Genomic DNA, 44,858 nt, shown 5'->3' with positions numbered 1-44,858 from the left:
ACCCCCTCCGGGGGGGGGGCGCCCGCGCCCCCCGGGGGGGCCCCGGCGCCGGGCCGGAAGGCCGTCGCCGGGGCCCAGAAGTCCGGGGCCGGGGAACTCCGCGGCCCGGGACTCCTCAGGACTCCGTCCCTCCCAGTGCTTCGATGATCGCCTGGGAGAAGGGCTCCAGGTCGCCCGGCTTGCGCGAGGTGATCAGCTTGAAGCCCTCGGAAGAGTCGACCACCACCTGCCGGTCCACCCACGTCCCGCCCGCGTTGGTCACATCGGTCCGCAAGGACGGGTACGAGGTCAGCTCCCGGCCCTTGACCAGCCCGCTCTCGACGAGCAGCCAGGGCCCGTGGCAGATCGCCGCCACCGTCTTGCCGGCCTCGGCGAACGACGTCACCAGCTCGCACGCCGCCTCGTCCATCCGGAGGTGGTCGGCGTTGATGGTCCCGCCGGGTACCACCACGGCGTCGAACCGGTCGGCCGACATCTCGCCGTACGTCGTGTCCGGCCGCACGCTGTCACCGGGCTTCCGGTCGGACACCAGGGTCTGGACGGTCTCCGGCCTCTGGGCCGCGATGGTGACCCGCGCGCCCGCCTCGCGCAGGGCCGCCACAGGCTTCTTCAGCTCGTCCTGCTCCGTGCCGTAGTTCGTCGTCATGACGAGCACGTGCTTGCCTTCGAGGGTCACGGTCGTCTCCTCCCGGTCGTCGGCGTCCGCGTCACTCCCTGCGTGTCACCGCGCGCCACGATCCCAAACCGGGACACTCCGGCCGCGCGGCGTCAGCCGGCCCGGAAGCCGACCGTGCCGTCCGGCAGGACCGCTTCCACCGAGGCGCCGTGCTCCACGGTCCTGCTCACCGTGCAGTGCTTCTCGTGCGTCAGCCGAACACCCCGCGCGAAGACCTCGGCGGCTCGCGGATTGCTCTCCGGAAGCTCGAACTCGTAACTCACCCTGATCCGGCCCACCCGCCCGTCGTCCTCCGGCCCCGACACCGACTCCACCACGATCCGCAGGTCGTCGTGGTCCACCGCGCGCGCCGTGCGGTCGATCACCAGGCCGCCGCACCCGCCCATCGCCGCGAGGAGCAGCTCGACCGGTGTGAACGACGGCTGGGTGGAGTCGTCGTCCGCCGCACCGATCCGGACCTCGGCGCCGCGGTCGTTGCGGGCGGTCCAGTCGCGGTAGCCGTTGCGGACGGTCTCGATGCGGTAGTCGGCCATGATTTCGGTGCTCCTTCGTCCGGGTACGGTGCGGTCGACCGTCCACGCAACCGCACCGTACCCGGCCCCGCCGGGGGACGCGCCGCTCCGGCCGCGTACTCGACGCGTCGGAAGCGGCCCTCGCACGTACGGAGTTCCGCCTCCTGCTGCCGTAGGCACTGAGTAGCCGCGGACGCGTGAACTGAGTACGGCGTCCGATGCCCGGCCCCGGCCCGCGCTGGTTCGATACGGACCATGACCTCGGACACCCGGCGCGACCGCCGCATGCAGCACGTCACGACCACCGGCTCGGCGCTGGCCGTGGCGCTCGTCCCCCTGGTCGTCGGCGTCCTGCTCGCGAAGTCGGTGGGAGCCGATCCGATGGCGCCGGTCAACGCCCTGATCACCAGCGGCGGCCAGCGTGCCCGCCTCTCCCGCTCCCAGCTGCGCACCTGCGGCGGACGGGCACTGCGCAGGGCGGGCGCCGGCGTGCGGTCGGTACGGCACGGGCGGGCGGTCGGCGCGTCGCGTGTCGTACGCGCCGGCCGTGCGCAGCAACTGTGACGCCCGCAGACCGCCATGGGCCTGGCGGCCGGCCGGGACGCCCGCGGGTGCCCTCCGGGAGAGGTCAGCCGGTGGGAAGACCCAGCCCGTAGTACCGGACGTGGTAACCGTCGACGTACTCGGCCTCACCGCCGACGATCAGATCGGCCGGCTCGCTCACCCCCGCCGCCCTGGCCGTCGCCACGAGCATCTCCGCGAGTGCGCGTCCCTTCGGTTCGCCGGGGCCGCCCGCGTCCACGCGCCACACCGGATCGTCGTCGCTCCAGACCGACGCCGTGCCGGGGTGCTGGGCGACCGTGCCCCAGCCGAGCGCGGCGGCGTCGACACCGTCCGGGGCGAAACAGCCGATCGACAGCCGGTCGCCGCACGACACGTCGAAGAGGAGGGGTGAGCCACTGCCCGTGCGCCCGTAGAACGGCATCCCGATCCCGATGCCGAGGGCGGTGGCCTCGGCGGGCAGTGCCCCCAGGAAGTTGTCGAGCGACCGGATGACGGTCTCCCACCTCTGTGCGGTCCAGCCGCCGGGGAAGCCGAGACCCGCGTTGGCCTGGTCGCGGTTGCTGCCGAAGAAGCCGCTGATCGAGTGCTCCTCGCCGATGCCCTGGCGCCAGAACCAGTTCTCCGCCGGGTCGGTGGGCTGCAGGACCAGTTCCGGCCCCGACGCCCCGGCACGCAGTTCCAGGGTGTCAGGCCGGCCGCGCCAGCGCGTGAAGGGGGCGCCCCAGAGCGGCCCGCTGTCGTAGAAGGGGCCCATGTCGCCGTGCGAGCCCATGACGGACGGCTTGCCCAGCGCGGCCGTCAACTCCTCCCTGACGGCGCGGAAGGCCGCGGCCTGCGCCGCGGCGTCCGGTGCGGCGCTCGCCACCGGGACCGCGAGCTCCACGTACGACTCGCCGTCGGCGTAACGCTCCTCGTACGTGCCCACCGGGCGCAGACGGGCGTCGCCCGACTGCCGGCCCGTGATCAGGACGGGCTTGTCCGGCGTACCGCTCCAGGCCCAGCCGAGCTCGGCCGCCAAGGCCCTCACCCCGTCCGGCGTCCAGCCGCCGGCGTCCGCCGCGACGAGCCGCCGGGCGAGATCCGCGATGGACTGGCCTTCTGTGCTTCCCCGTTGTCCGTTCATGCGCTCATCCTGCCGCATCCCAGGTCGGACGGGTTCTGCCGGGTGTACGGGCCGGCTCCGACCGTGACCGCGAGGTGAATCTTCGCGATCAGCCCGGCCGCGGGGCGTCCTGGAGCCGGCCGGTCACCACCAGGTCCCCGTCCGAGGTGCGCCGCGCGAGGACGCCGGTGCGGAAGTAGCCGTCGCTGGTGAAGGAGTGGGCGTTGTGGTCGGGCGTGCGGTAGTAGCCCCGCAGGGTGGACGGACCGCGGGCCAAGACCTCGCCGGGCTCCCCGTCGGGCACCTCCTCGCCGTCGCCGTCGACGATGCGGATCTCGTCGTCGGGCGAGAGCGGGCGGCCCTGCGTGGTGAGCACGGTCTCGTCCGGGTCGGCGGGCCGGGTGAGAGTGAGCACACCCTCGGGCATGCCGAAGACCTGTTGGAGGCGGCAGCCCAGTTCGGGGCCGATCCGTTCGGCGGTCGCCCGGTCCAAGGGCCCGCCGCCGATCTGTACGAGACGCAGAGCGCTCATGTCGGCCTGGACGGCGGGGAGTGCGTCGAGCCAGAGCTGGGCGGCGGAGGGCGTCAGCGACGTGAGGGTGACCCGCTCTCGTCCGATGACCGCGAGGCATTCGGCCGGGCCCGGGTCATCGACCAGGACGACGGTGCCGCCGACGGAGAGGGTGCCCACGATGCCGGGGCAGCCGAAGGTGAAGTCGGACGCGGCGGGCAGCGCGGCGAGATACACGTCGTTCTCGGTGAGCGCCACCGACTCGGCGACGGCCCCCGCCTGATAGGCGTAGTCGTTGTGGGTACGCGGGACGAGTCGGGGCGCCGCGGTGGTGTCACCGGAGGGCAGGAAGAACGCCACCTGGTCGGCGCTCCGCGCGAGCGCCGGCTCGGGCGGGGCGTCGAGGGAGCCCAGCGGGGAGTAGTGGCAGCCCGACGGGTCGGTCGTCAGACCGCCGGACGGGGACGAGGATCCGGGCGCCTCAAGAGTGAACACCCGGCGCAGGAAGGGCCATCGGGCCGCGATGTCCGCGGCCATCGCCGTGTGGTCGAAGCCCTGGTACGTCGAGGGACCGATATAGCCGGCCGCCTGGGTGAGACGCACGAGGTGGGACACCTCGGCCGTGCGGAGCGAGAGGGGGCAGAACACGGGGACCGCGCCGGCGCGCATCAGCGCGAACACGCAGACGACGAACTCGGGGACGTTCGGCAGCTGGACGACGACCCGTTGTCCGGGCCGGAACCCGCGCAGCCGGAGTCCGGCGGCCATGCGGTCCACGCGACGGTTCAGGTTCGCGTACGTGATGCGGGTGCCGCCGTGCACGAGCGCGGTTCGGGGGCCGTACTGCAGGGCCCAGCCGCGCAGCAGGTTGTCCAGCGTATTGCCACGCCAGTGCCCGGCCGCCCAGTAGCGGTCGACGAACTCCTCGGGCCAGGGCGTGCAGCCGTCGAGCATGGGTGGCATTCGCTTCCTTCTGTACCAGGTCCTGAGCCGGAAGCCGTGCGGGGCGTTGATGATCCAATCCGTCAACGCCCGTCGTCCGCAAGGCGCGTTCCCGACCAGGGACGCGGGACGACGTCAGCGGAACGTCCAAAGGAGCGTCGCTGACCAGGAGGAACGGCACGGGCTCCATCCCCCGAGGAGTGCAGCCGCGCGCCGGGCCTCCCCCACCGCGTCCGAAGGAACGGTCAGCCGCGGAACGCCTCGGGCCGTTCGGGCGAGGCCTCGGCCAGGGCCCGTGTCACAGCCTCGACCCCGCCGCGCAGGCCGTAGACCGGGGTGTCCGGCTGCTGGCGCCAGGAGTCGTCGATGCCACCCGCGTCGACGGTGTCGAAGCCGAGCTCGTCGATCAGCCGGCATACGGTCTTCTTGGCCACCTCGTCGTCGCCCGCCACCGGAAGCGCGATCCGCTCGGGGTCACCGGCCGGACGCGGCTTGTCCAGGAGGTCGTCGGCGTAGGTGCCGTTGAAGGCCTTGATGACGGGGTGCCCGAGGTGCTGTTCGGTCCAGCGGCTCTCGGTCAGTCCATCGTCCTCGATGGCGGCGATGCGACCGTCGCGCTGCTGCGGGTAGTAGTTGCCGGTGTCGATGACGGCGAAGCCGTCCACCGCGCCGTCGAAGAGGCCGGCGGGGAGGTCGGGGACGGCCTTGAGCGGAACGGTGACGACGACGATCTCGGCGCCGCGCGCCGCCTCGGAGACGGGAACGGGCGTCGCTCCGGTCTCCTCGGCGAGGGCGGTGAGGGTGTGCGGGCCGCGGGAGTTGGCGACGGAGACGTCGTGACCGAGGGCGGTGAGCCGGCGGGTGAGGTTGCCGCCGATGTTCCCCGCGCCGATGATGCCGATCTTCATGGAGCTTCCTTCCGAACCGTGCGGCGAAGTGCCACGCCAGGCCAGAACCGCCGGCCGCCTGGACCTATTCCTCGGTTGCGCCCCGCGCGGAGTGAGGGCCCGGCGTGGCCGAAATGCAACCCTCCGGAGGCAGGCGACGCCTTCGCCTCCCGACGAGCTTCCCCGTCCGCCCCACCGAACCGCTCGGCTTCGAGCCGCTGCCCACCACCCCGCCGATCCCCGCCTCGCCGGCCGACGGCCTCGGCCGCGCCTCTCCACTACGAGCGCGGCCCGGTGGCGCCCGCCGGGAGCCGGGAGCGGGGGCTCGGGCGGTCGGCGCACGATCCGACTTGTTTTCCGCACCGACTCTTGTGGCGGCGGCGGCAACTGCTTACTTTCGAGTAACTCGCTTTCGCCGCAAGGTCGTCGGCGGCCGGCCGTCCCCTGGAAGGAACCCGGATGTCTGCTCCCCGCACAGGTCGCGGCGCGCGCCGCCTCCTGCTCGGCTCCCTCGCCGCCGTCCTCGCGATCACCGCCGGCAACGGCGGAACCGTGGCCGCGGCGCCGAGCGACCAGGGCACCACCGGCCTGCGGGAGGTGATGTTCGTGGGCAACAACTGGGACGGCACCGCCGACGTCATCCGCTCCACCGGCGACTTCCGGCGGATCGGTCGCGTCAACGTGATCCCCGACCGCGAGCAGCGGATGTGGGAGATCGGCCTCAACCCCGTCAAACTGGCCTACTTCCTCGGCATCCGCCAGGGCCCCGGCGAGGGGCACGACCAGTTCGTGGACGACATGTACGCCACACCGGACGGCTCGGCCATGGTCGTCTCCCGCCCCAGCTTCGCCGACGTCGTCTCCCTCGACCTGCGTACGGGAGCGATCAACTGGCGCTTCCCCGTCTCGGGCTTCCGCTCCGACCACATGGCGGTCTCGCCCGACGGCACCCGCGTCGCCGTCTCCGCCTCCACCTCCAACACCGTGCACGTTCTCGACATCGTCACCGGCGAGGAGGTGGGCTCGTTCGCCACCGGCGACAAGCCGCACGAGAACGTCTTCAGCGCCGACGGCCGCTACCTCTGGAACATGTCGATCGGCGAAGTCACCACGGCCCTGGACGAGCCGTGGCTCGACTGGACCAAGGGCGACCGCCGCATCACCGTCGTCGACGCCCGCACCTTCGAGCCCGTACGGGTCGTCGACATGCGTGCCCGCCTCGACGCCTTCGGCCGCGAGGACCTCTCCGACGCCGTACGGCCGGTGGCCTTCACCCCCGACGAGTCCACGCTCTACTTCCAGGTCTCCTTCTTCAACGGATTCGTCGAGTACGACGTCGCCGCCGACCGGATCACCCGCGTCAAGGAACTCCCCAAGAACGCGGCGACCGACCCGAACCGCACCACCTGGGTCAACGACTCGCGCCACCACGGCATGTCGATGAGCCCGGACGGCAAGCGGCTCTGCGTCGCCGGCACCATGGACGACTACGCCACGGTCGTCGACCGGGCGACGCTGAAGGAAGGGCCGCTGGTCGAGGCGGCCAAGCCCTACTGGGCGACCGTCAGCGGGGACGGCCGTTCCTGCGTCATCTCCGAGAGCGGCGCCGACCGGGTGACGGCCCTCGACTTCGCCACCGGCCGCAAGATCGCCAGCGTCGCCGTCGGCGATCACCCGCAGCGCATCCGGCTCGCCCGGATCCCCGCCGACTGGAGCGGCCCCACCACCGGTCCGTCAGTGGAGTGAGCGGCCCGCGCCCGGCGCACGGAGGCGTACGGGTGCGCCAGGGCGCGACGGAGGTGTACGCCTCGGGGCGGGGGGAAGCCTCCCCGCCGTGAACCAGGACGAGCCGACACGGCCGACACACGAGCCCCAGCTGCGCAAGACGTCGTTCACACCCGAGGACGAGGCGAGACACCGCCAGGACTTCCTGGCCGGCACGGTGTTCGTCGCCGCGGCCGGGATCATGTCGGCGGGGGACGGATCGGGCCTCGAACCGCTGGAACCGCTCTTCGTCGTCTACGTCCACGAGGACGAGCGGACCTTCGGCGTCATACCGCAGCTTCGCGAGGCGTTCGCGATCCTCGACGAGGGGGGAGGCGCGGACACCTACGGCCGGATGGAGGTCGCCACCGGCTGGTCCGGCATGGGCGGCCGGGACCCGCTGCTCAAGCTGCACCTGCGGTTCCTCGGCCCCCGCCCCCGGGCCGGCTCGGCCCAACTGGTCCTCCCCGGCAGGCGGTACGCGACGGTGTGGCGGCACATCGTCGACGGCGGACTGATCGGCATCAGCTCCCAGGAGCGGATGGAGCGAGCCGTCGGCGGCCCCGGCGCGTCCTTCGCCGACGGGATCGACGCCTGCGTCCTGCTCGCCACCGGGACCTCGCCCGTCCTGGAGCAGTTCATCGACGGCTACGGCTGGCCCCGCCGCGCACGGTCGGCGCCCCACTGACCGGAGAGGCCGGCCGGGGCCTGTCCCGCCCTGACTGCCGCCGGACACCGGCTGGAGCGCGACCGCACTCGGCCCGACGCCTCGTCGGGCGCGTCGACCAGGCCGACGGCGAGCTCGATCGGGCGAGAGGCGCACGCATGCTCGGCTCCGCTGTGGGTAGGCGGGCTCCCCACGGGGGTCGAGATGAGTGCCGGCTGATGAGGGAGGGCCCGAGAGTGCTGACGACGGCTAAGAGGACGCAGGTGGAGAACGATGTGGCGTGCCTGCCGTCGGTCGACAATCCGCTCCAGGTCGCTCCCAAGGACGCCCGCATCCTGTCGAAGCTGTTCTTCGAGCAGTTGGCGGTGCTGGAAGAGGGCACCCACGAGCACCAGTACGCGCGCAACACTCTCATCGAGATGAACATGTCGCTCGTCCGCTATGCGGCAGGCCGCTTCCGCAGCCGTGGCGCCGACGAGATGGAGGACATCATCCAGGTCGGCATGATCGGCCTGATCAAGGCGATCGACCGCTTCGAGCTGACGCGCGAGGTCGAGTTCGCCACGTTCGCCGTCCCCTACGTCGTCGGCGAGATCAAGCGGTTCTTCCGCGACACCTCCTGGGCCGTTCACGTCCCGCGCCGTCTCCAGGAGGCGCGTGTGGAGCTCGCCCGCGCCACCGAGGAGCTGGGCACCCGGCTCGGTCGCACCCCCACGGTCAAGGAGCTGGCCGAGCTGATGAGCCTGTCGGAGGAAGAGGTCATCGAAGCCCGTCTGGCCTCCAACGGATACAACTCCTCCTCCCTCGACGCCACGATCAATGGCGACAACGAGGACGGCGAGGCCGCCCTCGCCGACTTCATCGGCGCCGAGGACCCCGCCATGGAACTCGTCGAGGACTTCAACGCCCTCGCGCCCCTCATCGCCGAACTCGACGACCGCGACCGGCAGATCATCCACATGCGCTTCGTCGAAGAACTCACCCAGTCCCAGATCGGCGAACGTCTCGGCTGCTCCCAGATGCACGTCTCCCGCCTGCTGTCCCGCACGTTGAAGCAGCTCCGCGAAGGCATGCTCACCACTCGGTGAGCAGGGCTCAGGGCGCGCCACGCGAGGTGTTCCCCTGGCGCGCTCCCGCCGGGTCGGGGGGAGGGTCGGTACGGGCGTGTCGAGGCTTGTCACGCGATCGGCCGGTGATGCCGCCCGGCTCCTCCGGCGCCGGTGTCTCCCGTCGGCGCCCATCCCTTCTCTGTCGGTCAGGTGAGTCATGACACGTACGCACGAGATGCGGGAGTCGAGACAGGAGGCCCCCGGCGATCCGGCCCCTCCGCTTCCGTCCGGTGAACGCAAGCACCGCCTCCGGCGGCGCCTGGAGCGTCTGATCGGTATCGCCGCCACGGAGGGGAACTCCGTGACGGCCCTGCGCAACGGGGACGAGATCTTCGAGGCCATGCTGGCATCGATCCGTTCCGCCGAGCACACCGTCGACATGATGACCTTTGTCTACTGGCGCGGGGACATAGCGCACGATTTCGCCCGGGCTCTGGCGGAGCGGGCCCGCGCAGGGGTACGGGTGCGTCTGCTCCTGGACGGGTTCGGCAGCCGGCTGATCGAGAAGGAGCAGCTGGTGGCGATGGAGCAGGCCGGAGTCCAGGTGTCCTGGTTCCGCAAACCGCTCCACCTCTCGCCGTTCAAGCAGAACCACCGCTGCCACCGCAAGGTCCTCGTCGTGGACGAGCACGTGGCCTTCACCGGCGGCGTCGGGATCGCCGAGGAGTGGTGCGGCGATGCCCGCAACGAGAGCGAATGGCGCGACACCCACGTCGAAGTACGGGGTCCCGCGGTGGACGGCATCGCCGCCGCGTTCGCCCAGAACTGGGCCGAGTGCCATGACGCACTCTTCGACGAGCGCGACCGCTTCGTCGAGCACGAGCCGCAGGGCGATGCGGTGGTGCAGGTGGTGCGCGGTTCGGCCAGCATCGGCTGGCAGGACATGCAGACGCTGATCCGCGTGATGCTCGAATCCGCCGAGGAGCGGGTTCGCCTGGCGACCGCCTACTTCGCCCCCGACGCCTACTTCGCCGAGCTGCTGTGTGCCACGGCACGGCGCGGGGTCGAGGTGGAGATCCTGCTCCCGGGCCCTCACACCGACAAGCGGGTCTGCCAGCTGGCCGGGCAACGCTTCTACGAGGTCCTGACCGCTTGTGGCGTGAAGATATACCACTACCAGCCGACGATGATGCACGCCAAGATCATCACCTTGGATCGGACCGCTGCCCTGATCGGCTCGACCAACTTCAACCGACGGTCGCTCGACCACGACGAAGAGGTCATGCTCGCCATCCTGGACGAGACCTTCACCGCCACGCTCGACGAGCACTTCGACCGCGACCTGGAAGTGAGTGAGAAGATCAGCGACGGCCGCTGGAAGAAGCGCTCGGTCGTCCAGCGTGCCAGGGAGGCGGCCGTCCTCCTCGTACGCCGCTTCCTGTAGTCCTCCGCCCAGGAATGCTTTTCGGGCGGAGAGAGGCCGGTCGTTCAGTGCTGATTCTCCGGCCGCGACCGGCGAGGCTGATGGTGGGGGCGGACCGGAGCGCGCCGGATCGGCCGTCGCCCAGGCGGAGCAGCCGGTGGGATCACGGCCTGCCGTCCGTGCGCGGACGGCAGGCAGGTGGAGCGGCGCGGCTTGGGCGATCAGCGGTTGAGGTAGAAGCGGACGGTCGTGCCGTCCTCGGCCGTGTGGACCCGGACGAGGTCGGCGAGATAGTTGACCAGAAGAAGACCACGCCCACCCAGTTGGCCACGTGCCGGCGGTCGGCGGCCGGCGAGCGGGTCGGCCAGGCGGCCCCCGTCCCGGACCTCGCACACGACCCGTTCGCCTTCCGCCCACATCCGCAGGGTGCCCGAACCACCGCCGTGGACCACGCTGTTGGTCGTCAGCTCCGCCACCAGAAGCGCGAGGTCCTGCTCCCGGTCCCCGGTCAGGCCCAGCACCTCGGCCTGCTTGACCGCGAAGTAGCGGGCCGCTGGAAGCTCCTCGGCGCCGAACGCGATGGCGGCGGCGTCCACCGGATACGCCAGGGGCTCGTTGTAGCGGGCGACAACCGTGTGCCAGTCGTAGGCCTCGCTGCTCAGTTCACGGCCCTGGTCGATGACCGTGGGATGCGTGGCCCAGGCGTCAGCGATCACCTCGGCATCCAGGCGTACCGTGTCGTAGGGGCACAGGATGGTCGCGTCACGGCCTTGGAAGGCCGCGTTGATCAACGCCTCGTGCTGCACGCACGCCGGATATTCCGTGGCGGTGCGGCCGGCCCAGATCGGCTCGCCGATGATGCGGACGCGGCCTTCCCCGTGGGCGTCGGCGAACGCTCTCAGCACTCCCGGGATGATCCGGCCGGGATTGCGGCCGGCTTCCGTCATGTCGAGGAACTGGACATCGTCCGCGCTCGACCCGAGGGCGGACTTGATCAGTTCGAGGTTCGGGCCGGGCACCGCTACCGCCACGGCTTCTCCGGCGGCCAGGCCCTCCTGTACGAAAGGCACCGTCCCGGCTGTGTACTCCCGCTCGTCCCGGTAGAACAGCGCCGGGTGCACGAACGACTCCTCAGTGGCAACCGTATTCATCGCGGCACCACCTCAATGGTCGGCAGATCGGGCCAGAAAATATCCAATATGCGCCGTAGCTCGGACGGCGGTTCTTCCAGAATGATGCGGCCACCGGACAGCTTCAGTGAGGTGACCGCCAGAGCCGCCACACCGGCGACGTCGACGAACTGCAGTTCTGACATCTCCACGTAGGAGACGTCCTCGTGGCACCGTGCCATGGCCGACAAGGCGTCTTCCCAGGAAGTGCGGGTGAGTACGTTGATCTCGCCGGTGGCGCGTACTCCTGGACGACCGGACAGGGGACCCACCTCCAGTAGAGCCCTGCCTGGCGACGGCGTGGGGCAGGGCCCGTCCGCGTCGTGTGGGGCATCCACGCTCTGGTCTCCTACGTCGGCGCCGGTGGCCGCTCACCGTTGCCCGGTCCACTTCCGTTGGCACCGCGCGGCCTCTCTCCCGAGCCCGCAGCTTATCCGATGGACGACGCGCCGGGCACCCAGGGCCCCGCCCGCCGCCGCCCGGCCGCCCGCGGGCGATGCCGTGTGCGGAGTCAGAACGGCAGGCGGGACCGTCCCTTGCGCCCGGCGCGAGCGCTTCGCCCGGCAGCGCGGTTACTGCTGTGGAACGGCTTGCTCAGCCAGCGGCCGAGGAAACCCGGAGCCTTGTCGGCACCTCGTGCCCCTACCCCCAGGGACTTCTGCGCCCCTTTCTGCGGGCCGTGGGACAGCTTCGGCACCAGAAGCCCCAGAATGAACAGAAGGACACACACCCCGACGACCACCGCTACGACCATGATGTTCCCCTTCGTCCGACTGCTCGTTATGGAGGCCGCCTACCCCGCTTGGGGAAGAACACCGCCGCCATGGGGGAAATCGCGGGGCGTCACGGGTTACGGAGAGCCGCCGAGCGTCCTTGGGCCATGCTCTGTGCCCTGGTCGCCGATGTGGCATGCCGTCGGACTCCCCGGACTGCCTCACTGCGCCGACCCTGTGGCAAGGTCGGGGCGGAGCGTCGCCGGCCCCGTCCCGAGGTGAAGGGAAGCCTGACATGAGCCTCACGGTGAACCTGTGGCGCCGACGACTCGGTCATGTGCCGGAGTCGGTCTGGCACCACACCGACCTGCGCGTCCTCATCCTCGCGGACAACGGGCTGACAGCGCTCCCGCCCGAGATCGGGCGGCTGACGCGGCTGCGCACACTCGATCTCGGCCACAACGCCCTCGCCGAACTGCCCGAGGAACTGGGCGACCTGTCGGGGTTGAGCGACTGCCTCTATCTGCACGACAACAGGCTGACCCGGCTCCCCGCCGGCCTGGGCCGGCTGACGAACCTGCGCTATCTCAACGTCGGGGAGAACCCGCTGTCCGCCCTTCCCGACACCCTGGGCGACATGACCGGACTGGTCGAACTGCGCGCGCAGCACAGCCGGCTGACCTCGTTGCCCGACTCCGTCGGCCACCTCGCCGGCCTTCGCGAGCTGTGGCTGCGCGGCAACGACCTTTGCCGCCTGCCGGACTCGGTCGGCCGCCTGCGCGAGCTACGCCACCTGGACCTGCGGGAGAACACACTGGCCGAGGTGCCCGACTCCCTGGCCCGTCTGCCTCTGCTGCGCCAGATCGACCTGCGGAGCAATCGCATCGACCGGCTGCCGGAGTGGCTCGCGCGGATGCCGTCGCTGGAGAAGCTGGACCTGCGGTGGAACGAGATCGACCCCGAACTGCCGCTCGTGGCGGAGCTCCGGCGCCGAGGGTGTGTGGTCCTGACCTGACTCCCGGTCGCGTCTCCTCGGCGATCCACCGCTCAGAACCGCACCCGCGCCGCGACGGGCAGATGGTCGCTGCCGGTGTCCGGCAGCGTCCACGTCTCGACGACCTTCGCGCCGCGCGCCAGCACATGGTCGATACGGGCCAGCGGCAACCCGGCCGGCCAGCTGAACGCGAACTCCGCCCGGCTGCCCCGTACATGCGTGGTCACCGGGCGCAACCCCCGGTCGTCCAGGGTGCCGTTCAGGTCGCCGAGAACCAGCACCGTGTCCTCCCGCTCGCCCGCGAGCGCGCGGCCCAGCAGAGCCGCGCTCTCGTCGCGCCACCCCGTCGCGTACCCCTCGGTGAGGCGCATACGGACCGACGGCAGATGCGCCACATAGGCCGCGATGTCCCCGCCCGGTGCTCGCACCACGGCGCGCAGCCCCCGATCCCAGCCGGGGCCCACCGCCCGGGGCTTGATGTCGACACGGGTGACGTCCTTCACGGGGTGCTTCGACCAGAGCCCCACCGTGCCGACGGTCGCGTGATGGGGATGCGTCCGGGCGAGCGCCGCGCGGTACACCGGCAGAGAGGCAGGGGTCAGCTCCTGGAGAGCGACGAGGTCGGGGTCGGCGCCGAGGACGGTCCGCGCCACGCGCGAGGGGTCGGCGTTCTCGTCGCTGACGTTGTGCTGCACGAGCGTCATGTCGTACGTGGCCGGCTCCCGAGGCAGCAGGGCCTCGCGGAACACGCCCGCCCAGACGGCCGCGAGCACCAGGCAGGCCACCACCGCGACGCCCGAGCGGCGCACGGCCCCCAGGACGAGCCCGGCCGGCACCGCCGACCCCAGCCACGGCAGGAAGGTCTCCAGCAGCCCGACGGGATGCCCCGGCAGCCGGGGGAGCGAGGAGTGGAGCAGCAGGGCGCAACCCAGCACGGCCGTCACCGCCGCCGTGACCAGCCCACGGCGCCGCCGCACCCCCGGAGTCCCCGTCCGCTCTGCCACGACCGTGCCGTCCTCTCCGGTGCCCCTGTCATCAGCCGTCATCGGCACTCATCGGCGCGGGGCGGTGCGCCGATGACAGGGACGCCGGAGGCGCCGATCCAGTTGCGGCGGGTCACGAACCGGCGCCCTGCCGCGCGCACGCCTAAATCACTGTCGCCCACGGGTTCCCGTACATGACAATGAGTCACCACGAACCAGGAGGAACCCATGAGCCAGGGCACCCTGACTCTGCACCGTCTGCTGCCGCCCGAGGAACTGGCCGCCGCCCTCGACGCCGGGCACGTCACTCGCAAGGCGCACCCCGAACTGCCGCTGTCGATCTACACGTACACACGGTCGTGCCAGTACGAGCGGATCTGGAACAGGGTGACCACGCGCTGCCGTGGGCTCGTCGCCGACGACGTCACCGGGGAGATCGTCGCCCTGCCCCTGCCGAAGTTCTTCAACATCGGCGAGCACGAGGCCGGGCAGCCCTACGCGCCCGCGCTGCCCGACGAGCCGTTCGAGGTCTACGACAAGGTCGACGGCAGCCTGGCGGTGGTCTTCCACTACGCGGGCCGGTGGCGGGTCGCCTCCAAGGGGTCGTTCATCAGCGCGCAGGCGACGTGGGCGCAGCGCCGGCTCGACCGCACCGACACCGCGGCGCTGGTCCCCGGGGTGACCTACCTGGCGGAGATCCTCTACCCGAAGAATCGTATCGTCGTCGACTACGGCGACCGCCGTGACCTCGTGCTCCTCGCCGCCTTCGCCGCCGACGGCACGGAGATACCGCTCGCCGACGCCGCCGCCCACTGGCAGGACATCGGCTCCGTCGTCACGGTGTGGCCCGCCATGGAGATCGACGAGCTGATCGCGATGACGGAGTCGAACACCCTGCCCGGTGGGCGCGCGGCCACCGGCATGGACGCCGAGGGATTCGTGCTGCGCTTCGCCTCGGGCGTACGGGCGAAGGCGAAACTGTCCGAGTACGTACGGCTCCACAAGGTCCTGACCGGTGTCACCGAACGGGACATCTGGCGCAGCCACGGCATCCAGCGCTTCGCCGGGATGTCCGTCAAGCGGCTCGCCCAGGGCCTGGGCTGCTCGGTCGCCGAGCTGGTCGGCATCAGGGCCTCGGGCGGCCGGCCGCTGGACGCCCTGCTCGAACAGGTCCCGGACGAGTTCGACGCCTGGGTGCGCGGCGTGATCGCACGCCTGGAGGACGAGGCGGAGGCGCGGAGGCGCGCCATCGACGACGCCTACCGGAGCATCGCCCATCTGGCCGACGACCGGGCCGCGTTCGCCCGCGCCGTACGCGACCTGCGCGACGAGGGCCTCCGGGCGGCGATGTTCCTGCGCCTCGACGGGCGGCCGACCGACCTCGTCGTCTGGCGCGCCGTGCGCCCGGAGGCGGCCGACCCCTTCACGACCGACCAGGAGAACTGAGACCGTGCCAGTCGTACATGTCATGACCGGGCTGCCGGCCTCGGGGAAGACGACGGCCGCGAGGGAGCTCCAGACGCGGTCCGAGGGCCGGATGCGGCGCGTCAACCTCGACGACCTGCGGACCATGCTCGACCTGCCCGCCCCCGAACGGGGCCGCTCGCACGCGCACGAGCAGACCGTCCTGGGCATCCAGGACGCCGCCGTGCGCGCGGCCGTCGACGGCGGATTCGACGTCGTGGTCGACAACACGCATCTCACGCCCCACGTCCCCAAGCGTCTCAAAGCGGCGGTGGCCGGCCGGGCCACCTTCGTGGTCCACGACTTCACCGGTGTGCCGGTCGAGGAATGCGTCCGCCGCGACGCCGCACGGGCGCGTCCGGTCGGCGAGGAGATCATCCGCATCCTCGCCGACAAGCACGCCAAGGCCACCAGGGGCGGCTGGCGGCTGACCGACGCCTGGCTGAACGACCGGCCCTCCGTCACGCCGTACGTTCCCGATCCCGCGCTGCCGTCCGCGGTGATGTGCGACATCGACGGCACCCTCGCCCTGCGCCGGGACCGCAGCCCGTACGACTTCACCCGCTGCCATCTCGACGCGCTCAACGGCGCCGTACGGGACGCCCTGCGGGCCTTCCAGGGCGCCCACCGCGACACGATCGTCCTTCTCTCGGGACGCGGCGAGGACCACCGCGCGATGACGGAGGCATGGCTCCGGCAGCACGAGGTGCCCTACGACGAGCTGTGGATGCGGGCGTCGGGTGACGGCCGCGCCGACGACATCGTCAAGGCCGAACTCTTCGACGCGCATGTCCGCCACCGCTACGCCGTACGCGTCAGTCTGGACGACCGCGACCGTGTCGTCGCGGTGTGGCGCCGCATGGGCCTGCCGACCTGGCAGGTCGACTACGGCGACTTCTAGCGACGAGCGGCCCGCCTCTCCCGGGCGCGGGCCGTTCGTCCGCCCCCCTGCCGCGCCTACCCTGGACGTATGGGCACTGACCTGGTCAGGCTGTTCCTCAGCGGAGACGTGATGCTCGGCCGGGGAGTCGACCAGATCCTTCCCCACCCCGCCGATCCGGTCCTCCACGAGCAGTACGTGCGTGATGCACGGAGCTATGTGGAGCTGGCCGAGGCCGCGAACGGGCCGATCCCCCGGCCCGTGGACTTCGCCTACCCCTGGGGAGACGCCCTCGGCGCCCTCGCCGCCGATCCGCCCGACGTCCGCGTCGTGAACCTGGAGACGGCCGTGACGGCGGACGGCGACGCGGCCCCCGGCAAGCCCATCCACTACCGGCTGCACCCCGCCAACCTGCCCGCCCTCGCCGCCGTACGCCCCGACGTGTGCGCCCTGGCCAACAACCACGTACTCGACTACGGCCCCCGCGGCCTCGAGGACACCCTCGACGCTCTCGCCGACGCCGGGCTGCGCACGGCCGGAGCCGGCCGGGACGCCGACGAGGCGCGGCGGCCCGCGGTCGTCCGCCTCCCCGGCGGCGGCCGGGTGCTCGTCTTCGCCGTCGGCATGGCCTCCAGTGGCATCCCGCCCGGCTGGGCCGCCGGCCCGCAGCGGAGCGGCGTCCACTACACCGCCGCGCCCAGCGGCGCCGCCGCGGCCCGCCTCAGCGCGCGCGTACGGGACGAGAAGGGCCCCGGCGACATCGTCGTCGTCTCCCTCCACTGGGGCTCGAACTGGGGTTACGCCCTCACGTCCGCCGACGTCGCCTTCGCGCACGCCCTCATCGACGGCGGTACGGACATCGTGCACGGGCACTCCTCGCACCATCCACGGCCGCTGGAGGTGTACCGGGGCAAGCTCGTCCTGCACGGCTGCGGCGATCTGATCAACGACTACGAGGGCATCGCGGGATACGAGCGGTACCGCGACGACCTGCGGATTCTCCCCATCGTCTCCGTGACCGCCGAGAACGGCGGCCTCCAGGAGGTGCGCATGATCCCCCTGCGGGCCCGGCGCATGCGGCTGGAACACGCCTCCGGCCGGGACACGCGGTGGCTCCACGGCGTCCTCGGCCGGATCAGCCGCCCGCGCGGTGCGCGGGTGGACCTGGCCCCGGACGGCACGCTGACCGCCGCGGTCGCGTAGCGGCGCGCGCCGAGCGAGAGGCACGCGCCCGCGCACCGCTCTCCAGACCAGGGAGTCGAACACGCCATGTTCTTCACCGACCGCACCGACGCGGGCCGGCAACTCGCCGCCCGCCTGGACCACCTCAAGGGCCGTGACGTCGTGGTCCTCGGGCTGCCGCGCGGCGGCGTGCCCGTCGCCGCCCAGGTGGCCGACGCCCTCCGCGCTCCCCTGGACGTCTGCCTGGTACGCAAGCTGGGGGTGCCGTACCAGCCGGAGCTGGCCATGGGCGCCATCGGCGAGGGAGGCGTACGGGTCGTCAACGAGCGGGTACTGCGCGAGACCGGCGTCTCCGACCGTGCCATCGCGGACGTGGAGGAGCGCGAGCGCGCGGTCCTCGCACAGCGGGCCCAGCGCTATCGCGGGTCGCGGCAGCCGGTCCACCTGGAGGGCCGGACGGTCATCGTGGTGGACGACGGCCTGGCGACCGGAGCCACGGCGGTCGCCGCCTGCCGGGTGGCCCGGGCCAGGGGCGCCGCCCGGATCGTGCTCGCCGTCCCGGTCGCGCCCCACGGTTGGTCCGCCCGGGTCCGGGGGGAGGCGGACGAGACGGTGGCCGTGCACGAGCCCGACTTCTTCTACGCGATCGGCCAGTTCTACAGCGACTTCTCCCAGACCGCCGAGGAGGAGGTCCTCGCCCACCTGGAGCGCAACCGTGCCTCGCACGGCACGGCCGCCGCACCCGCCGGCGGCATCACCCCGCAGGACACGGACGTGGACATCCCGCTGGACACCGTGCGGGTCTCGGGACGTCTGAAGGTCCCCGAAGGGGCCACCGGGATCGTGCTCTTCGCGCACGGCAGCGGCAGCAGCCGGCACAGCCCCCGCAACCGCGCCGTGGCCGGCGCCCTGAACCGCGCCGGCCTGGGAACGCTCCTGTTCGACCTGCTCGACGAGGAGGAGGCGGCCGACCGGGCCAACGTCTTCGACACGGCGCTGCTGGCCGACCGCCTCGCCCAGGCCACGGCCTGGCTCGCGGACCGGCCGGGAACGGGAGGGCTCCCACGCGGCTACTTCGGCGCCAGCACCGGCGCGGCCGCCGCCCTGTGGGCCGCCGCGGACCCGTCCGCCTCCGTCGCCGCGGTGGTGTCGCGAGGCGGCCGCCCCGACCTCGCGGGCCCCCGCCTCGCCGAGGTCCGGGCCCCCACCCTCCTGATCGTGGGCGGTGCCGACCCGCTGGTCCTCGACCTGAACGAGGAGGCGCGCAGGCGACTGCGCTGCGAGAACCGGCTCGTGGTCGTCCCCGGCGCCGGCCACCTCTTCGAGGAGCCCGGAGCCCTGGAACGGGTCGGCGACCTCGCCGCCGACTGGTTCGCCGGCCACTTCTCGGACACGCCCTGAAGACCGTTGCCGTACTAGCCGGCCGCCGACCGGCGCGCGGGGCTGTCGAAGGACTCGACGGGGTTCAGGCAGGGGAGCGTCTCGCACGGCTGGCCGGTGAAGAAGCGGACCATGAGGTCGGCCAGTTCGGCGTCGCGTTCGATCTGGACGAGGTGATCCGACTCCTTGATTCCCCGTGTCCACCGAAGGTCAGCCCTGCGCAGGGCAGTGCCACGCCGGACGGCCACGGCCCGGCGCGAGACATCGACCGACGGCGGGGACGGCGCGCGGCCGCCGACGGTCCTCGGGCGGGCGGTGGCCGGGCCCCGTGCGGGCGGCGCCGTCCGCACGGCGGGACGCCGTCGCCCCGCGGACCGCCCCCTCGGCATACTGACCCCTCCTTGATCAGCCCGACACCGCAGGAGGAGCATTGACCGCCGACTTCAAGACCGTCATCGAGGTGGGCCCGGGCCATCTCGACCAGGCCCACGCCATCGACCGGTTGTTCCAGCAGGCGATCGCCCCGGCGACCGTCAACTTCGACTTCGACAACATCAGGGCGGCGGCCGCCGCCATACCCGACAGCGACATCGTGAAGATGGTCCGCGGCTGGGGACTCCAGGAGAACGCCCCCGTGATGGTCATGGTGCTCTCCCTGAAGGAGGCCGTACGCCAGGCGCTCCCCGGAGAGTTCGCGGACGCCGCCTTCTGGGGCACCATCGAGAAGGAGCTCGTCCACGCGTTCACCGGCCTCGCCGCGCAGGAGGGCGAGCCGGGGCTCTCGTACTACGAAGAGGCGGAGGACCGGACCAGCTACTACCGGGACCTGTTCTTCGCGCTGCAGGACGAGGAGACCGGCGCGTACATGTACGCGATCGCCTTCTGCATCGACGTGACCGTCGGCCTCGACAAGGCCCGGGTCGGCGCCCTGGAGATCGCCGACGTCGCCCCGTACGCGATCCGCCTCAACGCGATCGTGGTGCGCCAGCGGCTGGGGCTCGCCGCCTGATCCTCCTCCGGAGGGCGACCACCCGCCCCGGCCCGCCGTCCCGGGCCGGACGAGGACGCCGCCGCCATAGGGGCATCGGCCGGTCGCGTGCCCTGGACGGGTGAGTGTGCGGGCCGGGGGACAGAGTCGGACGCGGATCGGGTACGGATCGCTGCGTTGCTTCCCCCAACCTCGGAGGATGCTGTCCCATGCCCGTCCGCAAGGCCGCCGCCCGAGCGCTGATGAGCACCCTGTGCGCAGCGCTGCTCCTCGCCGCCTGCACGAAGACACCGCCCCTGCCACCCATCACGGGAGCGGCGGGACCGCCCGGCCAACGAGACGCCGCACCCCACGACCGCCCCACCCCTCCGCCGACGCCGTCCTCGGCCGACCGCATCCCGGGAGTGGGACCGCTCACCCGCGGGCGGGTGCCCGACGGCACCGGGCAGGCCCTCGTCGTACTCGGAGAGACGGCGGACACCAACCGGGCCACCGCCGTGCTCTACGAACGCGACGAACGCAAGCAGTGGCGTCGCGTGGCGGGACCGTGGTCCGCGCACAACGCGCTGCGCGGCTGGACCCCCCGCCATGTGGCGGACGATCTGCGCACCCCGATCGGCGTGTTCCGCATCGGGGACGCCGGCGGACGACTGCCCGACCCGGGCACGCTGCTGCCGTACGACCAGGACGAGGAGTTCGCGCTCGACGGCACCGGCTTCGCCGGGGAGCCGCTGGAAGGCTCCTTCGACTACGTGATCGCCATCGACTACAACCGCGTTCCCGGTACGACCCCGCTCAACAAGGAACGGCCCCTCGGACTCGGGCGGGGCGGAGGCGTATGGATCCACGTCGACCACGGCGGACCCACCCAGGCGTGCGTCTCGCTTCCCCGCGACGTCATGCCGCGACTCCTGCGCGCGCTGGACCCGCGGAAGGAACCGGTCGTCGTCATGGGGCCGAAGGCGGACATCGCACGCTGAGTGCCGACGTTCCCCGGCCGTCGGCCCCGCTCCACCGCAGGACGAACGTACGAGAGGGGCTCCTGGCCGACGGCCCGGAGCCCCTCCTGCGCGGCGCCGGATCAGTAGGGGCCGTTGACGTTGTCGATGGAGCCGTAGCGGTCGGCGGCGTAGTTGCACGCCGCGGTGATGTTGGCGACCGGGTCGAAGAGGTCCATCGACGTACCGGGCACGTGGTAGGCGAGGAAGGTCGGCTCGATCACCTGGAGCAGGCCCTTCGAGGGGGTGCCCTTCGCGGCGTTGGAGTCCCAGAGGTTGATCGCCTGCGGGTTGCCCGAGGACTCGCGCATGATGTTGCGGTGGATGCCGTCGTACGTGCCGGGGATGCCGTACCGGGCCATGACGTCCAGCGACTCCCGGATCCAGCCGTCGAGGTCGTTGGTGTACTGCTTGGCGGCCGATGGGGCGGCCGGGGCAGCCGCCGTGGCCGCCGTCGGCGCCTGGCCGGCGGCGCCGCGCTCCTGGGAACGGCTGGCGCGGTCGGTGGTGGACGTCGCGGCCTTCTTCGGCTTCGCCTCGGCCTTCGGCGCTGCCTTCGCCTTGGCCTTCGCCTTAGTCTTCGGCTGCGCCTCGGGGGCGCCCGCCGACTGCTTGCGAATCGTCAGTTCGAGACCAGGGTGAATGAGTGACGGGTTGTCACCCACGGCGCTGCGGTTGATGCGGTACAGGACTTTCCAGCCACCCGGAACCCTCTGCTCCGCCGCGATCACCGAAAGGGAGTCACCGCGCTCCACCGTGTACTTCTCGGCGGCGGTTCCGGGTGTCGCGGGAAGCGTTTCTCTGATCTTTTCGACGGTCCTCGCGGCGGTCTTCTCCGCGGCGATTCCGGTGGGAGCGCCGGCCGCCGTGGCGGGAGCGGCGTGGGCGGCGGCGGTCGCGACCAGGGGCAGGGCCAGTGCGGCGCCGCCCGTACTCGCGAGGGCGATGCCCCGGGAGAGAGGGCGTGGCTTGGGGCGCCGGTGCTTACCGTGTGCGGGCATGACGAGTTCCTCTCCGGCGCCTGCGGGGTGAGCTGTCGGGTTCGGGCTGGAGATGCCCGGCCGCACGCGTGCGACTTCACCCCGATCCGATCCGGATTTCCGAACCGGAGAGAAAAGTGGGTCCCCCGCTCCTGCCGACGGGTGAATAGGCGGTCTTTCGGACGGTGGCAGGATTCGGCGATCCGTCCGAATGCAGGTGACCGTAGGCGAGGAATGTCGCCGAAAACAAGTCTCCCGGCCCCCGGGAATTCCGGAATGCGGACGACGTGTGTGACGCCGCCCTCGGTGCGGGGTCCGAACGCGCCGAACTCCCTTTGCGGGTATGCCGAGGGGCGGGGGAGAAGGCGGTTCCGTCGACCGGCCGTGATTCACGTCACCCAGTGACCGATATCGCCCTTAACTGGAAATTCACCTCCCTGAGGAGAATCGAAAAGAAAACGAATAACGCCCCTTCCTGTCCCTTTTGGTGCTTTATCTCCCCGCGTGGCCACTGCCTTGCGGCGCAAGGTAGTGCTGTCTATCATGCACCGCATGACAAAGGAGCTGCCGGGCGCCGGTGACCAGCGGCGCAGCCAGCTTCTGCGCGGAGTGCTCGACCTCTGCCTGCTCGCCCTGATCGCCGAACGCCCCCGATACGGCTTCGAGTTCGTCGAGGCACTCACGGACAGCGGGCTGGAGCTGGTCAGCGAGGGCAGCATCTATCCCCTGCTGTCCCGGATGGAGCGGGCCGGACTCGTCGAGTCGTTCCGCGCGCCGTCGTCCAGCGGAGGCGCACCCCGGAAGTACTACCGGCTGACCGGGGCGGGCCGCGCCGAACTGGACCGGGGGCGGACCGTCTGGCGCACCTTCGCCGCGCAGGCCGGCCGTGTCCTCACCGACACCGACGAACCCACGGGGGAACAGCATGACAACTGAGCAGATACTCGCGGTCTGCCGCAGCAACTGGGAGTACCGCGGCCTCGACGACGCCGCCGTCCGCGACATGCTCGCCGAGCTCTCCGCCCACCTCCAGGACGCGGAGGCCGCCGGACGCGCACCACGCGACGTCGTCGGCGAGGACGTCAAGGCGTTCGCCGCCTCCTGGGCCCGGGCGCGCAGGCCGCTGCACCACAGAGTCCTCCGGATGGGCGCGATGGTCCTCTTCGTCGCGGGCACGCTCCTGCTGGTCACGCACCTCCTCCGCTGGGCGCCGGCCGTGGACATCACCGCGGGCCGCCTGGCCTTCTGGCTCGCCATCGCCGTGGTCACCGTCGTCCTGGAACTGCGCCGCGGCTCCCTCGGCCCGGGCAGGAGCTGGCTCCTGGCACTCCTCGTCGGCATGCCGGTCCTCCTGCTCACCGACGCGCTCACGGGCGACGCCCCGCTCTTCCGCCTGCCGCTGTGGGGCACGGTGCTGCTGACCCTGCCGGGACTCACGTACGCCGTCGCCGAGGCGCGCGCCGAGAAGCGCCGGCCCGCCCCCGCCGCCGACCGCGCTTGACACGGACTCACCGCCGACAGGACCTGACGGCGTCTCACCGCCGACCGCACCTGACGCCGATTCAGAGCCGAACCGGACACGACGCCGTCTCAGAGCCGGACCGGACGTGCCTCGGCCGGTGTGGGCAGCCGGCCGAGGCAGGACGGTGCGGCGCCGCGAGTCCGGCCGTATCGCCGCAGGTGAAAGCCCGATAACCCGATTGCAGGGCTCTGTGTGCCGTGGGAGTCTGTGCTGCCGCGCGGACGGACCGACGGCGAGCGGAGGGGGAAACATCTGTGGGTGCGTCAGCGGCACGCGACATCGTGGCGACGAAGCTCGGCACGGTGCGGGGGGAGACCAGAAACGGGCTGCGCGTCACACGCGGAATCCCCTACGCCGCCCCGCCGTTCGGAGCCGGCCGGTTCCGCGAGCCCCTGCCCGCCGAGCCCTGGGACGGGGTACGAGACTGCACCCGCTTCGGTCCCGTCTCCCCGCAGTCCGCCGAACTGCCCGGAGCCCCGGTCTGGCGCCCCGGCGACGAGGACATCCTCACCCTCAACATCTGGTCGCCGGCCGAGACGTCCGGCCCGCTCCCCGTGCTGTTCTGGATCCACGGCGGCGCCTACACCTTCGGCTCCTCGGCCCAGCCCGACTACGACGGGTCCGCGCTCGCCCGGACCGGACTCACCGTGGTCACCTGCAACTACCGTCTGGGCTTCGAGGGATTCGGACACGTCCCCGGCTTCCCCGACAACCGCGGCCTGCTCGACCAGATCGCCGCACTGGAATGGGTACGGGACAACATCACCGCATTCGGCGGCGACCCGGACCGCGTCACGGTGGCCGGACAGTCCGCGGGCGCCGGCTCGATCGCCTGTCTGATGAGCGGCGCGCGAGCCGGCGGACTCTTCCGCCGCGCCGTCGCGCACAGCGTCCCCGACGCCTACTTCCCGCCGGAGCTCGCCGCCGGGCTCGCCCGCAAGGTGGCGCGGGCCGCCGGTGTGGAACCGACCTCCGAGGGGCTTCTCTCCGCGACGCCGCAGGCCCTCGTCGAGGCCTCGGACCGCGTGGTCGCCCAGTACGCGGCCGACCCGGAGTCAGGACCCCTCCACTACGACACGGTCATCTACGGCCCGGTCCTCGACGGGACGCTGCTCACCGCGGACCCGGTCGACGCCTTCTCCGCCGGCGCCGGCCGTGACGTCGACCTCCTGGTGTGCCACACCACCGAGGAATACTGGCTGATGCGGCAGGTCGGCAGCATGCCCCCGGTCACGACCGAAGACGGCCTGGCACGCTTCGCCGCGGAGTACGGCCTTCCCGGCGACCTCGTCGAGCGGTACCGCGCCCTCCTGCCCGAGGAGCCCGTGCTCGACCTCCACCTCGCGCTCGCCGGTGACGCGCTCTTCGCCACCCACAGCGTCCGCCTCGCGCAGGCCCACGCCCGGGCCGGCGGCCGGACCCACCTCTCCCGGTTCGACCGCCGCCGTACCCGCCCCGACGGCACACGGGTACGGGCCTGGCACGCCGCGGACGTCCCCTTCGCCCTCGGCACCCTGGACGCCGCCGGCGTCGACTTCCTCACCGGCGGCCCCGTCGACGCGGACGACCGCGACCTCTCGCGGCGCATGGTCCGCGCCTGGTCCGGCTTCGCCACCGCCGGCGACCCCGGCTGGGCGCCGCTCGACGGCCCGTCCGGAACTCCGGTCCACGTCTGGGCCGTCCCCGGCGACCGCGAGGAGGGCCCCTCGGCGACCCACGCCCTGTGGCACGACGTACGAGCCGCCGCGCTGCGGCTGTGAGACGCCCCCGCCGACCCGACCGCCGGGACACCCTCGGCAAGCGGGATAATCGGCGTGTCGACCGACACGTCGATCGCCCAGTCAAGCCATGTGACAGGTGAAGCCGCACGCGACGCCCGGCCGTGCCCCGGCCCGGCGTCGCGCCGCAGGAGAGGAAGACCACCGATGGACGTCCAGCACTTCGAGCGCGTCAACGCGTTCATCGAGGCGCGCCTCCGCCCGCTGTTCGACGCCGAGACGGGCAGCGAGCACGGCTTCGGCATGGACGACACCTCCCGCTCCCTGCGCGCGCTCCTCAACACGGTGAAGGCCGCGGCTGCGGTCAAGGGCCTCGCCGCGCAGCGGGCCGGCGCCGACCGGGTGACGCGCGACATCATCGACCAGGCGCTGGAGCACAACTGGGACGTACTGCGCGGTGTCGCACGACACTGGGAGGACCACCCCGACTTCCTCCGCGAGTTCAAGCGCCACGCCTGGGAGCTCGACGAGAGCCCCGCCGCCGCGGCCACCACGGAGAACTGACCCGGGAGAGCGCTCTCGGCGCTCACGGCACGCCGGCGACGGCGGCCCGCCCATGCGCGCCGAGCACCCCGCCTCGGCCCCCGATCCGGCCGACCGGGCGGCCGGACGGCACAATGGCGATCATGCTCCAGTCCTTCCTGCCCGTGCTCGAGCGCATCGCCGAGGAAATGGCGGACCTCGCCGTCCGCGGCCGGCCCGCCGACTACATCCCGGCACTCGCCTCCGCCGACCCCCGGCGCTTCGGGATGGCCGTGGCCGAACTCGACGGGACCGTGTACGGCGTGGGGGACTGGCAGCACCCGTTCTCGACCCAGTCCGTCACCAAGGTCTTCACCCTCGCCCTCTCCCTCGCCCGCGAGGGAGACGCCCTCTGGGAGCACGTGGGACGCGAGCCGTCGGGCAACCCCTTCAACTCGCTCGTACAGCTGGAGTACGAGAACGGCATCCCCCGCAACCCCTTCATCAACGCCGGCGCCCTCGTCGTCACCGACCGGCTGCACCGGCTCACCGGAGACGCGTCGGGCTGCCTGCTCGACTTCCTCCGCGCCGAGAGCGGCAACCAGGACCTCGACTTCGACCGCGACGTGGCGGCCTCGGAGACCGAGCGCGGCGACCGCAACGCCGCCCTCGGCCACTTCATGGCGTCCTACGGCAACATCGTCAACCCGGTGCCGGACCTGCTGCGCGAGTACTTCCGCCAGTGCTCGATCGCGGCCTCCTGCGCCGACCTCGCCCTCGCCACCGGATTCCTCGCCCGGCACGGCATCCGCGCCGACGGCTCGCGGCTGCTGACCCGCAGCCAGGCCAAGCAGGTCAACGCCGTCATGCTCACCTGCGGTACGTACGACGCGGCCGGCGACTTCGCCTACCGCGTCGGACTGCCCGGCAAGAGCGGGGTGGGCGGCGGCATCATCGCCGTCGTCCCCGGCCGGTGCACCCTCTGCGTCTGGAGCCCGGGACTCGACGAGCGCGGGAACTCGGTCGCGGGCGTGGCGGCCCTGGACCGCTTCACCACGATCACCGGCCTCTCCGTCTTCTGAGCCGCCGTCCGAACCGTCTCGTGACGCGTTGCCCCGACCGGGCGCCGGCCCCCTCCTCCGACATGCGCGCCGTCAGGCCGCCGGAGGCGCGAACCGACCGCCGGCCAGGCTCGCGAGAAGCCAGTCATGAGCGGCCCCCGGGGTGGGCTCCGGCGGGCCGGAGGCCGGAGCGGTCAGCTCGGCCACGAGCTCCCAGTAACGGTCGATACGAGGATCCGAGGCGAGCACGGTCCCCAGCCGACGGCGGAAGCCGGGGCTGTCGCGGGTGCCACGTGAGCGGGCGTAGGCGGAGACGAAGCAGTCCAGCGCCTCGCCTTCGCCCGGTGGCCGCCGCGCCCTCATCTGGGCGGCAGCCAGCGCGTACGCCTCGACGAGTCCGTCGTAGAGCACGGCCGGACGGTTGTCCCGGTCGAGCTGGTGCGCCGCCGGCTGGCAGCGGTCACCGCCGGCGCAGTCGCCGGAGACGAAGGCGTGCAGCCGCGCGAAGGCGAGCACCTGGGCCGGTGTCGGGTCCGAGGGCGGCTGGGGAACCGCCCGGTCGATCACCGCGGCGGCCACTCGGGCCGGGAGCCTCGGCGGCAGCCAGCGCCTCCAGAAACGGGCCAGCGCCGCCGTGTCGGGCGGAGCGGACACGGCGCCGACGAGCCGCAGCCGGTCGGCGCGCTCCTGCGGCGCACACTCCTGGATGAGCTGGAGCGCGGCCTCGCGCCAGCGCAGGGCCGCCATCCGCGTGCCGAGTTCCCGGAGCTGCTCCGCGACGACGTCCCGCAGTGTGTCCTCCCGGTCCAGCACCGTGCCCACGTCCGGGACCGGCAGGCCGAGCGAGCGCAGCGCGCGGATCGTACGGAGCCGGTCGAGGGACTCGGGGCCGTAGCGCCGATGACCGCCGGAGCTGCGGGCCGCTTCGGGCAGCAGACCGCGGTCCGAGTAGAAGCGGACGGTCTTCACGGTGACGTCGGCCTTCTCGGCGAGCTCACCGATGCTCAGCAGTCCCTCGGCGGACACGGCTTGAACCTCCCTCAGGGGGAGTTCCTACGGTACCGGTGCGCCCGGACGGCCCCGATGGAGGGGCCGGCCGCAAGGCGCCGCCCGCGGCGGCCCCGCCGCGGGCGGCGCGAAGAAGCACGAGAAGACAAGGAGACGCGCATGACGGCATTCGTCCTGGTGTCGGACATCTGGACCGGCGGCTGGGTCTGGCAGGAGGTGGCCGCCCGGCTGCGGGAATCGGGGGCACAGGCGTATCCGGTGACGCTGACCGGCATGGGCGACGGCGGCCCTCCGGCGGAGCCCGACACGGACCTGGAGACCCATGTCCGGGATGTGCTGCGGCTGATCGACCGGGTCGACGCGGAGGAGCTGGTGCTCGTCGGCCACGGCTACGGCATCCACCCCGTGCTCGGCGCCGCCGACCGGCGCGCCGAGCGGATCGCCCGGATCGTCCACCTGGACGCGGGCTTGCCCCAGGACGGCGACGCGCCCCTCGCCCTGGTCCCCGACCCGGCCGTCCACGAGCACCTGACGCGCCCACCCCGAGACGCCGACGAGAACGGCGGCGGCGAGCATCCGGTCGCGCGGCACTCCGCCGACGAGAACGCCGGGGAGGACCGGCGCGTGCCGCCGCCCCCGGCCGGCGAGTGGCATCGGCTGGGCAGTCTCGCCGGCGTCACGGCGGACGCGGCGGCACGGCTGGCCCGCCTCGCGGCGCCCCAGCCGACGGGCACGCTCACCCGGCCGCTGCGCCTGACGGGAAAGGCCGCCGCGGTCCCGACGACCGGCATCCTGTGCACCGGCAACGGTTCGAGCATCGCCATGGTCGAGGGTCTGGTGAGCCTGGGGGACCCCCGCCTGCGGCGGCTCACCGACCCCACCGTGAGCTTCTTCGAACTCCACACGGGGCACTGGCCGATGCTCTCCCTCCCCGAGGAACTGGCCGACGTCCTGCTCCGGGCCGCCGCCGGCGAAGGCCACCGCCTGGCCGCGGCGGTGAGCGAGGACCCCACCCATCTCCGGCCCTTCCTGCTCGACCTGCCCGAGCGCGGGCGCGAACGCGTCGGGCAGCTCGACCTCTATCCGCCGGACGCCGACGAGCCGCGCCCGGCGGTGGTGTTCGTCCACGGCGGCCCGGTGCCGCTCGGCGTGCTGCCCACCCCACGGGACTGGCCGGGCTTCGTCGGCTACGGAACCTACGCGGCCGGCAGGGGAGTGGTGGGCGTGACCCTCGACCATGGACTGCACGACCTCGGCGGCTACCCACGGGCCGCCGACGACCTCGCCGCGGCGGTCGAGCGCGTACGGGCCGATCCGCGCGTCGACGGTGAGCGCGTCGCCCTGTGGTTCTTCTCCGCCGGCGGGCTGCTGTCGGCCGACTGGCTCGCCGCGCCTCCTTCCTGGCTGCGGTGCGTGGCGGCGACCTACCCCGTGCTGGCGCCGCTGCCGCAGTGGGGGCTCTCCGCGTCACGGTTCCGCCCCGCGTCCGCCGTGCCCGCGGCGGGATCACTGCCCATCGTGGTGACCAGGGTGGAGCGCGAGCGCCCGGAGATCGCCGCGACCGTCCAGGAGTTCCTGACGGCCGCCGCGCAGTGCGACGCCCGGATCGAGGTGATCGACGTGCCGGGCGCGCACCACGGCTTCGAGACGATCGACCACACCGACCCGGCACGTCGCGCCGTGGACCGCGCCATGACCTCCGTGGTGGGGCACCTGCTGGGCTGAGCTGGCCTCAGCCGTGCGCGGCCCGCAGCGACGCGGTGTGTTCCCGCACCTGCTCGGGGGTGAGGTAGGCGTCGGTGTACTCGAAGTCCTGCAAGGTCCCCGACGTGGACGCCAGGAAGCCGGTACGGACGAAGTCGTCGCCGGCGATCGCGTTGAGGAGCCAGTTCGTCATCACCCGGGTCTTGGCGACGTTCGTGCGCAGCGCCGACCAGTGGTAGGCGCGGGCCACCGCCTGGGCGGGCATGCCGTGCAGTTCCACCCCGAGTGGCTTGGAGACGCCGTCCCGGCCGCCCAGGTCCACCACGAGGCCGAGATCCTTGTGGACGTACGGGTACGTCTGCCGGCCCCGCAGGACGGCGACCAGGTTGTCGGCGATCTTCCGCCCCTGCCGCAGCGCGTGCTGGGCGGTGGGCGGACAGACGGCGTCCTTCTCGGACTTGGCCAGGTCGGGCACGGCGGCGGCGTCACCGAGGGCGTACACGCCGTCGAGCCGGGGCACGGTCATGTCCGCGCCGACCACGAGGCGGCCCTTGTGCGTCTCCGCGTCCAGGGTGCCGATCAGCGGACTGGCGGCGACACCGGCCGTCCAGATCAGGGTGCGGCAGGGCAGTACCCGTCCGTCGGTGAGCGTGACCGTCTCGGCGTCCACGGAGGCGACCGACACCCCGAGCGACACCTCGATGCCGCGCCGCCGCAGGATGTCGAGCGCCGCGCCGCCGAGCTTGTCGCCCAGCTCGGGCATCAACTTCGGGGCGATGTCCACCAGATGCCACTTGATCAGCTTCGGGTCCAGGCGCGGGTAGCGCTTGATCGCGTGATGCGTGAGGCGCTGCAGGCAGGCGGCCGTCTCGGTGCCCGCGTACCCGCCACCGACGACCACGAACTGCAGCCGCGCGGCCCGTTCGGCCTCGTCCTGGCCGGCGTCGGCGAGATCCAGCTGGGCGATCACATGGTCACGGATGAAGACCGCCTCGGCCAGGGTCTTCATCCCGCGTGCGTGCTCGGCGAGCCCCGGGATGTCGAACGTCCGGGTGACACTGCCGGGCGCCAGGACGAGGTGGTCGTACGGTTCGGCGACGATCTCGCCGGTGATCTTGCGGACCACGCACACCTTCGCCTTGGCGTCCACGCCGATCGCGCCGCCGGGAATGATCCGCGTCCGGTGCCGCGCGCTGCGACGCAGCGACAGCGCGACGGACTGGGGGGTGAGCACACCCGACGCCACCTGGGGGAGCAGGGGCAGATAGAGCTGGTACGAGAAGGGCGACAGCAGCGAGATCTGGGCCTCGCCGCTGTGCAGCCGCCGCTCGAGCCGTCGTACGCAGGCCACTCCGGCGAAGCCGGCGCCCACGACGAGAATCCTCGGTCGGGTCACGGTGTGTCCGTCCTTCGGGGTCAACGGTCCTTGCAGCTCCAGTAACCGCAGCGGGGAAACGGAAACCCGTGCTGCCCGCCGATGGAGTGACGGTCACGGCGCTCCGGCACCGCCCCGGGACGGCTTCGGCGCCTCGCCGTGCCCTCGACGTGACGGCCGTTCGCCCCGGGATGGCGGGGTTTCGTCCCTGGCCGGAACCCGCGCCTCGGGACGCCGGCGCTCCTCCGTGATCTGTACCGGGGGAGGGGCCGGTCCCTAGCATGAGCGGCCAGGGTTCCCTCTAGCGAAGACACGGGTGAGGACTGGATGCGAGACACGTCGTGGCGCCCGGACGCCATCGACACCAACGTGCCGAGCGTGGCGCGTATGTACGACTTCTTCCTGGGAGGCGACGACAACTACCAGTCGGATCGCGACGCCTGCGAGGAGCTGCTGAAGCAGGTTCCCAGCACCAAGGTCCTCGCCGTGAACAACCGGCACTTCCTCCGCCGCGTCGTGCGGATGCTCGCCTCCGACTACGGCATCCGGCAGTTCGTCGACCACGGATCCGGCCTGCCCACGCAGGACAACGTGCACCAGGTGGCCCAGGCCGTCGACCCGGCCTCGCGGGTCGTGTACGTCGACAACGACCCGATCGTCCTCGCCCATGGACGGGCGCTGCTGGAGGAGAACGACCGCACGGCCGTCATCCAGGCCGACATGCGGGACACGGAGGGCATCTTCGGCCACGAGGAGACGCGGCGGCTGATCGACTTCGACCAGCCGGTTGCCGCTCTCTTCGTCTCGGTGCTCCACTGCATCCCCGACGAGGACGACCCCGCCGGACTCGTCCGCCGGGTCGCGGAGCGGCTCGCGCCGGGCAGCTTCCTCGTGGTGTGCCAGCTCGTCAGCGACCGGCCGGAGATCCGCCGGTTCGTGACGGAGTTCATGGCGGAGGCCACCGGAGGCCACTGGGGCCGGGTCCGCGAGGAGCATGAGGTCGCCGCCTACTTCGACGGTCTTGAGATCCTCGAACCAGGACTCGTGGAGGTCTCCACCTGGCGGCCCGACAACGACCTGGCGCCGGTGCAGCCCAGCGACGAGTGGCTCGAATGGGGCGGCGTCGGCCGACTGTGAGCGTGCCTGGCGGACGGCCTCGGGAGCCGTCCGCCACGCACGTGCCGCCACGGCCCCTCACAGGCGGTCGAGGCGCTCCCGTACCCGTTCCAGGGACTCGGCCGGAGTCAGCGCGCAGGCGCTGAGCCGGTCCAGCATGTCCCGGTACTGCTCGACGTCGGCCGGCTTCTGGCTGAACGTACTGTCCGTCAGATGCTCGATGTAGACGGCGTCCTTCAGGTCCCTGAGCGCGAACCGCAGATAGGTCACGCCCGTGCCGACGCCGATCGCCGCCGTCACATCGAGCGGAGCGACCTGGAGCGTCACCCGGGACCGGCCCATCAGGTCGACCAGGTGCTCCAGCTGTCCCCGCATGACCTCGGGACCGCCCACGGTCCGCAGCAGCACCGACTCGTCGATCACGGCCCACAGCCGGGGACCGCCCTCCCGGTCGAGCTGCCGCTGCCGTTCCTGCCGCAGTTCGATCCGGCGCTGGATCTCGTGCGGCAGCAGACGGCCGGGCCCCGACCGGACGACCGCGCGTGTGTACCCCGGCGTCTGGAGCAGTCCGGGGATGTAGAAGGGCTCGTACGAACGGATCAGCGCCGCCGCTCCTTCCAGGGCGACCAGCGGCGTGAAGAAGTCGGAGAGCACATCGCTGAAGGAGCGCCACCATTCGGCCTGCCGGGACTGCCGTACCAGGCGGAGGAACTCCTCCGAGCGGGCCCCGTCCGTCACGCCGTACAGCGCCAGCAGGGCCGTCGCGTCGGCCGGCTTGCAGCCGTGCCGGCCCAGTTCGATACGGCTCGTCTTCGATCGGGAGAACCCCAGCCGGGCGTCGACGTCGGCCGGCTCCAGACCGGCCGCCACGCGCAGTTCACGCAGCTTGCCGCCGAGGATCAGCTTGAGCGCGGTGGGGTTGTTCTCCAGCGTCCCGACGGAACGGACGAACAGGGGCGAACTCGGTTCGGCTTCGGCCATCACGCGCTCCCGCACTCTTCATGAGGGCTACGAGAGTAACGGGGACGGCGATCGCGGACCAGCGTCCCCGGGCGTGACGGCGGTTTTCAGCCGATCGCGAAGTCGAAGTCGCCGTCCCTCGCGCCGGCGACGAACGCGGCGAACTCCTCGCGCGTATAGACCAGGGCGGGGCCCTCGGGGTCGCGCGAGTTGCGCAGCGCGACCCCGCCGCACGGAAGGGCGGCCATCTCCACGCAGTTGCCGGTGGCGTTGCTGTGCCGGCTCTTGATCCAGGTGACCGAGGCCAGGGCACTCGCCCTCATCCCGTTGAACAACTCCGCGGCCATGAGCCCTCCCGATCCGTACGGCGGTCGTACGCGTGTCCATGAGATCGCACGGCTGCAATCCCAGATGCAATTGCACTTTCGGTGTGCGCTCGACAATACTCGTTCCACACCGAACGCCGCAGCATCGAACTCCGGGGCATACAGGGAGACATGACTGGTGATCACTCACACGTCGGCCTTGGCGCCCGATCCCGCGCCCGCTCCTGTCCACGGCAGTGAGGCGCTGCCGCTCGGCTTCGCCGCGTGCGGGCTCGACGGGCGTCCGCAGAACGTCTCCCGTGCGCGCCGCTTCGTCCTGCTGACGCTGGAAGGCTGGGTGCTGCCCTCCCTGGCGGGGGACCTGGAGCTCGTCGTCACCGAGTTGGTCACCAACGCCGTACGCCACGCGCTCGGCTGCCCGGACCGCGCCGTGGAGGAGGCCGAGTACCCCGTGTGGCTCGGGCTCTCCCTGCACCCCCGCCACCTCGTCGCCGCCGTCACCGACCCCAGCCCGGAGCCGCCGCGCCCGCGCCCGGTCGACGATCTGGGCACGGGCGGACGCGGCATGCACCTGATCGAGGCGCTCAGCGACACCTGGTCCTGGACCCCCGCCGCGCCCCGAGGGAAGACGGTGTGGGCGGCGATGCTCCTGCCGACCGCCCGGAGCTGAGCACCGCCCCCGGTCCCCGATACGGACAACGAAATCCGTGGCTCCAGCCGCTCGAATCGGCCCTCTTGCCTTGCAAGCTACCGCTTAGTCAAAGGAAATCGCAGCTCCCCCCTTGTGTTCACGCGTGCCCGCGCGGCAGGATCGATCACCTGTACGTCATCGGAGGAGCACGGCACGTGAGCAGCAGAACCGGGAGCGAGGGCGGCGGCGGTCTGCGGGCCGGCGCCCTGGGCACCTTCGACTCGATCGTCATGGCGGTCGCCGGCTGCGGTCCCGCGTACACCGTCGCGGCGACCATCCCCGCGCTCGTGCTCGCCGTGGGCGTCGCCGCGCCCGCGGTGCTCCTCCACTGCGCCCTCCCGATGGTCGGCATCGCCCTCGCCTTCCGCCACCTCGGACGGCTCGACGTCAACGCCGGCGCCACCTACACCTGGGCCGCCCGCGCGCTCCACCCCTTCCTCGGATTCCTCGGCGGCTGGGCCCTCGTCGTCGCCACCACCGTCTTCCTGGTCTCCGCCACCGTGCCCGCCGGCGCCGCCACCCTCGCCTTCCTCGACCCGGAGTGGGCCGGGGACACGGCCCTGGCCACGGTCGTCGGCGTGGGCTGGTTCCTGCTCATGGCGGGCATCGTGGCGCTGGGCGCCCGCATCGGCCCGTACACCCGCAGGGTGCTCACGGGCGCCCAGCTCACCCTGCTGCTGGGCTTTGCCGTCGCCGCCCTCGCCAAGGACGGCAACGCGGCGGACTTCTCGCTCTCGTGGTTCGGATTCAGCCACTTCGACGCCACGCACACTTTCGTCGGCGGCGCCCTGATCGCCGGGTTCAGCTACTGGGGCTGGGACGTGACCAGCAACCTCAGCGAGGAGACCCGCAACAGCCGCCGCGCCTTCGGTCTGGGCGGACTCGTCGGCGTCCTGGTGTCGTTCGCGGTCTTCACGGTCCTCACCGTCGCCGCCACCGTCCTGCTCGGCGTGGACGCCGTGCGCGAGAACCCCCAGGGTTTCCTCACCCAGCTCGGTGAAACCGTCTGGCCGGGCTGGGGCGGCCGCCTGCTCGTCCTGGCCGTGCTGCTGTCCATGATCGCCACGGTGGAGACGGCGCTCCTGCAGGCCACCCGCACGCTCTTCGCCATGGGCCGCGACCGCACGGTGCCCGCCGTGTTCTCCCGTACCCACCGGGACTGGCGCACGCCGTGGGTCGCGACCCTCACCGTGGCGGCGGTCGCGCTGCTCCTCGTGGTCGTCTCGGCCACGGCCGGCTCCGGTACGCAGTTCGTCCGCGACGCCGTCGGCGGCATCGGTCTGCCCATCGCGTTCTACTACGCCCTCGCCGGCCTCTCCGCCGTCGTCGCGTACCGCAGGGTGCTGTTCACCTCCGTCGGCAACCTCCTCCTCCTCGGCCTGTGGCCGCTCGGCGGAGCGCTCTTCATGATGTGGATCTTCGTGATGTCGCTCCCGGAGCTGAGCGCCGCCTCCCTCGCCATCGGGCTTGGCGCGCTGGGCCTCGGCGTGGTGCCGATGGCGCTGTCCTGGTTCCAGGGCAGCTCGTACTTCAGGCCCAGGCCGCTGGACCCGGAGCAGGCCGACGCGATGGACGCGTACGACTCCGATACGGGGACCGAGGCGGCGCTCGCCGCCGCCGAACGCAGGGACGGCGTCCTGACCGACTTCTGAACGCGGCCCCGCCCGCCCTCCCTCCCGTCCGAACCAGGCTCGATCCGAGGAGTGTCCTGCCATGGCCGCCTGGCTGCGCCGCCGTTCCGGAGCTCCGGTCTACGATCCGGCCCACGGCGACCGGGCCCTCTCCGAGGGCTGCCAGGACATGGTGATGGGCCGTTGGGAGGGCGCCCGCGACCTGCTGTCCCGGCAGCCGCGCGACGACTGGGACCGGCGCTCCCACCGCATCCGCCTGCTCGCCGACGCGGCGGCCAACCGGCGCACCGTCGACGTCTGGCACGCCACCGAACCCGGCAACCCGGACGCGGCGATCCTGCGCGCGGAGACCGAGGTGATGCGCCTGTTCGCCGCCGCCCGCACCGGCACGCTGCCGGCGAGGGACAGCCTGGACCGGGTCGCCCGGCTCTGCCTCCAGGCCTCGGACCTCGCCCCCGAGGATCCGCACCCCTTCGTCTCCCTGGTGACGCTCGGCAGGCTGTACGAGGACGGGGGCGCCGGCATGGCCCACTGGTGGAAGGAGCTCCAGGCGCGGGACCCGTACCACCGGGAAGGCCACCACCAGGCCCTGCGCCATCTCTCCGCCCGCTGGCACGGCTCGCACACGGCCGCCTACAACTTCGCCTGGGACGCGGCGGCCTACGCCCCCGCGGGCTCCCCGCTCGTGGCGCTCCCCCAGGTGGCCCGGGCGGAGGAGTACCGGCACCGGACGGAGACGGAGGGCCGCACGACGATCGGCCTCACCTACCACTGGACCGGCGAACGGGCCCGCTGGGACCTGCGCCAGACCCTGGAGAAGTGGATCGCCCGGCGCACGACCGCGTACGCACAGGACGTCGCCGACCTCAACCACGTGGCCCACGGGCTCGTCCACGCGGGCATGCACCGGGAGGCCGGCGCCGTCTTCGACCTCCTCGACAACCGGGCCACCCGGGTCCCCTGGTCGTACAGCGGAGACCCGGAGCACCTCTTCACCCTCTGGCGCGACAAGTCACGACGAGCCTGAGCCCCGCCCCCGCGCCGGGGTCCGGTCTCTCGGCCCGCGGGTGGATCGCCTCAGCCGGAGCCGAGCACCACGTCGATGCGCAGCGGCGCCCGGAAGGACAGCAGACCGAGCATCGGCGGATTCTCCACCCCCGGGGCGAGACGGGCCGTCGGCAGGCGACGGGCCACCGCGCGCAGGGCCACGGCCGCTTCCGTCCGCGCCAGGGAAGCCCCCGGACAGCGGTGGCGCCCGGCGCCGAAGGCGAGGTGGTGGCGCACGTCCGCCCGGTCCGTGCGCATCGCCTCCGGCCCGTCGAAGACCTCCGGGTCCGAGCCGCTCCCCATGAGCATCAGCAACAGCTGCGCGCCCGCCGGGAGCCGTACGCCGCCCAGCTCCACCGGCCGCGAGGTCACCCGGCGCCACGACGTGACCGGCGGCTCCCGGCGCAGGACCTCCTCCACCCAGGCCCGGGCCAGCGGCTCGTCCCGCGCGGGCCGGGGCCAGAGCCCGGGCTCGGCCAGCGCCCCGCGCAGGACGGTGGAGAGGAGCTGCCCGGTGGTCGACTGGCCGGCGACGAGGACGAAGAAGCAGGTGCCCACGGCGGTCCGGACGTCCAGCGGCCGCCCGTCCGGCAGCACGTGACGCGTCAGGGCGCCCACGAGACTGTCCGCGGCGGCGTTGCCGTCGCTCACCGTCGCCGTGAGCCACTGGTGGAACTCGCCGACCAGCGTGGCCAGTTCGAGCTGTCGCTCGGGCGTGGGCCGCCCCCAGAACAGCTCCAGCGACGCGTCGCTCCAGCGGATCAGGGTGGCCGCGTCGACGCCGTGGACGCCCAGCAACTCCATCATCACCCGGCAGGGCAGCGCCTGGGCGAACGACGTGAACAGGTCGCAGCCGCCCGTGGCGTCGATACGGTCCCGTACCCCGTCGAGGAGTTCGTCGGCGATCCGCTCGATCACGGGCACCGCCGCCGCGACCCGGTGGGCGTTGAAGAACCGTGTGACCACGCGCCGCAGACCGGCGTGGCTGGGCGTGCTGTTGTTGGCCAGCGCCGGCCGCACCCGGAACCCCGCCCGCGCCAGTACGCGCAGCGCCGGGACGCCGAGGGGGGTGACCGCGTGCTGCGCGTTGTCCGGGAGGAACGCCGTCTGATCGAGCAGCACCGTGCGTATGTCGCGGTGGCGGCTGACCAGCCACAGACCGGTGGCGGGATCGTGGTGCACCGGGGACTCGCGGCGCAGGACGTCCAGCCACGGGTAGGGGTCGCCCACGAACCCGTCGTCGAAGAGATCGAGGATTCCGTGCCGGTCGTGCAGGTCGTGCAGGTCGGGACGCGCGTCCGGCCCCGGAGCGGCGGTCCGGCCGTACGGGCAGCCGCCGCTCGCTCCGGGGTGCGGCGCGGGTCCGGTCACGGCCTGGAAGATCACGGCCGGACGCTAACACGCGCCCACGCGGGGTCCGCCCCCGGTGTGCGGAGGATCACGCCTCGTACGGGCGTCGGCTCGGCCGGCTCCAGCGGGTGCCCTGCGCGGCCGCGACCAGTTCCGGCAGCGTGCCGAGCTTGACCCTCGGCCGCCCGTCCGCGCGGCCGAGGGCCAGCTCGGCGCGGTCGATGGCGGCCAGGCCGCGGGCGTCGACGACCTGGCGGCCGCGGCGGCGGGCGAGGCGCTGGAACGCCCTCGGTGTGCCCGAGGGGGCGGGCAGGGCGCCGGCCACGGCGTCGGCCAGGAGCGTACCGACCGTCTCGGCGGCGCACGTGCGGTTGGCTCCGATGCCGCCGGAGGAACCGCGCTTGATCCAGCCGACGACATACGTCCCCGGCCGCCCCGCCACCCGGCCGCGCTCGTGCGGCACGGTGCCGGTCGCCTCGTCGAAGGGGAGCCCCGCCACCGGCGCACCCCGATAGCCGACCGCGCGCACGAGCATGCCCGCGGGGAGGTCGAGCCGGCCCGCCCCGTCCGTCACCCGCACCCCGGCGACCGTCCCCTCGCCCAGCACGTCGACTGGCGCGGAGTGGAAGCGCAGCACGATCCGCCGTCCCGGGGGAGCCGCCGCCGACCAGTCCACGGTCGCGCGGGCGACGTCCCGCAGCAGCGCCGCCTTGTCACCGGCCGCCGCCCCGTCGATCGTCCCGCCGGTGCGCGGATCACCGTCGTCCACGACCAGATCCACGCCCGGCAGGTGGGTGAGCGCGAGCAGCTCCGACGCGGTGTACGCCGCGTGCTCGGGGCCGCGTCGCCCCAGAATCACCACGTCGCGCACCTGGGACTTCCGCAGGGCCGCGAGCGCGTGGCCGGCGATGTCGGTCCCGGCCAGCGCCGCCGGGTCCGACACGAGGATGCGGGCGACGTCGAGGGCGACGTTGCCGTTGCCGACCACGACGACCCGCTCGGCGGACAGGCCGACCGCGTCGGGGGCGACCTCCGGGTGGGCGTTGTACCAGGAGACGAACGTCGTCGCGGAGACGCTGCCGGGGACGTCCTCACCGGGGATGCCGAGCCGGCGGTCGGTGGAGGCGCCGACGGCGTAGACGACCGCGTCGTGGTGTGCGGCGAGCTCCTCCGTGGTGAGGTCCTCGCCGACCTCGACGCCCAGGACCATCCGTACGCGGGGATGGGAGTGGAAGCGGGCGAAGGCGTCGCCCACCTTCTTGGTCGCCGGATGGTCCGGGGCGACGCCGTACCGGACCAGTCCGCCCGCCACCGGCAGCCGGTCGACCAGCGTGACCTCGGCAGGGGTGTGCAGCAGCAGGTCCTCGGCGGCGTACATCCCGGCCGGGCCCGTGCCGACGACCGCGACCCGGATCGGCGCGAAGTCGGACGGCAGGCTCCGCTCGAAGACGGGCGCGCCCCAGGCGTGGAAGTTCGGCCCGTCGCCGGCGGTCTCGGGCTCCTTGTCCGCGAAGTAGGCCGCGTTGACGGCGGCGTACTCCTTCCCCGGACCCGAGAGGCTGTCCACCGGGAAGATCGCGTCGACGGGGCAGGCGTCGGCGCACGCGCCGCAGTCGATGCATGACCTGGGGTCGACGTAGAGCATGTCCGTACTGCCGAACTCCCGCTCCTGCGGGGTCGGATGGATGCAGTTGACAGGGCACACGGCGACACAGGTGGCATCGCTGCAACAGGTCTGGGTGATGGCGTAGGTCATCTCGTCAGCTCGGGTCTTCTCGGCGGGTCGGCTCGGGTCAGATCAGGTGGGCGCGCTTGTAGAAGGCCAGCGCCGGCCTGGTGAGGAGCCGGGCCGAGGCGAGGAACTCCATGAGGCCCGAACAGCTGGAACGCATCAGGGACTTGTGGTGTTCGTTCGCCTCGGCCTCGGCGATCGCGCGCCGGGCGTCGAGCCCGGCGTTGGCGTAGACGTTCCGGTTCACCATGCTGGTGACGATGAAGTAGGAGGCGACGGCGATCACGAAGGCGTTGAGCCGCCGGCGCAGCGGACCGGCGTGCCGCAGCCGCTTGCGCGTCTCGTCGCGGGCGAACTTCATGTGCCGCGACTCCTCCACGACATGGATGTTGTTGATGGTGCGGACGAAGGGTGCGACCCGCTCGTCGCGCATCCAGTCGCGCTGCATCACGTCGAGGACCTCCTCGGCGACCAGGATCGCGGCGTACGCCGCCTCGCCGAAGGCGAGCGTCTTGAAGACCCGGCCGAGTTCGACCACCATCCGGTGCGGCCGGTAGGCGGGGGCGCCCAGCTTCGCCGCGCCGCGGGCGAACATGACGGAGTGCCGGCACTCGTCGGCGATCTCGGTGAGCGCCCACTGGAACCGCGGGTCGGTCGGGTCCTTGGTATACATGTCGCGCAGCACCATCTGCTGCAGGATCATCTCGAACCAGATGCCGGTGCTGGCCACGGACGCGGCCTCCTGCCGCGTCAGCTCCTTGCGCTGGGCGTCGGTCATCTCCTCCCAGTACGCCGTGCCGTAGAGGGTGCTCCACTCCGGGCTCGCGCCGTGGAAGTCCTTGTCCAGCGGGGTGTCCCAGTCGACCTCCACGGCCGGGTCGTACGACAGCTTCGCGGCCGATGCGAGCAGTCGCCGGGCGACGTCCTGCTCCTGGAGCCGGTCCTGGTTCTCCGGTCGGACGGTGCTGCTTGCCATGCTGCGGCTCCTTGACTCGAGAGATCGCGCCATCCCTGCTTGTTAGACGTGGCGTCTAGCAAGCTGTTAGACGGAACGTATAACAAGGGGAGTGGCCCGGCCTACCCCTCGGTAGGAAATCCCCGCGATCTCCTCATGGTGGGGTTTCGAGTGCGGTCTGTCATCCGTCCGATGACATACCATTTGTCATCCTTTGGATGACGTGCTACAAAGGAGGCAGGTGAAGCGCACGAACAGGCACGCTGATCCGGCTGGAGGTGTATCGCGATGCTGATGCGCACCGACCCGTTCCGCGAACTGGACCGCCTCACCCGGCAGTTCCTCGAAACGCCCGGCACCTGGTCGAGGCCGACCGCCATGCCGATGGACGCCTACCGCGAAGGCGACGAGTACGTCATCGCACTGGACATCCCCGGCGTCTCCGCGGACGCGATCGATGTCGACGTGGAGCGGAACATGCTCACGGTGAGGGCCGAGAGGCAGCCTTCGCGCAACGCCGACGACGTCGAGGTGGAGCTCTCCGAGCGGCCCCTCGGTGTCTTCTCCCGGCAGGTCATGCTGGCCGACACCCTCGACGTGGAGCGCATCGACGCCGACTACGACGCCGGCGTCCTGACCCTGAGGATCCCGATCAGCGAGCGCGCCAAGGCACGCCGGATCCCCATCGGGGAAGGCTCCGCGCAGAAGGAGATCAAGGGCTGACCGGCGTGCGCCCGCCGGGGCGGCGCACGCGGAGCGAGGCATCCGACGGGGCGCGGAAGTCCGGGGATCGCCCCGGCCTTCCGCGCCCCGTCGCTTCTCTCCGCACGACGTACGGATCGGAGGCCGGGGGCATGGGCACTCCCGTGCTGAGGACCGCGATCAACCGCGGCGGCCCCCGCGCCGCCGTAGTCGTGGCGGGAGAGATCGACATCGACACCGCGGCCCGGCTCCGCCATGCCCCGGGAGGTCCGCTCGACCGGGGCGGCCGGGATCCTGCTGGGCCCCGACGACCACGCGCGCCGACCCTCCGCGGGCATGGGAGGCCCACGCCTGGGCAACGGCACCAGTACGCATGTGAGGGACGGAGGGAGGCGGGCCATGGTCCTGATGGCCGCGGACGTGTCGGGCGCACCGTGCTGGCTGAGCCTGGTGACACGGGACCTGCGTGCGGCGGAGCACTTCTACGGCGCCGTGCTCGGCTGGACCTTCCGGGAGGCCGGCTTCGGCCGGGCCTTCTCCGTCGCCGAGCACGACGGCGTGCCCATCGCCGGCATCGGGGCCGTGGCCGGGGAACTGGCCGTCCCCGTGGCCTGGACGGCGTACTTCGCGGTCGACGACGCCGACGAGGTGGTCGCCCGCGTACACCCGAGCGCGGCGGAACGATCGGGGTGGGGCCGGTCTCCTATCCGCCCCGCGGCCGGGCCGCTCTCATGGCCGACCGGGAGGGCGCGACCTTCGGGATCTGGGAAGGCGGAGTGCTCTCGGAGTGGAGCGTCGGCGAGGGAGCCGCGCCCGCGTGGCTGGAACTGCACACCCGCAACGCCTTCGACGCCGCGCTCTTCTACGGCGAGGTACTGGGCTGGGGCGACGGCGATGCGAGCTGCTGCGACGTGTCGTACGAGGAGGACCAGGTCGTGCTGCGACGCGCGGGCGAGCCCGTCGCACGCCTCAACAGCGGCCCCGTCGAGGAGGGCGCCACACAACCCCACCTCCGGCCCCGCTGGCTGGTCCACTTCAAGGTCCCCGACCTCGAAGCGGCGACGGCCCTGGCCGTCGAGCACGGCGGGAGCGTCGCGACGGACGCCGAGTGGGGCGGGGGCCGGCGGGCCACCCTGCGGGACCCCGAAGGCGCACTGTTCACCCTCGACGAGTCGCCGGACGCCTCATGACCCCACACCCTCATGACCCCGCACCCTCATGACCCCGCAGCGCGCGTCCGCAGCAGCAGGAACGCGATGTCGTCCGTACGGTCCTGGGCCGGCCGCACCCGCCGCAGCAGCGCGTCGATGAAGAGGCCGAGATCGCGGTCGTCGGCCCGGTCCAGCTGCGTGGCGAGGCGTGCCACCGACTCGTCGATGTCGGTTCCCGGGGTCTCGACGAGACCGTCGGTGTAGAACGCCAGCAGCAGCCCGGGGGTCAGCGCGATGTCGGTGACGGGATAGACGGCGTCCGGGTCGATGCCCAGAAGGGGGCCGGGCGAGACCTCCATCGGAGCCGTCCGGCCGCCCGGGGGGCGCAGGAGGGGCGGCGGATGGCCGGCACTGGCCACGCACAGGGTGCCGCGCTCGAAGTCCAGATGGGCGTAGAGGCAGCTCGTGAACAGCCCCGGGTCGAGGTCCATCAGCAGCCGGTTCGTACCGGAGAGGACCATGTCGGGAGGCGTACCGAGCGTGGCATGCGCGTGGACGCCGGTACGGACCTGGCCCATCAGGGCCGCGGCGGCGACGTTGTGGCCCTGGACGTCCCCGATGACGGCCGCGGCGGCCGTGTCGCCGAGCCGGATGACGTCGTAGAAGTCCCCGCCGATGTCCATGCCCCGCGTCGCGGGCAGATAGCGCGCGGCGACGTCGAGGCCGGGAACCGGGGGAAGGGTGTGCGGCAGCAGCGCCTGCTGGAGACCATGGGCGAGCTGGTGCTTGGTGTCGTAGAGACGGGCGCGGTCCAGCGCCTGGGCGACGAGCCCCGCGAGCGAGGACATCACGGCGCGCTCCTCGGCCGAGAACACCCGTGGCCGGTCGTAGGAGAGGACACAGCAGCCCACCGGCCGGCCCGAGATGATCAGAGGCAGGAACGCCCACGCCTGCTTGCCGCTGACCAACGGCGCCTCGGGGTAGATCCGCCGCATCTCCTCGGGGTTGGCGAAGAACGAGGGGATGCCGGTGGCGAGCGTGCGCCCCGCGGGGGTGAACGTCGTGGTGAGGGGCAGGCCGTCGAGGCGCTCGACCACCTCGGCGGGATAGCCGCGGTGACCCATGATCCGGAGCCGTCCGGAGTCGGCGACGGACACGACCAGGCCCTGTGCGCCGAAGGCGGGCATCACCTGGTCGGCGATGAGGTCGATGACGTCCCCCACGCCGACGGCCTCGGTGAGGGCGGCCGCCAGGTGCATGAGCTGATACAGCCGCCCCGCGCGCGCCGGGCCCGCCGCAGGGGTATGCCGGGGCGCCGGTGCGGGCGGCGGCTGTGCCCCCGTGGGAACGATACGGACGCTGATGCCGCTGGCGTCCGGATACAGATGGAAGTCCAGCCACCGGTCGGGTGGACGGCAGGCGGTGAAGGAGACCGGCTCGCGACTGATCACCGCGGCGCGGTAGCGGTCCTCGTAGGACGGATCGTCGAGCCAGGGCAAGGACTGCCACGGCAGCGTTCCCAGCAGCCCGTCGGCATCCCGGCCCAGCAGCTCGCACCCTCCGGAGCTGACGTACGTGATCCGCCCCTCCAGATCCAGGGCGCATGAGCCGCCGGGCAGGCGTTCGGCGAAGTCGGAGGCCGCCTGCGCCGGGCCCGTCGGCCGGTGGCCCGCTTCCAGCGGGACGACGCGGGGCCCCTCGCCCCGGCTCAGCGGCCTGCCGGACGCGGCGGTCTCCTCCAGCAGCCGCGCCAGACGCCGGCAGTGGGAGGTGATGTGACCGCGCTCCCGGGCACTCATGCGCGCCGGTCGCGTCGCCGGCCACATCAGCAGCAGCGACCCCCAGCGGCGCGCGCCCGTGATCGGTGCGGCCGCGAGCGCCAGCGGGTACGGAAGCGCCACCGCCGTACGCGGGTAGGAGCGGGCCATCTCCTCCTGGCTGCCCACCCAGACCAGACGGTCCTCGCGGATCGCTTCGGCGACGGGAGCGGGGGCGTTCAGTGGAACCTGCGCCCAGGGGGCGGCGAAATCCGCCGGAACCCCGACCACGGCCTCCACCAGCAGCACCCGCTCGTCCGGCGCGAGGAGGTAGACGGCGCCGATGGACGCCCCGGTCCGGCGCACCGTCTCCACGAGCGCCTCGTCCAGCGCGTCGGCTGCCAGATCGGCGCGCCGGCCGTGCCGGCCGTCCGGGGGGTCGGCTGCATCGGCCGGACCGCTCGTGCTCGTCACGAGGCACCTCCAGCGTCGCGGCCGGATTCCTGGGGACCATTATCCCCGCGCCCGCCCCTGTCGGCCCTCCCGGCAGCCTCGGATCCCGGCCGGCCCGCTCCGTGCCCACTCAGCTCGGGCCGCTCACTCCGCACCACCCTTCGGCTTCTCGTCGTCGACGATCTCGGCGTCGACGACATCGTCATCGGCCTTGGCCTCGGCGTGCGGGGCCTCGCCACCGGCGGCCTG

Annotated in this window: 42 protein-coding genes, 1 pseudogene and 1 riboswitch; of the genes and pseudogenes, 24 read left to right on the top strand and 19 right to left on the bottom strand. The window is 72.3% G+C overall.

Annotated elements, in window-relative coordinates; genetic code table 11:
- Positions 1-115: 115 nt before the first annotated feature.
- Together ACWDX6_RS27145 and ACWDX6_RS27140 are read right to left on the bottom strand one after the other, a co-directional pair.
- Positions 116-676, bottom strand: coding sequence for a type 1 glutamine amidotransferase domain-containing protein (locus ACWDX6_RS27145; protein WP_451487511.1), 561 nt, complete (start codon positions 674-676; stop codon positions 116-118).
- Between the two features lie 92 nt (positions 677-768).
- Entirely contained in the window at positions 769-1,209 is a 441-nt protein-coding gene (locus tag ACWDX6_RS27140) for an OsmC family protein (RefSeq protein WP_451487510.1), read from the bottom strand.
- A gap of 234 nt (positions 1,210-1,443) precedes the next feature.
- Here ACWDX6_RS27140 and ACWDX6_RS27135 point away from each other — a divergent pair, with 234 nt between their 5' ends.
- Positions 1,444-1,752, top strand: a complete 309-nt coding sequence (locus ACWDX6_RS27135) for a hypothetical protein (protein ID WP_451487509.1) — start codon at positions 1,444-1,446, stop codon at positions 1,750-1,752.
- A gap of 64 nt (positions 1,753-1,816) precedes the next feature.
- On the opposite strand, the gene ACWDX6_RS27130 is transcribed toward ACWDX6_RS27135, so the two are convergent.
- From ACWDX6_RS27130 to ACWDX6_RS27120, 3 genes are all read right to left on the bottom strand, one after another.
- The gene (locus tag ACWDX6_RS27130) at positions 1,817-2,875 is read right to left on the bottom strand and encodes a hypothetical protein (RefSeq protein WP_451487508.1); all 1,059 of its coding nucleotides are present in this window, start codon (positions 2,873-2,875) and stop codon (positions 1,817-1,819) included.
- Positions 2,876-2,963: 88 nt separating this feature from the next.
- On the bottom strand, positions 2,964-4,328 hold the full coding sequence (locus ACWDX6_RS27125) for a (2,3-dihydroxybenzoyl)adenylate synthase (RefSeq protein WP_451487507.1): 1,365 nt from the start codon (positions 4,326-4,328) through the stop codon (positions 2,964-2,966).
- A 224-nt stretch (positions 4,329-4,552) separates the two neighbouring features.
- The gene (locus tag ACWDX6_RS27120) at positions 4,553-5,260 is read right to left on the bottom strand and encodes an NADPH-dependent F420 reductase (protein ID WP_451487514.1); all 708 of its coding nucleotides are present in this window, start codon (positions 5,258-5,260) and stop codon (positions 4,553-4,555) included.
- Positions 5,261-5,653: 393 nt separating this feature from the next.
- Here ACWDX6_RS27120 and ACWDX6_RS27115 point away from each other — a divergent pair, with 393 nt between their 5' ends.
- The 4 genes from ACWDX6_RS27115 (at position 5,654) to ACWDX6_RS27100 (ending at position 10,118) form a co-directional block, all read left to right on the top strand.
- Entirely contained in the window at positions 5,654-6,940 is a 1,287-nt protein-coding gene (locus ACWDX6_RS27115) for a YncE family protein (RefSeq protein WP_451487506.1), read from the top strand.
- An 88-nt stretch (positions 6,941-7,028) separates the two neighbouring features.
- Positions 7,029-7,646 (top strand): hypothetical protein, encoded by a 618-nt coding sequence (locus ACWDX6_RS27110; protein WP_451487505.1) that lies wholly within the window; start codon positions 7,029-7,031, stop codon positions 7,644-7,646.
- A 197-nt stretch (positions 7,647-7,843) separates the two neighbouring features.
- Positions 7,844-8,713 carry an RNA polymerase sigma factor SigF gene (locus ACWDX6_RS27105; RefSeq protein WP_451487504.1) on the top strand — a complete coding sequence of 290 codons (870 nt, stop codon included), beginning with the start codon at positions 7,844-7,846 and terminating at the stop codon, positions 8,711-8,713.
- 196 nt (positions 8,714-8,909) lie between these two features.
- Positions 8,910-10,118, top strand: coding sequence for a phospholipase D-like domain-containing protein (locus tag ACWDX6_RS27100; protein WP_451487513.1), 1,209 nt, complete (start codon positions 8,910-8,912; stop codon positions 10,116-10,118).
- A gap of 200 nt (positions 10,119-10,318) precedes the next feature.
- On the opposite strand, the gene ACWDX6_RS27095 is transcribed toward ACWDX6_RS27100, so the two are convergent.
- From ACWDX6_RS27095 to ACWDX6_RS27085, 3 genes are all read right to left on the bottom strand, one after another.
- The gene (locus ACWDX6_RS27095; RefSeq protein WP_451487503.1) at positions 10,319-11,248 is read right to left on the bottom strand and encodes an anti-sigma factor RsbA family regulatory protein; all 930 of its coding nucleotides are present in this window, start codon (positions 11,246-11,248) and stop codon (positions 10,319-10,321) included.
- Positions 11,245-11,538, bottom strand: coding sequence for an STAS domain-containing protein (locus ACWDX6_RS27090; protein ID WP_451487502.1), 294 nt, complete (start codon positions 11,536-11,538; stop codon positions 11,245-11,247). Before ACWDX6_RS27090 ends, ACWDX6_RS27095 begins: the two co-directional genes overlap by 4 nt.
- A 239-nt stretch (positions 11,539-11,777) precedes the next feature.
- Complete coding sequence (locus ACWDX6_RS27085) at positions 11,778-12,020, bottom strand: DUF6411 family protein (RefSeq protein WP_451487501.1); 243 nt, start codon at positions 12,018-12,020, stop codon at positions 11,778-11,780.
- Positions 12,021-12,274: 254 nt separating this feature from the next.
- Here ACWDX6_RS27085 and ACWDX6_RS27080 point away from each other — a divergent pair, with 254 nt between their 5' ends.
- A complete protein-coding gene (locus ACWDX6_RS27080) occupies positions 12,275-12,994 on the top strand; it encodes a leucine-rich repeat domain-containing protein (RefSeq protein ID WP_451487500.1) in 720 nt (239 codons plus the stop codon).
- Between the two features lie 32 nt (positions 12,995-13,026).
- Here ACWDX6_RS27080 and ACWDX6_RS27075 read toward each other — a convergent pair whose 3' ends face one another.
- A complete protein-coding gene (locus ACWDX6_RS27075; protein WP_451487499.1) occupies positions 13,027-14,019 on the bottom strand; it encodes an endonuclease/exonuclease/phosphatase family protein in 993 nt (330 codons plus the stop codon).
- Between the two features lie 165 nt (positions 14,020-14,184).
- On the opposite strand from ACWDX6_RS27075, the gene ACWDX6_RS27070 reads away from it, so the two are divergent.
- From ACWDX6_RS27070 to ACWDX6_RS27055, 4 genes are all read left to right on the top strand, one after another.
- The gene (locus ACWDX6_RS27070; protein ID WP_451487498.1) at positions 14,185-15,402 is read left to right on the top strand and encodes an RNA ligase; all 1,218 of its coding nucleotides are present in this window, start codon (positions 14,185-14,187) and stop codon (positions 15,400-15,402) included.
- 4 nt (positions 15,403-15,406) lie between these two features.
- The gene (locus tag ACWDX6_RS27065; RefSeq protein ID WP_451487497.1) at positions 15,407-16,321 is read left to right on the top strand and encodes a phosphatase domain-containing protein; all 915 of its coding nucleotides are present in this window, start codon (positions 15,407-15,409) and stop codon (positions 16,319-16,321) included.
- 69 nt (positions 16,322-16,390) lie between these two features.
- Positions 16,391-17,503, top strand: coding sequence for a CapA family protein (locus ACWDX6_RS27060; RefSeq protein WP_451487496.1), 1,113 nt, complete (start codon positions 16,391-16,393; stop codon positions 17,501-17,503).
- A 66-nt stretch (positions 17,504-17,569) separates the two neighbouring features.
- Positions 17,570-18,883, top strand: coding sequence for a phosphoribosyltransferase family protein (locus ACWDX6_RS27055; protein WP_451487495.1), 1,314 nt, complete (start codon positions 17,570-17,572; stop codon positions 18,881-18,883).
- Between the two features lie 14 nt (positions 18,884-18,897).
- On the opposite strand, the gene ACWDX6_RS27050 is transcribed toward ACWDX6_RS27055, so the two are convergent.
- Positions 18,898-19,251, bottom strand: coding sequence for a hypothetical protein (locus ACWDX6_RS27050; RefSeq protein ID WP_451487494.1), 354 nt, complete (start codon positions 19,249-19,251; stop codon positions 18,898-18,900).
- A gap of 41 nt (positions 19,252-19,292) precedes the next feature.
- Here ACWDX6_RS27050 and ACWDX6_RS27045 point away from each other — a divergent pair, with 41 nt between their 5' ends.
- Complete coding sequence (locus tag ACWDX6_RS27045) at positions 19,293-19,871, top strand: Type-2Aa cytolytic delta-endotoxin (RefSeq protein ID WP_451487493.1); 579 nt, start codon at positions 19,293-19,295, stop codon at positions 19,869-19,871.
- Positions 19,872-20,059: 188 nt separating this feature from the next.
- Entirely contained in the window at positions 20,060-20,830 is a 771-nt protein-coding gene (locus ACWDX6_RS27040) for a hypothetical protein (protein WP_451487492.1), read from the top strand.
- A gap of 101 nt (positions 20,831-20,931) precedes the next feature.
- Here ACWDX6_RS27040 and ACWDX6_RS27035 read toward each other — a convergent pair whose 3' ends face one another.
- The gene (locus ACWDX6_RS27035) at positions 20,932-21,849 is read right to left on the bottom strand and encodes a LysM peptidoglycan-binding domain-containing protein (protein ID WP_451487491.1); all 918 of its coding nucleotides are present in this window, start codon (positions 21,847-21,849) and stop codon (positions 20,932-20,934) included.
- 2 nt (positions 21,850-21,851) lie between these two features.
- Positions 21,852-22,011, bottom strand: a riboswitch (cyclic di-AMP (ydaO/yuaA leader).
- Positions 22,012-22,380: 369 nt separating this feature from the next.
- Here ACWDX6_RS27035 and ACWDX6_RS27030 point away from each other — a divergent pair.
- The 5 genes from ACWDX6_RS27030 (at position 22,381) to ACWDX6_RS27010 (ending at position 26,672) form a co-directional block, all read left to right on the top strand.
- A complete protein-coding gene (locus ACWDX6_RS27030) occupies positions 22,381-22,764 on the top strand; it encodes a PadR family transcriptional regulator (protein WP_451487490.1) in 384 nt (127 codons plus the stop codon).
- Positions 22,754-23,329 carry a hypothetical protein gene (locus tag ACWDX6_RS27025; RefSeq protein WP_451487489.1) on the top strand — a complete coding sequence of 192 codons (576 nt, stop codon included), beginning with the start codon at positions 22,754-22,756 and terminating at the stop codon, positions 23,327-23,329. The genes ACWDX6_RS27030 and ACWDX6_RS27025 overlap by 11 nt, the downstream gene beginning before the upstream one ends.
- A 275-nt stretch (positions 23,330-23,604) precedes the next feature.
- Positions 23,605-25,110, top strand: a complete 1,506-nt coding sequence (locus tag ACWDX6_RS27020) for a carboxylesterase/lipase family protein (protein WP_451487488.1) — start codon at positions 23,605-23,607, stop codon at positions 25,108-25,110.
- Between the two features lie 165 nt (positions 25,111-25,275).
- Positions 25,276-25,632, top strand: coding sequence for a hypothetical protein (locus tag ACWDX6_RS27015; RefSeq protein WP_451487487.1), 357 nt, complete (start codon positions 25,276-25,278; stop codon positions 25,630-25,632).
- A 113-nt stretch (positions 25,633-25,745) separates the two neighbouring features.
- Entirely contained in the window at positions 25,746-26,672 is a 927-nt protein-coding gene (locus ACWDX6_RS27010; RefSeq protein ID WP_451487486.1) for a glutaminase, read from the top strand.
- Positions 26,673-26,744: 72 nt separating this feature from the next.
- Here ACWDX6_RS27010 and ACWDX6_RS27005 read toward each other — a convergent pair whose 3' ends face one another.
- The gene (locus tag ACWDX6_RS27005) at positions 26,745-27,677 is read right to left on the bottom strand and encodes a MerR family transcriptional regulator (protein WP_451487485.1); all 933 of its coding nucleotides are present in this window, start codon (positions 27,675-27,677) and stop codon (positions 26,745-26,747) included.
- 141 nt (positions 27,678-27,818) lie between these two features.
- Between ACWDX6_RS27005 and ACWDX6_RS27000 the strand changes: the two genes are divergently transcribed.
- Positions 27,819-29,384 carry an alpha/beta hydrolase gene (locus ACWDX6_RS27000; protein WP_451487484.1) on the top strand — a complete coding sequence of 522 codons (1,566 nt, stop codon included), beginning with the start codon at positions 27,819-27,821 and terminating at the stop codon, positions 29,382-29,384.
- A gap of 7 nt (positions 29,385-29,391) precedes the next feature.
- Here ACWDX6_RS27000 and ACWDX6_RS26995 read toward each other — a convergent pair whose 3' ends face one another.
- Positions 29,392-30,759 carry an NAD(P)/FAD-dependent oxidoreductase gene (locus ACWDX6_RS26995; RefSeq protein ID WP_451487483.1) on the bottom strand — a complete coding sequence of 456 codons (1,368 nt, stop codon included), beginning with the start codon at positions 30,757-30,759 and terminating at the stop codon, positions 29,392-29,394.
- 306 nt (positions 30,760-31,065) lie between these two features.
- Between ACWDX6_RS26995 and ACWDX6_RS26990 the strand changes: the two genes are divergently transcribed.
- Positions 31,066-31,875, top strand: coding sequence for an SAM-dependent methyltransferase (locus tag ACWDX6_RS26990; RefSeq protein ID WP_451487482.1), 810 nt, complete (start codon positions 31,066-31,068; stop codon positions 31,873-31,875).
- A 57-nt stretch (positions 31,876-31,932) separates the two neighbouring features.
- On the opposite strand, the gene ACWDX6_RS26985 is transcribed toward ACWDX6_RS26990, so the two are convergent.
- Positions 31,933-32,835: a helix-turn-helix domain-containing protein gene (locus ACWDX6_RS26985; RefSeq protein WP_451487481.1), complete on the bottom strand. Its 903-nt coding sequence runs from the start codon at positions 32,833-32,835 to the stop codon at positions 31,933-31,935.
- Between the two features lie 86 nt (positions 32,836-32,921).
- Positions 32,922-33,161 carry a DUF397 domain-containing protein gene (locus ACWDX6_RS26980; RefSeq protein WP_403294150.1) on the bottom strand — a complete coding sequence of 80 codons (240 nt, stop codon included), beginning with the start codon at positions 33,159-33,161 and terminating at the stop codon, positions 32,922-32,924.
- Between the two features lie 157 nt (positions 33,162-33,318).
- On the opposite strand from ACWDX6_RS26980, the gene ACWDX6_RS26975 reads away from it, so the two are divergent.
- The 3 genes from ACWDX6_RS26975 (at position 33,319) to ACWDX6_RS26965 (ending at position 36,489) form a co-directional block, all read left to right on the top strand.
- Positions 33,319-33,810, top strand: coding sequence for an ATP-binding protein (locus ACWDX6_RS26975; RefSeq protein WP_451487480.1), 492 nt, complete (start codon positions 33,319-33,321; stop codon positions 33,808-33,810).
- 176 nt (positions 33,811-33,986) lie between these two features.
- The gene (locus ACWDX6_RS26970; protein ID WP_451487479.1) at positions 33,987-35,483 is read left to right on the top strand and encodes an APC family permease; all 1,497 of its coding nucleotides are present in this window, start codon (positions 33,987-33,989) and stop codon (positions 35,481-35,483) included.
- A 61-nt stretch (positions 35,484-35,544) separates the two neighbouring features.
- On the top strand, positions 35,545-36,489 hold the full coding sequence (locus ACWDX6_RS26965; protein WP_451487478.1) for a hypothetical protein: 945 nt from the start codon (positions 35,545-35,547) through the stop codon (positions 36,487-36,489).
- Between the two features lie 50 nt (positions 36,490-36,539).
- Here ACWDX6_RS26965 and ACWDX6_RS26960 read toward each other — a convergent pair whose 3' ends face one another.
- The 3 genes from ACWDX6_RS26960 to ACWDX6_RS26950 are packed head-to-tail and all read right to left on the bottom strand — an operon-like array spanning position 36,540 to position 40,567.
- Entirely contained in the window at positions 36,540-37,895 is a 1,356-nt protein-coding gene (locus ACWDX6_RS26960; RefSeq protein WP_451487477.1) for a cytochrome P450, read from the bottom strand.
- A 52-nt stretch (positions 37,896-37,947) separates the two neighbouring features.
- Complete coding sequence (locus ACWDX6_RS26955; protein ID WP_451487476.1) at positions 37,948-39,615, bottom strand: FAD-dependent oxidoreductase; 1,668 nt, start codon at positions 39,613-39,615, stop codon at positions 37,948-37,950.
- A gap of 37 nt (positions 39,616-39,652) precedes the next feature.
- The gene (locus tag ACWDX6_RS26950) at positions 39,653-40,567 is read right to left on the bottom strand and encodes an AurF N-oxygenase family protein (RefSeq protein WP_451487475.1); all 915 of its coding nucleotides are present in this window, start codon (positions 40,565-40,567) and stop codon (positions 39,653-39,655) included.
- 267 nt (positions 40,568-40,834) lie between these two features.
- Here ACWDX6_RS26950 and ACWDX6_RS26945 point away from each other — a divergent pair, with 267 nt between their 5' ends.
- Both ACWDX6_RS26945 and ACWDX6_RS26940 read left to right on the top strand, forming a co-directional pair.
- A complete protein-coding gene (locus ACWDX6_RS26945; protein ID WP_451487474.1) occupies positions 40,835-41,269 on the top strand; it encodes an Hsp20/alpha crystallin family protein in 435 nt (144 codons plus the stop codon).
- Between the two features lie 378 nt (positions 41,270-41,647).
- A pseudogene (locus ACWDX6_RS26940) lies at positions 41,648-42,438 on the top strand (VOC family protein).
- A gap of 26 nt (positions 42,439-42,464) precedes the next feature.
- On the opposite strand, the gene ACWDX6_RS26935 reads toward ACWDX6_RS26940, so the two are convergent.
- Entirely contained in the window at positions 42,465-44,561 is a 2,097-nt protein-coding gene (locus ACWDX6_RS26935; protein WP_451487512.1) for a SpoIIE family protein phosphatase, read from the bottom strand.
- Positions 44,562-44,858: the final 297 nt, after the last annotated feature.

The sequence above is a fragment of the Streptomyces sp. NPDC003027 genome, from assembly GCF_053591435.1.
This window is presented reverse-complemented; position numbering and strand designations above follow the sequence as displayed.

Coding starts and splice junctions, on each gene's coding strand:
- ACWDX6_RS26990 (WP_451487482.1), top strand. CDS start 31,066: ATGCGAGACACGTCGTGGCGCCCGGACGCCATCGACACCAACGTGCCG.
- ACWDX6_RS27095 (WP_451487503.1), bottom strand. CDS start 11,248: ATGAATACGGTTGCCACTGAGGAGTCGTTCGTGCACCCGGCGCTGTTC.
- ACWDX6_RS27015 (WP_451487487.1), top strand. CDS start 25,276: ATGGACGTCCAGCACTTCGAGCGCGTCAACGCGTTCATCGAGGCGCGC.
- ACWDX6_RS27030 (WP_451487490.1), top strand. CDS start 22,381: ATGACAAAGGAGCTGCCGGGCGCCGGTGACCAGCGGCGCAGCCAGCTT.
- ACWDX6_RS26965 (WP_451487478.1), top strand. CDS start 35,545: ATGGCCGCCTGGCTGCGCCGCCGTTCCGGAGCTCCGGTCTACGATCCG.
- ACWDX6_RS27075 (WP_451487499.1), bottom strand. CDS start 14,019: ATGACGGCTGATGACAGGGGCACCGGAGAGGACGGCACGGTCGTGGCA.
- ACWDX6_RS26980 (WP_403294150.1), bottom strand. CDS start 33,161: ATGGCCGCGGAGTTGTTCAACGGGATGAGGGCGAGTGCCCTGGCCTCG.
- ACWDX6_RS27080 (WP_451487500.1), top strand. CDS start 12,275: ATGAGCCTCACGGTGAACCTGTGGCGCCGACGACTCGGTCATGTGCCG.
- ACWDX6_RS27025 (WP_451487489.1), top strand. CDS start 22,754: ATGACAACTGAGCAGATACTCGCGGTCTGCCGCAGCAACTGGGAGTAC.
- ACWDX6_RS27130 (WP_451487508.1), bottom strand. CDS start 2,875: ATGAACGGACAACGGGGAAGCACAGAAGGCCAGTCCATCGCGGATCTC.
- ACWDX6_RS26955 (WP_451487476.1), bottom strand. CDS start 39,615: ATGACCTACGCCATCACCCAGACCTGTTGCAGCGATGCCACCTGTGTC.
- ACWDX6_RS27010 (WP_451487486.1), top strand. CDS start 25,746: ATGGCGATCATGCTCCAGTCCTTCCTGCCCGTGCTCGAGCGCATCGCC.
- ACWDX6_RS27100 (WP_451487513.1), top strand. CDS start 8,910: ATGCGGGAGTCGAGACAGGAGGCCCCCGGCGATCCGGCCCCTCCGCTT.
- ACWDX6_RS26945 (WP_451487474.1), top strand. CDS start 40,835: ATGCTGATGCGCACCGACCCGTTCCGCGAACTGGACCGCCTCACCCGG.
- ACWDX6_RS27135 (WP_451487509.1), top strand. CDS start 1,444: ATGACCTCGGACACCCGGCGCGACCGCCGCATGCAGCACGTCACGACC.
- ACWDX6_RS27050 (WP_451487494.1), bottom strand. CDS start 19,251: ATGCCGAGGGGGCGGTCCGCGGGGCGACGGCGTCCCGCCGTGCGGACG.
- ACWDX6_RS27125 (WP_451487507.1), bottom strand. CDS start 4,328: ATGCCACCCATGCTCGACGGCTGCACGCCCTGGCCCGAGGAGTTCGTC.
- ACWDX6_RS27140 (WP_451487510.1), bottom strand. CDS start 1,209: ATGGCCGACTACCGCATCGAGACCGTCCGCAACGGCTACCGCGACTGG.
- ACWDX6_RS27040 (WP_451487492.1), top strand. CDS start 20,060: ATGCCCGTCCGCAAGGCCGCCGCCCGAGCGCTGATGAGCACCCTGTGC.
- ACWDX6_RS27000 (WP_451487484.1), top strand. CDS start 27,819: ATGACGGCATTCGTCCTGGTGTCGGACATCTGGACCGGCGGCTGGGTC.
- ACWDX6_RS26985 (WP_451487481.1), bottom strand. CDS start 32,835: ATGGCCGAAGCCGAACCGAGTTCGCCCCTGTTCGTCCGTTCCGTCGGG.
- ACWDX6_RS27085 (WP_451487501.1), bottom strand. CDS start 12,020: ATGGTCGTAGCGGTGGTCGTCGGGGTGTGTGTCCTTCTGTTCATTCTG.
- ACWDX6_RS27115 (WP_451487506.1), top strand. CDS start 5,654: ATGTCTGCTCCCCGCACAGGTCGCGGCGCGCGCCGCCTCCTGCTCGGC.
- ACWDX6_RS27055 (WP_451487495.1), top strand. CDS start 17,570: ATGTTCTTCACCGACCGCACCGACGCGGGCCGGCAACTCGCCGCCCGC.
- ACWDX6_RS27070 (WP_451487498.1), top strand. CDS start 14,185: ATGAGCCAGGGCACCCTGACTCTGCACCGTCTGCTGCCGCCCGAGGAA.
- ACWDX6_RS27035 (WP_451487491.1), bottom strand. CDS start 21,849: ATGCCCGCACACGGTAAGCACCGGCGCCCCAAGCCACGCCCTCTCTCC.
- ACWDX6_RS27060 (WP_451487496.1), top strand. CDS start 16,391: ATGGGCACTGACCTGGTCAGGCTGTTCCTCAGCGGAGACGTGATGCTC.
- ACWDX6_RS27105 (WP_451487504.1), top strand. CDS start 7,844: ATGAGGGAGGGCCCGAGAGTGCTGACGACGGCTAAGAGGACGCAGGTG.
- ACWDX6_RS26950 (WP_451487475.1), bottom strand. CDS start 40,567: ATGGCAAGCAGCACCGTCCGACCGGAGAACCAGGACCGGCTCCAGGAG.